56 protein-coding genes and 5 pseudogenes (1 of these 61 cut by a window edge) are annotated in these 54173 nt (G+C 64.4%); 39 read left to right on the top strand and 22 right to left on the bottom strand.

Annotated features, from left to right (window positions below):
* Positions 1-26 precede the first annotated feature (26 nt).
* Complete coding sequence (locus HAP54_RS04925) at positions 27-992, bottom strand: 2-hydroxyacid dehydrogenase (protein WP_166298953.1); 966 nt, start codon at positions 990-992, stop codon at positions 27-29.
* Between the two features lie 89 nt (positions 993-1081).
* On the opposite strand from HAP54_RS04925, the gene HAP54_RS04920 reads away from it, so the two are divergent.
* From HAP54_RS04920 to HAP54_RS04910, 3 genes are all read left to right on the top strand, one after another.
* Complete coding sequence (locus tag HAP54_RS04920) at positions 1082-1369, top strand: hypothetical protein (RefSeq protein WP_166298952.1); 288 nt, start codon at positions 1082-1084, stop codon at positions 1367-1369.
* 187 nt (positions 1370-1556) lie between these two features.
* Entirely contained in the window at positions 1557-1925 is a 369-nt protein-coding gene (locus tag HAP54_RS04915; RefSeq protein WP_166298951.1) for a YciI family protein, read from the top strand.
* On the top strand, positions 1922-3199 hold the full coding sequence (locus HAP54_RS04910; protein ID WP_166298950.1) for an RNA polymerase sigma factor: 1278 nt from the start codon (positions 1922-1924) through the stop codon (positions 3197-3199). Before HAP54_RS04915 ends, HAP54_RS04910 begins: the two co-directional genes overlap by 4 nt.
* Before the next feature lie 161 nt (positions 3200-3360).
* Here the strand turns inward: HAP54_RS04910 and HAP54_RS04905 are convergent, their stop codons facing one another.
* The gene (locus HAP54_RS04905) at positions 3361-4524 is read right to left on the bottom strand and encodes an IS4 family transposase (RefSeq protein WP_166298949.1); all 1164 of its coding nucleotides are present in this window, start codon (positions 4522-4524) and stop codon (positions 3361-3363) included.
* A gap of 253 nt (positions 4525-4777) precedes the next feature.
* Here HAP54_RS04905 and HAP54_RS04900 point away from each other — a divergent pair, with 253 nt between their 5' ends.
* From HAP54_RS04900 to HAP54_RS04890, 3 genes are all read left to right on the top strand, one after another.
* Positions 4778-5188: a DoxX family protein gene (locus HAP54_RS04900; RefSeq protein ID WP_166298948.1), complete on the top strand. Its 411-nt coding sequence runs from the start codon at positions 4778-4780 to the stop codon at positions 5186-5188.
* Positions 5189-5272: 84 nt separating this feature from the next.
* Positions 5273-5809, top strand: coding sequence for an SRPBCC family protein (locus HAP54_RS04895; RefSeq protein ID WP_166298947.1), 537 nt, complete (start codon positions 5273-5275; stop codon positions 5807-5809).
* An 80-nt stretch (positions 5810-5889) separates the two neighbouring features.
* Complete coding sequence (locus HAP54_RS04890; RefSeq protein WP_166298946.1) at positions 5890-6300, top strand: VOC family protein; 411 nt, start codon at positions 5890-5892, stop codon at positions 6298-6300.
* A gap of 208 nt (positions 6301-6508) precedes the next feature.
* Here HAP54_RS04890 and HAP54_RS04885 read toward each other — a convergent pair whose 3' ends face one another.
* From HAP54_RS04885 to cobT, 3 genes are all read right to left on the bottom strand, one after another.
* A complete protein-coding gene (locus HAP54_RS04885; RefSeq protein WP_166298945.1) occupies positions 6509-6931 on the bottom strand; it encodes a hypothetical protein in 423 nt (140 codons plus the stop codon).
* A gap of 114 nt (positions 6932-7045) precedes the next feature.
* On the bottom strand, positions 7046-7336 hold the full coding sequence (locus tag HAP54_RS04880) for a hypothetical protein (RefSeq protein WP_021080156.1): 291 nt from the start codon (positions 7334-7336) through the stop codon (positions 7046-7048).
* Positions 7337-7510: 174 nt separating this feature from the next.
* Positions 7511-8524 (bottom strand): nicotinate-nucleotide--dimethylbenzimidazole phosphoribosyltransferase, encoded by a 1014-nt coding sequence (gene cobT, locus HAP54_RS04875; RefSeq protein WP_166298944.1) that lies wholly within the window; start codon positions 8522-8524, stop codon positions 7511-7513.
* A 168-nt stretch (positions 8525-8692) separates the two neighbouring features.
* On the opposite strand from cobT, the gene cobS reads away from it, so the two are divergent.
* Positions 8693-9445, top strand: a complete 753-nt coding sequence (gene cobS / locus HAP54_RS04870) for an adenosylcobinamide-GDP ribazoletransferase (protein WP_166298943.1) — start codon at positions 8693-8695, stop codon at positions 9443-9445.
* Positions 9446-9512: 67 nt separating this feature from the next.
* On the top strand, positions 9513-10082 hold the full coding sequence (locus tag HAP54_RS04865; protein WP_166298942.1) for a histidine phosphatase family protein: 570 nt from the start codon (positions 9513-9515) through the stop codon (positions 10080-10082).
* A gap of 192 nt (positions 10083-10274) precedes the next feature.
* On the opposite strand, the pseudogene HAP54_RS04860 reads toward HAP54_RS04865, so the two are convergent.
* Positions 10275-10391, bottom strand: a pseudogene (locus tag HAP54_RS04860) (3-oxoacyl-ACP reductase); the annotation flags it as partial.
* Between the two features lie 13 nt (positions 10392-10404).
* Here HAP54_RS04860 and HAP54_RS04855 point away from each other — a divergent pair.
* The 9 genes and pseudogenes from HAP54_RS04855 to HAP54_RS04815 form a co-directional block, all read left to right on the top strand.
* Positions 10405-10521: pseudogene (locus HAP54_RS04855) on the top strand (SDR family NAD(P)-dependent oxidoreductase); the annotation flags it as partial.
* 117 nt (positions 10522-10638) lie between these two features.
* The gene (locus HAP54_RS04850) at positions 10639-11010 is read left to right on the top strand and encodes a nuclear transport factor 2 family protein (protein WP_166298941.1); all 372 of its coding nucleotides are present in this window, start codon (positions 10639-10641) and stop codon (positions 11008-11010) included.
* Between the two features lie 124 nt (positions 11011-11134).
* Entirely contained in the window at positions 11135-11551 is a 417-nt protein-coding gene (locus HAP54_RS04845) for a YciI family protein (RefSeq protein ID WP_166298940.1), read from the top strand.
* 87 nt (positions 11552-11638) lie between these two features.
* Complete coding sequence (locus HAP54_RS04840) at positions 11639-12064, top strand: YciI family protein (RefSeq protein WP_166298939.1); 426 nt, start codon at positions 11639-11641, stop codon at positions 12062-12064.
* Positions 12065-12141: 77 nt separating this feature from the next.
* The gene (locus HAP54_RS04835) at positions 12142-12507 is read left to right on the top strand and encodes a YciI family protein (protein ID WP_166298938.1); all 366 of its coding nucleotides are present in this window, start codon (positions 12142-12144) and stop codon (positions 12505-12507) included.
* Positions 12508-12879: 372 nt separating this feature from the next.
* Positions 12880-14214, top strand: a complete 1335-nt coding sequence (locus HAP54_RS04830) for an IS1182 family transposase (protein ID WP_166296518.1) — start codon at positions 12880-12882, stop codon at positions 14212-14214.
* A 92-nt stretch (positions 14215-14306) separates the two neighbouring features.
* Entirely contained in the window at positions 14307-15023 is a 717-nt protein-coding gene (locus HAP54_RS04825; protein ID WP_166298937.1) for a TetR/AcrR family transcriptional regulator, read from the top strand.
* 119 nt (positions 15024-15142) lie between these two features.
* The gene (locus HAP54_RS04820; RefSeq protein WP_166298936.1) at positions 15143-15634 is read left to right on the top strand and encodes a DUF2852 domain-containing protein; all 492 of its coding nucleotides are present in this window, start codon (positions 15143-15145) and stop codon (positions 15632-15634) included.
* 154 nt (positions 15635-15788) lie between these two features.
* Positions 15789-16556: a serine O-acetyltransferase gene (locus HAP54_RS04815; RefSeq protein WP_166298935.1), complete on the top strand. Its 768-nt coding sequence runs from the start codon at positions 15789-15791 to the stop codon at positions 16554-16556.
* A 195-nt stretch (positions 16557-16751) separates the two neighbouring features.
* Here HAP54_RS04815 and HAP54_RS04810 read toward each other — a convergent pair whose 3' ends face one another.
* Together HAP54_RS04810 and HAP54_RS04805 are read right to left on the bottom strand one after the other, a co-directional pair.
* Entirely contained in the window at positions 16752-17825 is a 1074-nt protein-coding gene (locus HAP54_RS04810) for a tartrate dehydrogenase (protein WP_166298934.1), read from the bottom strand.
* Between the two features lie 21 nt (positions 17826-17846).
* Positions 17847-19160, bottom strand: coding sequence for an MFS transporter (locus HAP54_RS04805; protein ID WP_166298933.1), 1314 nt, complete (start codon positions 19158-19160; stop codon positions 17847-17849).
* A gap of 258 nt (positions 19161-19418) precedes the next feature.
* Here HAP54_RS04805 and HAP54_RS04800 point away from each other — a divergent pair.
* Positions 19419-20335: pseudogene (locus HAP54_RS04800) on the top strand (LysR family transcriptional regulator).
* A 156-nt stretch (positions 20336-20491) separates the two neighbouring features.
* Here HAP54_RS04800 and HAP54_RS04795 read toward each other — a convergent pair.
* Complete coding sequence (locus tag HAP54_RS04795) at positions 20492-21871, bottom strand: MFS transporter (protein WP_166298932.1); 1380 nt, start codon at positions 21869-21871, stop codon at positions 20492-20494.
* Between HAP54_RS04795 and HAP54_RS04790 the strand changes: the two genes are divergently transcribed.
* The 3 genes from HAP54_RS04790 to HAP54_RS04780 all read left to right on the top strand — a co-directional run bounded on the left by HAP54_RS04790 (position 21870) and on the right by HAP54_RS04780 (position 25090).
* Positions 21870-22226, top strand: coding sequence for a hypothetical protein (locus HAP54_RS04790; protein ID WP_166293467.1), 357 nt, complete (start codon positions 21870-21872; stop codon positions 22224-22226). The two genes, HAP54_RS04795 and HAP54_RS04790, sit on opposite strands and share 2 nt — an antisense overlap.
* Before the next feature lie 435 nt (positions 22227-22661).
* On the top strand, positions 22662-23996 hold the full coding sequence (locus HAP54_RS04785) for an IS1182 family transposase (protein ID WP_166202952.1): 1335 nt from the start codon (positions 22662-22664) through the stop codon (positions 23994-23996).
* A gap of 147 nt (positions 23997-24143) precedes the next feature.
* A protein-coding gene (locus HAP54_RS04780) for an IS630 family transposase (RefSeq protein ID WP_166293914.1) occupies positions 24144-25090 on the top strand; the annotation gives its coding sequence in 2 pieces (ribosomal slippage) (positions 24144-24483 and positions 24483-25090; 948 coding nt in all).
* 12 nt (positions 25091-25102) lie between these two features.
* Here HAP54_RS04780 and HAP54_RS04775 read toward each other — a convergent pair.
* Positions 25103-25405: a hypothetical protein gene (locus tag HAP54_RS04775; protein WP_166298931.1), complete on the bottom strand. Its 303-nt coding sequence runs from the start codon at positions 25403-25405 to the stop codon at positions 25103-25105.
* Positions 25406-25455: 50 nt separating this feature from the next.
* Between HAP54_RS04775 and HAP54_RS04770 the strand changes: the two genes are divergently transcribed.
* The 9 genes from HAP54_RS04770 to HAP54_RS04730 all read left to right on the top strand — a co-directional run bounded on the left by HAP54_RS04770 (position 25456) and on the right by HAP54_RS04730 (position 32291).
* Positions 25456-25641: a hypothetical protein gene (locus HAP54_RS04770; protein ID WP_166298930.1), complete on the top strand. Its 186-nt coding sequence runs from the start codon at positions 25456-25458 to the stop codon at positions 25639-25641.
* A gap of 2 nt (positions 25642-25643) precedes the next feature.
* Positions 25644-26399: a metal ABC transporter ATP-binding protein gene (locus HAP54_RS04765; protein ID WP_166298929.1), complete on the top strand. Its 756-nt coding sequence runs from the start codon at positions 25644-25646 to the stop codon at positions 26397-26399.
* A 5-nt stretch (positions 26400-26404) separates the two neighbouring features.
* A complete protein-coding gene (locus HAP54_RS04760) occupies positions 26405-27274 on the top strand; it encodes a metal ABC transporter permease (protein ID WP_166298928.1) in 870 nt (289 codons plus the stop codon).
* A 5-nt stretch (positions 27275-27279) separates the two neighbouring features.
* On the top strand, positions 27280-28152 hold the full coding sequence (locus HAP54_RS04755; RefSeq protein ID WP_166298927.1) for a metal ABC transporter substrate-binding protein: 873 nt from the start codon (positions 27280-27282) through the stop codon (positions 28150-28152).
* 55 nt (positions 28153-28207) lie between these two features.
* Positions 28208-29251: a CobW family GTP-binding protein gene (locus HAP54_RS04750; RefSeq protein ID WP_175619364.1), complete on the top strand. Its 1044-nt coding sequence runs from the start codon at positions 28208-28210 to the stop codon at positions 29249-29251.
* Positions 29251-30270, top strand: coding sequence for a WD40 repeat domain-containing protein (locus tag HAP54_RS04745; protein WP_166298925.1), 1020 nt, complete (start codon positions 29251-29253; stop codon positions 30268-30270). Before HAP54_RS04750 ends, HAP54_RS04745 begins: the two co-directional genes overlap by 1 nt.
* A gap of 39 nt (positions 30271-30309) precedes the next feature.
* A complete protein-coding gene (locus HAP54_RS04740) occupies positions 30310-31023 on the top strand; it encodes an MgtC/SapB family protein (protein ID WP_166298924.1) in 714 nt (237 codons plus the stop codon).
* Positions 31024-31102: 79 nt separating this feature from the next.
* Entirely contained in the window at positions 31103-31435 is a 333-nt protein-coding gene (locus HAP54_RS04735; protein WP_166307430.1) for a hypothetical protein, read from the top strand.
* 115 nt (positions 31436-31550) lie between these two features.
* Positions 31551-32291, top strand: coding sequence for an acetoacetate decarboxylase (locus HAP54_RS04730; RefSeq protein WP_029077544.1), 741 nt, complete (start codon positions 31551-31553; stop codon positions 32289-32291).
* 65 nt (positions 32292-32356) lie between these two features.
* Here HAP54_RS04730 and HAP54_RS04725 read toward each other — a convergent pair whose 3' ends face one another.
* The 6 genes from HAP54_RS04725 to HAP54_RS04700 form a co-directional block, all read right to left on the bottom strand.
* The gene (locus HAP54_RS04725; protein ID WP_175619363.1) at positions 32357-33799 is read right to left on the bottom strand and encodes a homospermidine synthase; all 1443 of its coding nucleotides are present in this window, start codon (positions 33797-33799) and stop codon (positions 32357-32359) included.
* 40 nt (positions 33800-33839) lie between these two features.
* Entirely contained in the window at positions 33840-34229 is a 390-nt protein-coding gene (locus tag HAP54_RS04720) for a RidA family protein (RefSeq protein WP_166298922.1), read from the bottom strand.
* 128 nt (positions 34230-34357) lie between these two features.
* Positions 34358-34525 carry a hypothetical protein gene (locus tag HAP54_RS04715; RefSeq protein WP_166298921.1) on the bottom strand — a complete coding sequence of 56 codons (168 nt, stop codon included), beginning with the start codon at positions 34523-34525 and terminating at the stop codon, positions 34358-34360.
* 11 nt (positions 34526-34536) lie between these two features.
* On the bottom strand, positions 34537-35139 hold the full coding sequence (locus HAP54_RS04710) for a GNAT family N-acetyltransferase (RefSeq protein WP_166298920.1): 603 nt from the start codon (positions 35137-35139) through the stop codon (positions 34537-34539).
* Positions 35140-35268: 129 nt separating this feature from the next.
* Positions 35269-36411, bottom strand: coding sequence for a type III PLP-dependent enzyme (locus HAP54_RS04705; RefSeq protein WP_029077540.1), 1143 nt, complete (start codon positions 36409-36411; stop codon positions 35269-35271).
* 669 nt (positions 36412-37080) lie between these two features.
* Positions 37081-37341 (bottom strand): hypothetical protein, encoded by a 261-nt coding sequence (locus tag HAP54_RS04700; protein ID WP_166298919.1) that lies wholly within the window; start codon positions 37339-37341, stop codon positions 37081-37083.
* Positions 37342-37471: 130 nt separating this feature from the next.
* Here HAP54_RS04700 and HAP54_RS04695 point away from each other — a divergent pair, with 130 nt between their 5' ends.
* Both HAP54_RS04695 and HAP54_RS04690 read left to right on the top strand, forming a co-directional pair.
* Positions 37472-39559, top strand: a complete 2088-nt coding sequence (locus HAP54_RS04695; protein WP_166298918.1) for a M3 family metallopeptidase — start codon at positions 37472-37474, stop codon at positions 39557-39559.
* Positions 39560-39582: 23 nt separating this feature from the next.
* Positions 39583-40152 (top strand): annotated as a pseudogene (locus HAP54_RS04690) (DUF1007 family protein); the annotation flags it as partial.
* A 373-nt stretch (positions 40153-40525) separates the two neighbouring features.
* Here HAP54_RS04690 and HAP54_RS04685 read toward each other — a convergent pair.
* Entirely contained in the window at positions 40526-41428 is a 903-nt protein-coding gene (locus tag HAP54_RS04685; RefSeq protein ID WP_166298917.1) for a LysR substrate-binding domain-containing protein, read from the bottom strand.
* A gap of 88 nt (positions 41429-41516) precedes the next feature.
* Here HAP54_RS04685 and HAP54_RS04680 point away from each other — a divergent pair, with 88 nt between their 5' ends.
* The 3 genes from HAP54_RS04680 to HAP54_RS04670 all read left to right on the top strand — a co-directional run bounded on the left by HAP54_RS04680 (position 41517) and on the right by HAP54_RS04670 (position 43949).
* Complete coding sequence (locus HAP54_RS04680; RefSeq protein WP_166298916.1) at positions 41517-42278, top strand: sulfite exporter TauE/SafE family protein; 762 nt, start codon at positions 41517-41519, stop codon at positions 42276-42278.
* Between the two features lie 16 nt (positions 42279-42294).
* Positions 42295-42528, top strand: coding sequence for a hypothetical protein (locus HAP54_RS04675; protein WP_029083480.1), 234 nt, complete (start codon positions 42295-42297; stop codon positions 42526-42528).
* Between the two features lie 257 nt (positions 42529-42785).
* Positions 42786-43949, top strand: a complete 1164-nt coding sequence (locus HAP54_RS04670; RefSeq protein ID WP_166298915.1) for an IS4 family transposase — start codon at positions 42786-42788, stop codon at positions 43947-43949.
* 56 nt (positions 43950-44005) lie between these two features.
* Here HAP54_RS04670 and HAP54_RS04665 read toward each other — a convergent pair whose 3' ends face one another.
* Together HAP54_RS04665 and HAP54_RS04660 are read right to left on the bottom strand one after the other, a co-directional pair.
* Positions 44006-44638 (bottom strand): SCO family protein, encoded by a 633-nt coding sequence (locus HAP54_RS04665; RefSeq protein WP_166298914.1) that lies wholly within the window; start codon positions 44636-44638, stop codon positions 44006-44008.
* Positions 44635-45747: an MBL fold metallo-hydrolase gene (locus HAP54_RS04660; RefSeq protein WP_166298913.1), complete on the bottom strand. Its 1113-nt coding sequence runs from the start codon at positions 45745-45747 to the stop codon at positions 44635-44637. Before HAP54_RS04660 ends, HAP54_RS04665 begins: the two co-directional genes overlap by 4 nt.
* 227 nt (positions 45748-45974) lie before the next feature.
* Here HAP54_RS04660 and HAP54_RS04655 point away from each other — a divergent pair, with 227 nt between their 5' ends.
* Complete coding sequence (locus HAP54_RS04655) at positions 45975-46682, top strand: glutathione binding-like protein (protein ID WP_166298912.1); 708 nt, start codon at positions 45975-45977, stop codon at positions 46680-46682.
* Positions 46683-46838: 156 nt separating this feature from the next.
* Here the strand turns inward: HAP54_RS04655 and HAP54_RS04650 are convergent, their stop codons facing one another.
* Positions 46839-47630: a crotonase/enoyl-CoA hydratase family protein gene (locus HAP54_RS04650; protein WP_166298911.1), complete on the bottom strand. Its 792-nt coding sequence runs from the start codon at positions 47628-47630 to the stop codon at positions 46839-46841.
* 87 nt (positions 47631-47717) lie between these two features.
* On the opposite strand from HAP54_RS04650, the gene HAP54_RS04645 reads away from it, so the two are divergent.
* Positions 47718-48314 carry a TetR/AcrR family transcriptional regulator gene (locus tag HAP54_RS04645; RefSeq protein WP_166298910.1) on the top strand — a complete coding sequence of 199 codons (597 nt, stop codon included), beginning with the start codon at positions 47718-47720 and terminating at the stop codon, positions 48312-48314.
* A 264-nt stretch (positions 48315-48578) separates the two neighbouring features.
* Here the strand turns inward: HAP54_RS04645 and HAP54_RS04640 are convergent, their stop codons facing one another.
* Together HAP54_RS04640 and HAP54_RS04635 are read right to left on the bottom strand one after the other, a co-directional pair.
* Positions 48579-49505 carry a hypothetical protein gene (locus tag HAP54_RS04640; protein ID WP_166298909.1) on the bottom strand — a complete coding sequence of 309 codons (927 nt, stop codon included), beginning with the start codon at positions 49503-49505 and terminating at the stop codon, positions 48579-48581.
* Between the two features lie 144 nt (positions 49506-49649).
* Complete coding sequence (locus HAP54_RS04635) at positions 49650-50960, bottom strand: adenylate/guanylate cyclase domain-containing protein (RefSeq protein WP_166298908.1); 1311 nt, start codon at positions 50958-50960, stop codon at positions 49650-49652.
* A gap of 802 nt (positions 50961-51762) precedes the next feature.
* Here HAP54_RS04635 and HAP54_RS04630 point away from each other — a divergent pair.
* A complete protein-coding gene (locus HAP54_RS04630; protein WP_166298907.1) occupies positions 51763-53559 on the top strand; it encodes a flavin-containing monooxygenase in 1797 nt (598 codons plus the stop codon).
* Between the two features lie 332 nt (positions 53560-53891).
* Positions 53892-54173: pseudogene (gene istA / locus HAP54_RS04625) on the top strand (IS21 family transposase) (its annotated part continues 1209 nt past the right edge of the window); the annotation flags it as partial.

Below are 54173 nucleotides of genomic sequence, written 5' to 3'. Positions count from 1 at the left end.
CTCCGCTTGCCCGGAACGACACTGAGTTAGTATCCTCGCCCGCGATCGACCAGGTTCTCCAGCGTGCCGCCGGCCTCGAAGCGCGCGATCTGCTGCGCGACGTATTTCGAGATCTCGTCGGCGTCGGTGTCGGCGGCGTTGTGCGGCGTCAGCACCACCTTGGGATGGCTCCAGAACGGGCTCCCCTCGGGCAGCGGCTCGGTCTCGTAGACGTCGAGCGAGGCTGCGCCCAGCGTGCCGTCGTCGAGCGCGCGCAAAATGTCCGCCTCGTTCTGCAAACCGCCGCGGCCGGCATTGATGATCACGGGTGCGGCGAGCGGGCTGTTGCGATTGAGCTTCGCGAACACGTCGCGGTTCAGCACATGCCGCGTATCCGGCGTCAGCGGCAGCAGGCAGACCAGGATGTTGGTCTCGCGCAGGAACGCAGCCAGCCCCTCAGTGCCGTGGTGGCAGGCGATGCCGTCGATCCGCTTCTCGCTGCGGCTCCAGCCGACGACCCGGAAACCGAGCGCGCGCAGCGCATGCGCCGCGGCGGCGCCGAGCGTGCCGAGCCCCATGATGCCGACGGTGATCGCGCCCGCCGCCCATTGATATTTCGGCGCCCAGCGCTTGGCCCGCTGCGACTCCCGCAAGTAAAGCTCCTGGCGGTGATGCATCAGCACATGCAGCACGACATATTCGGTCATGCGGTCGGTGAGGTCGCCGACCGAAACCCGCACCAGTGGCACGTCGGGCAGCGAGCGATCGGCCATCAGCGCGTCGACGCCGGCGCCGAGATTGAAGATGACGCGCAGGTTCTTGAATGCGGCGAGCTCGCCCGGCTTTGGCTTCCACACCGCGGCATAGTGCACCTCGGCCGGATCGAGCGCGCCGTCCGGCAGCAGCACCACGCGGCGGTCCGGGCAGACGGCGTCGAACCGCGCCTTCCAGCGCGCCGACGACCAGTTTTCCGAGCCACCATTGATCAGCAGCGCGAGTTCGCCATTACCCATCCAGATACCTCCAACGTCAGTGTGATGTACATCACAGAGCGGGTCCGGCCCGCCCCCCAGTCTCCTGCCACCAACAGGGGAGAACTTCCATGCGCAAACTGATCCTGATCCCGGCTTTCATCCTGGCCTCGCTCACCACTGCCCATGCCGGTCAGAGCCGCGGCCTCGTGCTCGCCGCCGCGGATGCGCCCGCCCAGGCGCAACCGGCCGCTGCTGCATCTCAGGCCGACTCCCAGCCGGCCACCTCGCAGGCCCAGCCGGCCGAGGCCTCAAGGCCGCAGGCCTCGCGTCCGGTGAACAGGAGCCACGCCAACCGCCGCGAGAGCGATGAGGCCAAGGCGCGCCGGACCGCCGCCCGCTACGGCGTCACCTGGTAACCGCAGCATCATCGTCGCGGTAGTGACCTGACGCGCCATCGCCGTGCCTCGGCTTTGGTCTGTCGCGGCTCGCCATGCAGCTTCGGCGAAATCCATCGCCGATATCCGGAACCTAAATTTCTTTCACTCCCCCTGTCGGCAGCGGGCATAATCGTTCGTTCTTGCAATGAACGGAGATGCCTTTTCGATGCTGTACGCCATCCTCTGCTATCACGACGAAGACATGGTCGGTTCCTGGAGCAAGGAGCACGACGCCTCGGTCATGCAGAAACTGTCCGTCGTGCAGGACAAGCTCGCCAAGCAGGGCCGGCTCGGCCCGGTGGCCCGGCTGCTGCCGACCACCGCCGCGACCACGTTGCGCAAGGAAAACCCGCCGGTCGTGCTGGACGGCCCGTTCGCCGAAACCAAGGAACAGCTGCTCGGCTTCTATTTGGTCGAGGGCAAGAACCTCGACGAGGTGCTCGACATCGCGCGCGACCTCGGCGAGGCCAATCCCGGCGGCACCTATGAGATCCGCCCGGTCGGCTACTTCAATCAGGGGGGTACGAAGGCGTGAGCATGAACGACACCGCCTGGATCGATGCCGCGCTGACGTCGGCGCGTCCCCAGGCGGTCGGCGCACTGCTGCGCTACTTCCGCAATCTCGATACCGCCGAGGAGGCCTTCCAGAACGCCTGCCTGCGGGCGCTGAAGAGCTGGCCGCAGAACGGCCCGCCGCGCGATCCCGCGGCGTGGCTGATCATGGTCGGCCGCAACGTCGCGATCGACGATATCAGGCGCAGCAAGAAGCAGGAGCCGCTGCCCGACGACGACCAGGCGATCTCCGACCTCGACGATGCCGAGGACGAGATCGCCGAGCGGCTCGACGGCTCGCATTACCGCGACGACATCCTGCGGCTGCTGTTCATCTGCTGCCACAAGGACCTGCCGGCGACGCAGCAGATCGCGCTGGCGCTGCGCATCGTCTCCGGCCTGTCGGTGAAGCAGATCGCGCGCGCCTTCCTGGTCTCGGAAGCCGCGATGGAGCAGCGCATCACGCGGGCCAAGACGCGCGTCGCCGATGCCAATGTGCCGTTCGAGACGCCGGGTGCGGTCGAGCGCAGCGAGCGGCTGGTCTCGGTCGCGGCGATGATCTATTTGATCTTCAACGAGGGCTATTCGGCGAGCGGCGACACCGCCGAAATCCGCTCGCCGTTGTGCGAGGAGGCGATCCGGCTGGCCCGCCTGCTGCTGCGGCTGTTCCAGAGCGAGCCCGAGATCATGGGGCTGACGGCGCTGTTGCTGCTGCAGCATGCCCGCGCCGCCGCGCGCTTCGATGCGGACGGCCAGGTCATCCTGCTCGACGACCAGGACCGCAGCCTGTGGAACCAGAAGCTGATCGCCGAGGGCCTCGCCTTGATCGACAAGGCGATGCGCCACCGCCGCAGCGGGCCCTATCAGGTGCAGGCGGCGATCGCAGCGCTGCACGCCCGCGCCGAAAAGCCCGAGGATACCGACTGGACCCAGATCGATCTGCTCTACGGCGCGCTCGAGGTGATGCAGCCGTCGCCGGTGATCACGCTCAATCGCGCGGTTGCGGTCTCCAAGGTGAAGGGGCCTGAGGCCGCGCTCGAGATGATCGAGCCGTTGGCGCCGCGGCTTGCCAACTACTTCCATTATTTCGGCGTGCGCGGCGCCTTCCTGATGCAACTCGGCCGCAACGAGGAGGCCCGCATCGCCTTCGACCGCGCCATCGCGCTCGCCAACACCACCGCCGAAGCCGCCCACATCCGCATGCACATCGACCGCCTGATGCGCGACAGCAAGCCGCGCAATGTGAAGGCGAAGTAGTCTCATCCACATCGCCGCACGCACGCTGCACCTCTCCCGCTTGCGGGGGAGGTCGTATCGCATCGTAGATGCGATACGGGTGGGGCTCTCACCTCAATAGGACTCGTGGTGAGACCCCCACCCCAGCCCTCCCCCGCAAGCGCAGGGCTGTCCGGGGAAATTCAACCATAGCAGAGTTCCATCTGGTTGAGGGGCGTTCTGCATTTGCGGCGGCTAGGGTTGATTGGCGGAGGCTTGTCGATGCTGGCGAAGGCTCGCCGGGTGAACAGGAACTGGCTGACGAGTTCGGCGAGCCTGAGCGGCAGCATTTTGATGCAGTTGGTCCGCGCGGCAATGCGCAACAGTAGGTAGGCAATCATCGCAGCAAGCACTTGCAGGCGGATTGCATTGTCGTTGGTGCCGAGGAACTTGCGGATGTCGAGGTGCTGCTTGATCCAGCGGAACAGCAGTTCGATCTGCCACCGGCTCTTGTAGAGGGCGGCGATCTCGACGGCCGTTCGGGTCGTATCGTTGGTGAGAAGCGTGATCACGCCGCCGTTCTCCCGCCTGACCTTGATGCGCCGCAGCGGTATCGGCAAACGCGAGTCGCCCTTACTGGTGAGCTTCACCTCGTCGTCGACGATGATCCTGAAGCCGCCCCCCTTGCTGTTGCGGATGGTGCGATGCCTGACCGCGCGTAGCCGGATGCTCGTCTTCGGCCGGGTCACGAAGAAAGCCTTGCTATCATTGATCTTCTGCCACCAGTCGAAACGGCAATATCCCTTGTCGAACACGTAGGTTGTGCCGGCCTGGATCGGAGTCTGGCGACCGATCTCGATATCGTTGACGTTGGCAGCCGTCACCTCGACGCACTTCGGGATATCGCCCTTGGGATCGTAGACCACGTGCAGCTTCATGCCGCGGATGCGGCCGTTCCACACCGCCCAGGTGCAAACTTTGCCAAGCGGGATCGGACTGGCGTCGATCAGGCGCACCATCTCCTTGCCTTCGCCCCGCAACTGCCGGCTTGCCATCGCCGACAATCGTGCAAAGGTTTGCGCAAAAATGCTGGACGGGCGGCGGGTATTGGCATCCGACCGCGTCGAGCGGGACAACCTGCCGGTGCCCAGATGATAGTGATGCTGAGGATTGGCGTTGAAGCCGGTCACCACGGCGCGCAGGCTGTTGTTCCCGCTCAACTGCGCATAGATCAGCGCTACCAGGTGATCCCAGCTCTTGAACGACTTGTCGTAGGCATCCCCGTCCAGACGATCCACAGCCGTCTGAAACTGCCGCCGATTGATCGGTTCAAGCAGCCTACTAAAAATGCTATCGCGAAATCGCATGCTCGGCCTTCTGTGTCTCGACAACCAGAAAAGACCGATTTGCCTCGGTTTTGCCGAGCATGCACCGCGACACAGTGAATCATTCCCCGGACAGCCCTGCCGCAAGCGGGAGAGGGAGCCGCGGTCCCGCCGCGGTCGCGGTATGACCGCATCTCATCGCGCTCTCCCAGAAAAATCTTCACCGCCCCTGTCGGCCGCACATCACCCCGTTCGTCATGAAGGCAGAGCATCACCACACATTGGGGAGCAAGCCATGCCGACGATCGTCGACGCCGAAATCTCAAAGCCCGCCCGCATCACCGGCCGCGTCATGAGCGGCGTGGTCGTCCTGTTCCTGCTGTTCGACGGCGCGATCAAGCTGGTGCCGCTGTCGGTCGTTACCGAGACCATGGACAGGATGGGTTACGGCGCGAGCGATACGCTGGCGCGCAGCCTCGGCATCATCACCATCGTCTGCACGCTGCTGTACTCGGTGCCGCCGACCTCGATCCTCGGCGCCATCCTGCTCACCGGCTATCTCGGCGGCGCCATCGCATCGCATGTGCGGATCGATAGTCCGCTGTTCACCCACACGCTGTTCGGGCTCTATCTCGGCCTGATGGTGTGGGGCGGGCTCTATCTGCGTGACGGCAATCTGCGCGCGCTGCTTCCGTTTCGCCGCTAGCTAGCCCACAGCCAATTGACTTACCGACCATCAGTCGGTAAGTGCCGACGCGTAGTCGGTAAATTCATCCACCTGGAGACCGTCATGTTCGAGACCATTGCCATCATCGCCGTCATCCTTGCGCTCGCGATTGCCGTTATCCTGATCCTCGCAGCGACCAAGCCGGGCACGCTCCGGGTGACGCGTGCGATCAGCATCGACGCGCCGGCGGAGCGGGTGTTTCCGCTGATCAACGATTTCCATCAGTGGACGGTGTGGTCGCCCTACGAGAACCGGGATCCGGACATGAAGCGCATCTATAGCGGCGCCGAGCGCGGGCACGGTGCGGTGTATGCCTGGGATGGCAACAAGAATGTCGGCGCCGGCCGCATGGAGATCCTGCAGTCCTCCGCGCCGTCGAAGATCGTCATCAAGCTCGATTTCATCAAGCCGTTCGAGGGCCACAACACCGCGGAATTCACAATGCTGCCGCAGGGAGATGCGACCAGCGTCACATGGACCATGTATGGTCCGGCCGTCTTCATGTCGAAGGTGATGCAGGTATTCATGAACCTGGATCGCATGATCGGCAGGGATTTCGAGATCGGTCTCGCCAATCTGAAGAAGCTGACGGAAAAATAGAGAGCGTTTTCGAACGAAGTGGTTACCGGTTTGCGTGAAGAAAACGCGTCAAAACGAGAATCTATCACAGGGAGCATGTCATGCAGGTCAACCCCTATCTTTCCTACGACGGCAACTGCGACGCCGCGCTGAAATTCTACCAGACGGTTCTCGGCGCGCAGATCGAGGAGACCTTCCCTTACGGCGAGGGCAATGCGGAGATGCAGACGCCGCCCGGCTGGAAGGACAAGATCATGCACGCCCGCCTCACGATCGACGGCGAGATCATCATGGCCTCCGACGCCCCGCCCGGCCACTTCCAGAAGCCGCAGGGCTTCCACGTCGCGCTGCAGGTCGAGGATCCCACTGATGCTGAACGCCGCTTCAAGGCGCTGTCCGAAGGCGGCACCGTCACCCTGCCGTTCGGCAAGACCTTCTTCTCCAACGGTTTTGGCATGTGCGTCGATCAGTTCGGCATCCCCTGGATGGTGAACTGCCCGCAGCAGATGTAGGCCGGGAAGTCTTCATCCCGGCGTGCTTTCTATCACCGTCATCCTGAGGTGGCCGCTCCTTCAGCGGCCCTCGAAGGATCGACGGCCCGGCTGGTGGCCGTTCATCCTTCGAGGCTCGCAAGGGCTCGCACCTCAGGATGACGGGTTTGGGATCGCGGAGTGGGCATGACGCAGACGTGCCTTTGCCCATTCTGCAAGCTACAGATTCTCACCTGCACCGCGGATAGATGGCCGCCAGCTCGCGGCCGCGCAGCAGCAGCAGGTGTGAGGTCAGGCCGCCGCGGCGCACGATCCAGCTGCGCACCGGCGCCGGATAGGCTTCCAGCACAGCGACGGAGGCTTCCGGCTCCGCATAGGTCCGGCCGCGCTGGTCGATCGAGCGCGCGGCATGAAAGCCGAGCACCGCGCGGCGCGTCACGCAGATGCGGTCGCCCGGCACCATCGAGAGCACCAGCGTGCACGCCGACAGGCACGGCCCGTCGATCACCACGCGCTCGCCCGACTCGCGCACCTTGTCGAACAGGTCGATGAACGGGCCGACCTGCCCGCCGGGGCTGGCAAGGATGCGAACGTCGGCCTGTGCGCAGGAAACCGTTGCACAGAGAGCTGCCGCTGCGACAAGTGCCTTCATGAACGCAATCCCTGCCGCCGATGCGATCAAGGGTTCGCCGCATCGGATATCGCAAGGCTCGCGCCGGAATGGGGCATCGTCAAGACCGATGCCCGTTCCGCGACGGCAGTCGATTCAGGCTGCCCGGTTCTTGAGCGCGCCCACGATCGCAGTGAGCACCGCGCCGGCAACGCCGCCGCCGGCGACCTGTCCGATGATGCTGCCGATGTCAGGCGCAGCGCCTGAATTGGCGAGCAGTGGGATCAGCATGCCTAGCAGCTGTCCGCCGGCGCCGCCGCCGATGGCGCCGGCGATGGTGTTGCCGAGCGTGCCGAGGTCGATGTTCTTGGCCGCTCCCGCCGCGACATTGCCGCCGACGGCTCCGCTGATGATTTGAATGATCAGATTGATGAGAACACCCGACATGACGTGATTCTCCCCGGTATCTGGTTTCAGCATGGCCGAGGCGCCGGCCGGCGCCCGCCGACGCACAAGTTAGGCCTTTCGCGCGCAGTGGTCATGCTGCGCACGCGAAGATTGTGACCCGCATCGGCGGTATGCACCGGCTTTTTGAAGGAACTGTGCCGCTATCCCCCGGCTTCAGTCCGCGCCGGAAACGCCGGCCTCGGCAAAGGTCGCCATGCCGCCGTGACAGGCGAGCGCGGCGCGCAGCAGCAGGATCGCGACCCCCGCGCCGGATGCTTCGCCGAGCCGCATCTCGAGATCGAGGAGGGGAGCGAGCGCGAGCTCGCGCAGCAATTCGCGGTGGCCGAGTTCGGCCGACACATGCCCGGCGCGGCAATGTACGAGGCTGTTGGGTGCAAGCCGCGCTAGCGGCAGCACCGCCGATGTCGCGACGAAACCGTCGAGCAGCACCGGGATCGATCTTGCACGCGCCGCCAGCACGGCGCCTGCGATCGCTGCGAGCTCGCGCCCGCCGAGCGCGACTGCGACGGCCAAGGGATCGTCGAGCAGGTTGCGATGCAGTTTCAGCGCGGTGTCGATCACCGTGCGCTTGCGCAGCAGGCCGGCATCGTCGACGCCGGTGCCGCGGCCGGCCCAGCGCGCGCCGCGCCCGCCCATCAATGCCGCGCACAGCGTCGCGGCCACGGTGGTATTGGCGATGCCCATTTCGCCGACCACGAGCAGGTCGCATTGCTCGGGCACCGCGCGCCAGCCGGTGTCGAGCGCGACCAGGAAATCGGCGCCATCCATCGCCGTGGACGTCGTGAAATCGCGCGTCGGGCGCGCCAGCTCGAGCGGCTCGACGCGCAGCGTGGCGCCGGCAAGTTTTGCGATCTGGTTGATCGCCGCGCCTCCCGCGGCGAAATTCGCTACCATCTGCGCAGTGACTTCAGAGGGAAAGGCCGAAACGCCGCGCTCGGCGATGCCGTGATTGCCGGCGAACACGGCAATGGTGACCTGGTCGAGCCGGGGGATCTCGCGCCGCTGCCAGCGCGCCAGCCAGATCGCGACCTCTTCCAGCCGGCCGAGGCTTCCCGGCGGCTTGGTCAGATTCTGCTGGCGCAGGGTAGCCGCCGCAGCGCTCGCCTCGTCGCCTGCGGGCAGGTCGCGACAAAAGCTGCGGATGTCGTCTAGAGTACTGAACTGCATGCGATTCCCTCGTCGAGCGGGCGCAAGCTAAAGCATGATCCGGAACGCTGTGAAGCGGTTTTCCAGGAAGACTATGCTCAAACTGGACGCTGAAACGGGATGACGATCCGGCCTGATCTCATCGCGGTTTAGAGCAATTTGAAGGCCAGGACTTTGAATACCAACACCATGCGTGAGTGGCTCGACGATCTCAGGACCGCGACCGCCTTTCTGACCCGCCTGCCGATGTCGCATCCGGACGGCGCGCGGCCGGAGAGCTTTGCGCGGGCGCAGCGGCTGTTCCCGCTGGTCGGCGCCGGCATCGGGGCGGCGATCGGCCTGTTCTGCCTGCTGCTGCGGGCGATCGGCGTGCCGGATCTTGCCGCCGCGGCACTGGCGCTCGGCGGCGGTGCGCTCTTGACCGGCGCGCTGCATGAGGACGGGCTTGCCGACGTGGCCGACGGGTTCGGCGGCGGCCGCGATCCGGCGGCCAAGCTCGAGATCATGCGCGACAGCCGGCTCGGCACCTATGGCGCGCTGGCGCTGGTGGTAAGCTTTGCCGCCAAGCTTGCGGCGCTCGCTGCCATTCCGAACGGTCTTGTGGTGCAGACCCTGATCGCAGCGCATGCGCTCGGCCGCGGCGTGCTGCCATGGATCGCGATCAGCCTACCTTACGCGCGCAAGGACGGGCTCGCGGCCAATGCCGGCCGGCCCGATGGCACGGTTGCGGCGGTCGCGGCCGGCATCGCGCTTCTGATCGCACTCCTTGCCTTGCCCTTCAGCAGCGCGCTGCTGGCGGCGATTGCGGCCGGCGCGAGCGCGCTGATCATGGCGCTTTTGGCCAAGCGGCAGATTGGCGGCCAGACCGGCGATGTGCTCGGCGGCGCCGAGCAGGTTGCGGAGACCGCGATCCTGGTGCTGCTCGCGGCACGGTTGGCTTAGAGCGTTTTCGAGCGAAGTGGAGACCGGTTCGCGTGAAGAAAACGCGTCAAAATAGAATGAGCGAAAGATGGACGGCGAAACGCATCTCTGGCTGATTCGCCACGCGCCGGTCGACGGACCGCGCGGCGTGATCCACGCGCCCGATGCGCCGGCGGATCTCGGCGATGCCGCGGCCTTCGCCGCGTTGCAGGCGCGGCTGCCGGCAGCAGCCTTCGCCGTTTGCAGCCCGGCGCGGCGCACCCGCGAGACCGCCGCGCGGCTCGGCCTCACGGCGGCCGAGGACGACGCCTTCCGCGAGCAGGACTTTGGCGACTGGACCGGCCGGCGTCACAGCGAGATCGAGAGAGAGCTCGGCGCGGCAGGCTATCGCGCGTTCTGGCAATCGCCGGGGACTAACCGGCCGCCCGGCGGCGAAAGTTTTGCGGATCAGATTGCGCGGGCACAAGCAGGGCTCGCGCGTCTGCCGGCCGGCGACGTCGTGCTGGTCGTGCATTCCGGCACCATCCGTGCGGTGCTTGCAATCGCGCTCGATCTCGCGCCGGAGCTCGCGCTGCGGTTCGTGGTCGATCCCCTATCGCTGACGCGGATCGATCGGCTGGCCGGCGCCTGGCGCGTGGTTGCGGTGAACGGGCGGTAGACTTTTCCGCTGATTTTCAACCCGTCATCCTCGCGCAAAGGCTTCGCCTTGTCGCTGGAGGTGCGAGCCTTGCGGCGCAATTGCGCCGCTGGGCGAGCCTCGAAGGATGAATCGGCCACCAGTCGGGCCGTCCATCCTTCGAGACGCGCGTAAGGACGCGTTCCTCAGGATGACGGTGAGAAAGCGGAGGAGCTACCCATTCCTCCGCTGGCCGCGCAGCGTCGGCAGGCCGATGCCGGCGGCATCGAAGCCGCCGTCGACGGCGAGGATCTGTCCGGTGATGTAGCTGGCGCGCTCCGAGCACAGGAAGAGCGAGCATGGCGGCGGCGCGATCGTCAACATCACCTCGATCTCGGCGGTGCAGCTGCGCTCGGCCTACGGCACCAGCAAGGCGGGGCTTGCGCACCTCACCAAGCAGCTCGCGGTCGAGCTCGCCACCGGGCCTGAAAATAAATTGCGGCGCGATGTCGCTTTCGCGCCGCCCCGTTCGTCATCTCCCTGAGGCCCGGGTTCTGGAGCGCGCTCCGGAGGCCCGGGCGAATTATGTGGAGATGACATGGCTGCAGCTGGCAACAGGGCGGAGATCATCCGCGGGCTCTTCGCCGCCTATCTCGCCAATGACCGCGCGGCGGTCGAAGCGGCATTTGCGGAGGATTTCCGCTTCTCGACACCCTACGGCGAGAACATCGACAAGCCGCGCTATTTCGCCGAGTGCTGGCGCGACTCCAGCTGGATCGGCCGCCACGAGATCGAGCGCATCATGGTCGACGGAGGAGAGGCCTTCGTCACCTATCGCTGCGTCGGCCGCGACGGCAAGAGCTTTCGCAACACCGAGTTTGTCGTGTTCGACGGCGACAAGGTGTCGCGCATCGACGTCTATTTCGGTCCGTCGCATCAGGACGGTGAACTCGTCAGGCAGGAGCGCTGAAGGCCGTGGCGCGCGATGCAATGACCTCCGAAATAGTTTCGTTCGACCTGTCGGCGTGGCAAGAGCGGCGTCGTCCTTCTGGCGAGCACCGGCAACGGCCGGTCCACCACAACGGAGCAGGACGATGAAGTTCATGGTGATCGTGAAGGCGAACAAGGATACCGAGGCCGGCGTGATGCCGAGCACCGAGTTGCTCGCCGCGATGGGCAAGTTCAACGAGGAGATGGTCAAGGCCGGCGTGATGCAGGCCGGCGAGGGCCTGCATCCGACCAACAAGGGCGCCCGCGTCAAATATGCCGGCGGGCAGAGCACCGTGAGCCACGGACCGTTCAGCCCGACCAGCGATCTCGTCTGCGGCTTCTGGTTGATCGAGACCAAATCGCTCGATGAAGCGATCGGCTGGATGAAGCGCGCGCCGTTCGACGGCGGCTCCGAGATCGAGATCCGCCAGGTGTTTGCTGCGGAGGATTTCGGCGAGGCGCTGACGCCCGAGCTGCGCGAACAGGAAGAGCGGCTGCGCGCGCAGGCCGCTAAGAAGTGACGTCTTCGTCATTGCGGGGCTTGCGCCCGACGGCGCATGCCCGAGATGACGAAGGCGAGTAATTCAACAAGCAAGGAAGATCGACCAATGCGTTTCATGATGCTGATGATCCCGCAGGGCTACGAGTCCGCGCCGGCCAAGCTCGAGCTCGACCCGGAACGGGTCGCCGCGATGATGCGATACAATCAGGCGCTGAAGGATGCCGGCGTGCTGATCACGCTGGAAGGCCTGCATCCGCCGGCGACCGGCGCGCGGGTCAGGTTCGACAGCGGCTTGCCCGTCGTGACCGACGGTCCGTTCACCGAGGCCAAGGAAGTGATCGGCGGCTTCTGGATGATCGACGTCGCTTCGCGTGCTGAAGCGATCGCGTGGGCCAAGAAGTGCCCAGCTTCCGCCAACGAGATGATCGAGATCCGCCAGGTGCAGGAGATGGGCGATTTCTCCGAGGAGGTGCAACAGGCCGCCGCCACCTTCGAGCACCCGCAGGGCGGCTGGGGCAAGGCGCTGCGCTAACCAACACAGCGGTGCCGCTTCAGAGCGTCATCGCGCCACGCACGACGATCAACCAACCACCACAACGGAGACGCAAGATGAGCACCAACACCTTCCTCGCCGTCTATCTCGGCGGCGGCAAAGACGGTTCGCGGATGGCAGCCTGGAACGCGATGCCGGAGGCCGAACGGCGCGCCAAGGAGCAGCAGGGCATGGCCGCCTGGGGCGCCTGGGTCGAGAAGCACCACGACGTGATCGTCGAGATGGGCGGACCGCTCGGCAAGACCAAGAAGGTCGCCGCTGACGGCACCGCCGACATCGCCAATCTGATGACCGGCTTCACCGTGGTGCGCGCGGCGTCGCATGAGGCGGCCGCAAAGCTGTTCGAGAACCACCCGCATTTTGCGATCTTCCCGGGCGAGGCCGTCGAGATCATGCCGGTGCTGCCGATCCCGGGCCGCTGAGGCGGGACCACCTCCCCTTGAAAAGGGGAGGTCGCTTTGCTCGCGAGAGCGGGTGGGGATCTGCTCTCCCCGCATACAGCGTCGGCTGCGGCTGACCCCCATCCCGACCTTCCCCCTTTCAGGGGGAAGGGGAAGATGGAGCCATTGGCTTGAGCCGGGCTGCTCTGGTCGAGCGAGAGCAGCGAGCCCCCGCGCCACCTATCCGTTAATCTTGATTAACCCCGCGTCCCGCCGCCCAGCGTTTTCCAGCGGAAAAACGCGTTGAAGCAAGAATCTAGGCCACCTGTCCTGGGTCGACCAGGACCGGTGGCCTATGAGCTTGTCTGGATAGTCGCTGTTCAAATCTGGTCGGGTCTGATTCAACATTGGGCGATGAGCAAGTATTTTCGGCCTTGGAACATCGATCAGACGCTGCTTCTGCCGCCGAATGTGCAGGACTTCGTGCCGAAAGGCCATGTCTCGCGGTTTATGGTTGATCTGGTGCGGGAGAGCCTCGATCTCAGGGAGATCATGGGCAGCTATGTGAGCGGGCTTGGGCAGCCGCCGTTTGATCCGCGGATGATGGTGGCGCTGCTGCTGCATAGCTATGCGAGTGGGCTGTATTCGTCGCGTCGGATTGCCAAGGCCTGCCGGGAGCGGAACGATTTTGTGATGATCGTGGCGCTGGATGCGCCGGATTTTCGGACGATCAGCGACTTTCGCAAGCGACATTTGAAGGCGCTCGGCGCGCTATTCGTGCAGGTTCTGAAGTTGTGCGAGACGGCCGGGCTGGTCAAGCTCGGTCATGTCGCGCTGGATGGTACGAAGATCAAGGCGAACGCGTCGAAACACAAGGCGATGAGTTATGAGCGCATGAAGAAGCGCGAGGCGGAATTGAAGGCCGAGGTCGCTCGCATGCTGGCGGCCGCCGAGGCGGCGGATGCCTCGGAGGATGATACTTTCGGCAACAGCGACGAACTGCCGGACTGGACCGTCGACAAGCAGAAACGGCTGGCGAAGATCCAGCAAGCGATGGCGGCGCTGGAAGCGGACGCCAAACTGGCGGCGGAGGAAGAGCGCCGCATCGAGGCCGAAAAGGAACAGCAGCGCCAGGCCGAAGGCCGCAAGAAGCCGGGCAAACCGGCGGCGCTGCCATCGGAGGAACCCAATCCCAAGGCGCAACGCAACTTCACCGATCCGGAAAGCCGCATCATGAAGTCGAAGGATGGCTTCGTTCAGGCCTATAATGCCCAGGCGGCCGTCGATGCACATGCCCAGATCATTGTCGCGCAAGAACTGACCCAGCACGGCAGCGATCAGGGCCAGTTGGTGCCCCTGATCGAGGCCATCGAGAGCAATCTTGGCCGCAAGCCGCGGCAGGCCTCAGCGGATTCCGGCTACTGCAGCGAAGCCAATCTCGAAGCGCTCGACACACGCAGCATCGATGGCTATGTCGCGCCCGGACGCGCCAAGCACCCGACAGTAGCGAACGGAAAAGTCGGCGGCCCGCTGACACAGGCCATGCGAAAGAAGATCGACGATGGCGGCTTCGAAACACCCTACCGATTGCGAAAGCAAGTGGTGGAGCCGGTGTTCGGGCAGATCAAACAGGCAAGAGGCTTCCGCCAGTTCCTGTTGCGGGGCATCGAGAAAGTGCGCGCCGAGTGGACAATGATCTGCACCGTCCATAACCTCCTCAAGCTGTTCAACCTCGCAAACGCAGCCTGAGCCTGCTACTCTACAACAAATGCCCGTCACGAAAACATATCTGGACGGGCTCCTAGTGACCTTTACCGCCGGCTCATGTAAAAGCCGTTCACATGAGCTGGCGCAAGGACCAAGGCCGCGCCGAGCGCGGCTATCATCACGGCAATCTCAAAGAGGCGTTGCTGCAGGCAGCCCTCGACCTGATCACGAAGAAAGGGCCGGCCGGCTTCACCTTCGCCGACGCTGCGCGGATGGCCGGCGTCAGCCCCGCCGCGCCGTACCGGCATTTCCGCGACCGCGACGAACTGATCGCCAGCATCGCGCAGCGCGGCTTTGAGCAATTCGAATCGCTCCTGACGCAAGCCTGGGACGACGGTCGTCCCGACACCGTCTCGGCGTTCGAGCGCGTCGGCAAGGCCTATCTCGCCTTTGCCCGCGAGGAGCCCGCGTTCTACTCCGCGATGTTCGAATCCGGCCTGCCGGTCGATTCCAATCCGACCCTGATGGCCGCGAGCGAACGCGCGTTTGCGATCATCCGCGCCGCCGCCGAACGGCTCGCGGCGCTGGCGCCACCCGGCACGCCGCGTCCGCCGGCGATGATGATGGCGCTGCACATCTGGTCGATGTCGCATGGTGTGGCTTCGCTGTTCGGCCGCGGCGATGCCGCGCGGCGCAAGCTGCCGATGTCGCCGGAGGATCTGCTCGAAGCCGAAGTGCTGATCTATCTGCGCGGCCTCGGCTTCCTCACCGATCGCAGGCCGGGTGCCGAGGCGCCCGCCGACGACAAGTCGGCCGGTGACAAGCCTGGTCCCTGGGGCAAGCCGAAATAAAGTTTCAAAAATAATCCCAGGGGTGCGTCATCCGCGCTGCTTGACTTTCCCAAGGGGTCGGCTATCTATGTAAATGTTATTTACATTCACAACAGCGTGATGCCGTCATGGAGAAGGAAATGGCCTACACCGCTGATGTCAATCGCTGGCGCGGCCCCGTCGAAGAACCCTACCGCCCCTACTTCTACGCGACGCCGTGGCATCCCCTGAAGATCGCCGGGATCATCCTTGGTTTCATGATCTGGTGGCCGATCGGTCTCGCCCTTCTCTTTTTCACACTCGGGAGCAGAAAGATGGCCTGTTGGAGTCACAACGACATGGATCGCTGGCAGAACAAGATGGAGCGCATGCAGGACAGGATGGAGCGAATGAAGAGCCGCATGGAGCGCCGCGGCTTCCCGTTCGGCGGCTTCGGCCCGCCCTCGAGCGGCAACCGCGCCTTCGACGAGTACCGCACGGACACGCTGCGCCGTCTCGAGGAGGAGCAGGTCGAGTTCAAGAACTTCCTCGATCGCCTGCGCCACGCCAAGGACAAGGAAGAGTTCGACGCCTTCATGGCGCAGCACAAGACCCGTCCGACCCCGCCGAACGACCAGCCGCCGCAGAGCTGATCACGGAAGGCAAGCGCTGAGCCTTCAGGCGATGTGCCCCCATAACACCTGATGGCCCTGAGCCGCCCGTTTGCGATGAGCAAGCGGGCGGTTTGCATTTTGGGGCGGTCGCGCCCACTCTATCGTCGGCGGCCCGGACGATGAGGCGAAGATCATGGCGACGCACGTGACGGCGAGTTCTGACGATCTCTGGCGTTCGATCCGGCGCGAAGCGGAAGCTGCCGTCGTCGCCGATCCCTTCCTTGAGGCGTCGGCCGCCTTCATCCTCGATCAGGGCGAGCTCGGCGGCGCGCTCGCGTTCCTGATCGGCCGGCGCATCGGCCGCGCCGAGGCCGATCGTGCGCAGTTTGCGCGTGCGGCCCGCGAGGCGTATGCGGACGAGCCCGCGCTGGTCGATGCCGCGGCTGTTGATCTCACAGCGATCGTGCGCCGCGATCCGGCGATCTCAGGCTTCCTGCCACCGCTCCTCAACTTTAAGGGCTACGCCGCGCTGCAGGCCTGGCGCGTCGCGAACTGGCTGTGGCGCCAGGACCGCCCCGACCTCGCGCTGCTGATGCAGAGTGCGGCTGCGGACCAGTTGCAGATCAGCATTCACCCGTCGGCCCGGGTCGGAACCGCGGTGTTCCTCGATCACGGCACCGGCATCATCATCGGTGCGCTGGCCTCCGTCGGCGACGAGGTGACGATCCTGCAGAACGTCACCATCGCGCGCCATCAGGACGACCCGCGCCACGCTCCGACCATCGGCCGCGGTGTGCTGCTCAGTGCCGGCGCAACGGTGATCGGGCATCTCACGATCGGCGATTTCGCCAAGATCGGCGCCGGCGCACTGGTGACCTCGGATGTGCCCGCCGGCTGCACCGCCGTCGGCGTGCCGGCGCGGCTGACGAACTGCGCGGAGGCGGAGACGTCGGCGAGGTGAGCGCGCTGCTCTCGTGAGGTGAGCACCCTGGTAGGGCTCCCTCTCCCGCTTGCGGGGGAGGGTGGGGTGGGGGCTCCCTCCGCGAGTCGTGCTGTGGAGAGAGCCCCCACCCGGATCGCATCTACGATGCGATCCGGCCTCCCCCGCAAGCGGGAGAGGCGAACGGAGTTCGCGGATAGCTGGTGCGCCTGCCCCTCACACATTCGATCCATGGATCGCGTCGATCACCGCATCCGTCACTTCCTTCGTCGTCGCCGTGCCGCCGACGTCGGGCGTCAGCACGCCGGCGGCGCAGACCTTCTCCACTGCGGCCATCAATCGCACGGCGGCATCCTTTTCGCCGAGATGCTCCAGCATCTGCGCGCCGGTCCAGAAGGTCGCCACCGGGTTGGCGATGCCCTTGCCGGTGATATCGAAGGCCGAGCCGTGGATAGGCTCGAACATCGAGGGGAAGCGGCGCTGCGGATCGATGTTGCCGGTCGGCGCGACGCCGAGGCTGCCGGCCAGTGCGCCTGCGAGATCCGAGAGGATATCGGCGTGCAGATTGGTTGCCACAACCGTGTCGAGGCTCTTCGGATGCAGCGTCATCCGCACCGTCATGGCGTCGACCAGCATCTTGTCCCAGGTGACGTCGGGGAACTCCCGCGCCACCTCGGCCGCGATCTCGTCCCACATCACCATGCCGTGGCGCTGCGCGTTCGACTTGGTCACCACGGTGAGGAATTTGCGCGGCCGCGACTGCGCGAGCTGGAATGCATAGCGCATGATCCGCGTCACGCCGACGCGGGTGAATACCGCGACTTCGGTGCCGACCTCCTCCGGCAGGCCCTTGTGCGCGCGGCCGCCCATCCCTGCATATTCGCCTTCGGAATTCTCGCGCACGATCACCCAGTCGAGATCGCCGACGCCGACATTGCGCAGCGGCGAGGCGACGCCGGGCAGGATTTTTGTCGGCCGCACGTTGGCGTATTGATCAAAACCCTGGCAGATCGGTAAGCGAAGGCCCCACAGCGTGATGTGGCCGGGCACGTCGGGCGCGCCGACCGCGCCGAAATAGATCGCGTCGAACTTCTTGAGCTCCGCGAGGCCATCGGCCGGCATCATCACGCCGTGCTTCTTGTAATAGTCCGAGCCCCAATCGAAGGTCTTGACGTTGAAGCTGATGTCGCCGCTGCGCTTCGCCAGCGCCTCGAGCACGCGGACACCCGCGGAGATCACTTCGGGGCCGATGCCGTCGGCGGGGATGGCGGCGATGGAATGGGTGCGCATGGGTTGTCTCCGGATCTGTTGTTAGCGAGTTTGCACGGGATTGGGTTGCGGTTCGGCGGGCACAGGTGCTGCTTGCGCGCGCGACAGCAGCAGGGTGAGCACGGCTGACAGCACCAGCAGGGCGGCGACGAAGTACAGGCCGCCCTCGAAGCTGCCAGTGCGTTCCTTGATCCAGCCGATCATCGCCGGCCCGACGAAGCCGCCGAGATTGCCGATCGAGTTGATGGTGGCGATCCCGGCCGCGGCGGCCGAGCCCGACAGGAACATGGTCGGCATGCTCCACAGCGGCGGCTTCGACGAGGAGATGCCGATATTGACCAAGGTCAGCGCCGCGATCACGGCGGCAAGGCCGGTCCACAGGCCGGCCAGCGCAAGTCCCGCTGATGCCATCAGGCAGGCCAGCACCACATGCCAGGTGCGTTCGCCGGTGCGGTCCGAGTGCCGCGCCCACAGCACCATCGCGATCACGGCGATGGTTGCAGGCACCGCGTTGAGGAAGCCGACCTGGAGTGACGACAGGCCGAACGCCTTGATGATCTGCGGCGCCCACACACCAAGCGTGTAGAGCCCGGCCGAGGTGCCGAAATAGACCAGCGACAGCGCCAGCACGCGCGGGTCGGCAAGGCCGCGCCAGATGCTGTGGCTCGCGGTCGCGGCCTTGCCGTCGTTCTCCGCCTTCATGGTCTTGACCAGCCAGGCGCGCTCGTCGTCGGCAAGCCATCTGGCCTGCTCCGGCCGGTCGGTGAGGAAGCCCAGCACGACGAAGCCGAGCAGCACGGCGGGCACCGCTTCCAGCACGAACAGCCATTGCCAGCCCTTGAAGCCGAACAGGCCGTCCATCTCCAGCAGCGCGCCTGACACCGGCGAGCCGAGCACGGTCGACAGCGGGGCTGCGGCCATGAACAGCGCGGTGACGGCGGCGCGCTGCCGCGCCGGGAACCAGTAGGACAGATAGAGGATGATGCCGGGAAAGAAGCCGGCTTCGGCGGCGCCGAGCAGGAAGCGCAGCACGTAGAAGCTGGTCGCGCCCTGCACCAGCGCCATCGCCGCCGAGACCAGGCCCCAGGTGATCATCACCCGCGCGATCCAGATCCGCGCGCCGATCTTGTGCAGGATGATGTTGGAGGGCACCTCGAACAGGAAATAGCCCCAGAAGAAGATACCGGCGCCGAAGCCGTAGACGGTCGGCGACAGGCCGATGTCCTTGTTCATGGTCAGCGACGCGAAGCCGATATTGACCCGGTCGATGAAGGCCACGAAGTACAGCAGCATGATGAACGGCACGATGCGCAGTGAGATCTTGCGCAACACGCGAGTGCCAAGCTCGCTTTCCATGGGCTTCCCCGGGGTTCGTCTTGTTTGTTGGGACGGCGCATTTCGCCGCGCCACCGGGAAGCCTAGAGGCTCGCGCCCTTCCGCTTCAATCCGCGCCGGTTTATACAAAAAAATGATATAATCGGGTCTCCGTCTTCTCACCGGGTCGTCATGGCCGGGCTCGTCCCGGCCATCCACGTCTTTCTTCGTGCCGCCAAGACGTGGATGCCCGGCACAAGGCCGGGCATGACGGAATCGATGTCTAAAGGAGCCAGCATCTTGGAACTGCACCAGCTTCGCTGCTTCGTCGCGGCTGCCGAGGAACTGCATTTCGGCCGCGCCGCGCAGCGCTTGCAAATGATGCCGTCGGCGCTCGGCCGCCACATCAAGCTGCTGGAAGAAGATCTCGGAGTGCGGCTGTTTGCGCGCACCACGCGTGCGGTGTCGTTGACCGAGGACGGCTCTGTGCTGCTGCGCGAGGGCCGCGCGCTGCTCGGTCGCGCCGAGGCGATCGAGGACGGCTTTCGCCACCGTCTGCGCAAGCCGCAGGCGCGGCGGTTCCGGATCGCGCGATCGACAGCGCCGCGGCCGGCCTGCTGCCGCCGCTGCTGCGCGACCTCCGCGCGATCCATCCCGAAGTCGCTGTGCAACTGCTCGAGGAAAAGACCATCCGGCTATTGCCGAAACTGCTGTCGGGCGCGCTCGATCTCGCTTTCGTGCGCCCGCCGGAGCGGCCCGATCGGCGCATCGAGTTCACTCCGCTGCTGCAGGAAACCGCCGTGGTGGCGCTGTCGCATAAGCATGCGCTGGCGCGGCGCAAGCAGATCGTGCTGCCCGATATCGCCGATCAGCCTTTGATCGTGCCGGAGCGCCGCTCGCGGCCGCACAGCCACGATCTCACGACAAAACTGTTCGACGAGGCCGGACTGACGCCGCGCATCCAGGAGATCGCCGACGAGAAGCAGACCATCGTCAACATGGTCGCGGCGCGGCTCGGCGTTGCCATCGTGCCGCGCTGGACCGCGCGGATGGCGATCCCCGGCGTGCGTTTCGTTCCCCTCAGACTCAAGCGCGGCAGTGCCGCCGGCCGCCTGCCGCTCGCCGCCGCCTGGCTGAAAGGCTCCCGCGACCCGGTCCGCGACCAGGTGATGGCGGTGCTGGAGGTGAGGTTGAAGAGTTACGCGAGGGAGGCGTGAACAGCTTTCGTCATTCCGGGGCGTGCGAAGCACGAGCCCGGAATCCATCGGGCCGCATATTCCATGGAGGAATGGATTCCGGGCTCGCGCCAAGTGGCGCGCCCCGGAATGACAAGGGGATAGGGCGCGCGTTTAGCGCTGACCCGCCTGGCCTTCTTAGATTTCGGTCTGCGCAGCAGGAAACAGCGTCGCGGCACCGACCACGCCGACGATGGCCCCGATTGTCGAGAGCACGAATGGAGCCGCGAATGCCGACGCCATATCCGTTGTCTTGAGCATCGCCCCCAGCGCGGCAATGCTGACGGCAAAGCCGGCCTGACGGACGATCATTGTCATGGCGGAGGCCATGCCGGCCTGCGCCGGCGGAGCGAGGGCCAAGGCGACGTTTCCCAATTGCGGGTTCGCCAGTGCTGCTCCGATGCCGATCGTCAGCATGCCGGCCGACGTCGCGATGCCGCGGATCGCGGCGTCGGCAGACAGCGCGGCAACCACAAGCAGCGCGTCTCCCGAAGCGACAACACCAAGGGCCGCCATGAAGAAGCGCCGCCAGCCCCATCGGGTGACAAACCTCCCACCCAGCAGCGGGACCAGCAGCATTGGCAACGTTGCCGCAAGCAACGCCACGCCCGCCACTTCCATGCTGACATGCAGACCGGCACTCAAGAACAGTGGCAGATAGACCAGTGTTGCCCAGTAACCGAACTGGAGGGCAGTCAACGACGCGCCGACCCCGATCATCGGTGCTGTCGCGAACACGCGCGGGTCGAGCACCGGATTGAGGCTGCGCCACTGCTGCCGGACGAACCCGAAGGCGGTCGCCAGGCTTGCGATCAGGCCGGTCGCTCTCACGATCGGCGGGGCCTCATGTCTCAACAGCGCGTCGATTGCGAGACCCAACGACAGCGTCAGGAGCACGATGCCAGCAGGATCGAGCGGGCGCCCGCCCGGTTCATTCGTCTCGGCAATGACCCTTGGCACGACGGCCGCCAGCGTCAGGCAAAACGGGATGTTGGCAAGGAAGATCCAGCGCCAGCCACACCAGGCAGCCAGCAGGCCTCCCAAGGTTGGGCCAAGCGCCATGGCAACGCCCGAGATCACTCCAATAGTGCCGAAGACCCTTGCCCGTTGGCTCTGGTCGGGAAATGCCCCGGCGACCAACGCGATCGCGCCCGTGATCAGGAAGGCCGCGCCGATACCTTGCAGGGCCCGTGCAGCGAGCAGCAGCGGACCGCTCGTCGCCGCCCCGCAGGCGATCGAACCCAGCAGAAACACGATGTTGCCGGCCAGCATTGCACGCCGGCGACCGAAGCGATCCGCGAGTGCGCCCGATGCCAATAGCGCGCCGGTGAGGGCCAGGCTGTAGGCGTCGATGACCCAGGCGGCTCCGGCAACCGCAAACCCGAGATCCCCAGCAATGCCCGGCAGCGCAACCACGACAGCGGTCACATCGAACGGGATCAGGAATACGCCAAGGCCAAGAACTGACGTGATCAGGCTCGGTCGCTGTGGGGCGACCAGAGACGAGCGATCGTGCATGCCGCGCTTCCTCCAAAACCCTGCCCGCGGTTTGCACCCGCGCAAGGTCTGCGTACGCCCGGCCCTGCTGACAGCATGGTGTCAGCAGGGCCGGCTGCCCGAACCTGTTTGCGATCAGGGCGCACAAAGAGGAGCCAAGCCCTTGTTGGTCTCGCTGGCGAATGGATTAAGGTCGTCGTCGATGGATATTTGGACCAGATGCCTTCTTGGCGTGACCGCCTTCGCCGTGCTCGGCTATTTCGCTCTGATCTACGGCGGCTGTGCGCTGGATCAACGATGTCACCTGCGCTCCTGTTACGCGCACAGGGTCTGCGGTGTGGTCTACGACACCGATGCTGCAACGAAGGCGCAGTGAAGCCGGATCGGCGTCAGGCCGCCTGCCGCTCGCTGCGGTCTGAAAGCCGGGGCCCATGGATGGGATCGGCACCCGGCTTTCCCTGCGCCCTCTGCGAGAGAGAGGGCGAAACGAAGAGTAGAACTCGGGCAAAACATGTCGCGAGAATGCGAAGGTACGTCCCACCCACAACTGTCATCGCCCGGCTTGACCGGGCGATCCAGTACGCCGCGGCCTCTCGATTCAATCACCGACGCCTCTGGAATACTGGATCACCCGCATGCGCGGGTGATGACACCGCGTGTTTGACATCTTGAATCGAGCAATATCCCCATTTCCGTCTCCGTCTGCGCCGCCGCGACGAACGGAGGGCCCGCGCCGCGATGACCCTTCGCCTAGGAGCTTGTCTGGATAGTCGCTGTTCAAATCTGGTCGGGTCTGATTCAACATTGGGCGATGAGCAAGTATTTTCGGCCTTGGAACATCGATCAGACGCTGCTTCTGCCGCCGAATGTGCAGGACTTCGTGCCGAAAGGCCATGTCTCGCGGTTTATGGTTGATCTGGTGCGGGAGAGCCTCGATCTCAGGGAGATCATGGGCAGCTATGTGAGCGGGCTTGGGCAGCCGCCGTTTGATCCGCGGATGATGGTGGCGCTGCTGCTGCATAGCTATGCGAGTGGGCTGTATTCGTCGCGTCGGATTGCCAAGGCCTGCCGGGAGCGGAACGATTTTGTGATGATCGTGGCGCTGGATGCGCCGGATTTTCGGACGATCAGCGACTTTCGCAAGCGACATTTGAAGGCGCTCGGCGCGCTATTCGTGCAGGTTCTGAAGTTGTGCGAGACGGCCGGGCTGGTCAAGCTCGGTCATGTCGCGCTGGATGGTACGAAGATCAAGGCGAACGCGTCGAAACACAAGGCGATGAGTTATGAGCGCATGAAGAAGCGCGAGGCGGAATTGAAGGCCGAGGTCGCTCGCATGCTGGCGGCCGCCGAGGCGGCGGATGCCTCGGAGGATGAGACTTTCGGCAACAGCGACGAACTGCCGGACTGGACCGTCGACAAGCAGAAACGGCTGGCGAAGATCCAGCAAGCGATGGCGGCGCTGGAAGCGGACGCCAAACTGGCGGCGGAGGAAGAGCGCCGCATCGAGGCCGAAAAGGAACAGCAGCGCCAGGCCGAAGGCCGCAAGAAGCCGGGCAAACCGGCGGCGCTGCCATCGGAGGAACCCAATCCCAAGGCGCAACGCAACTTCACCGATCCGGAAAGCCGCATCATGAAGTCGAAGGATGGCTTCGTTCAGGCCTATAATGCCCAGGCGGCCGTCGATGCACATGCCCAGATCATTGTCGCGCAAGAACTGACCCAGCACGGCAGCGATCAGGGCCAGTTGGTGCCCCTGATCGAGGCCATCGAGAGCAATCTTGGCCGCAAGCCGCGGCAGGCCTCAGCGGATTCCGGCTACTGCAGCGAAGCCAATCTCGAAGCGCTCGACACACGCAGCATCGATGGCTATGTCGCGCCCGGACGCGCCAAGCACCCGACAGTAGCGAACGGAAAAGTCGGCGGCCCGCTGACACAGGCCATGCGAAAGAAGATCGACGATGGCGGCTTCGAAACACCCTACCGATTGCGAAAGCAAGTGGTGGAGCCGGTGTTCGGGCAGATCAAACAGGCAAGAGGCTTCCGCCAGTTCCTGTTGCGGGGCATCGAGAAAGTGCGCGCCGAGTGGACAATGATCTGCACCGTCCATAACCTCCTCAAGCTGTTCAACCTCGCAAACGCAGCCTGAGCCTGCTACTCTACAACAAATGCCCGTCACGAAAACATATCTGGACGGGCTCCTAGAGCATTTTCCGACCGGAATGAATCGGGTGGGGATTCCCAAAACGGCGCGAGTCAGATTCAAGCTGCATGCTGGCGAGGGAGGCCAGCATGTATGGCCAGGGCGCTTTCGGTTGATCTTCGTCAAAGGGTGATAGCCGCGATTGACGGTGGCATGTCCTGTCGACAGGCTGCTGAGCGCTTTGGTGTCAGCGCGGCCAGTGCGATCCGCTGGCGCGGTCGCCTCAAGGAAGTTGGCGACATCGTTCCTAAACGCCAGGGCGGTGACCGCAAATCGCAGCGCATCGAAGCGCATTCGCAATTGATTCTGGAGGCAGTGACAGCGAAGCCGGATATCACGCTCGCCGAGTTGCGAGAACTGTTGAAACGTCGTGGAATATCGACTGGCATCGCGTCGCTCTGGCGTTTTTTCCAGCGCAGAAAGATCACACTTAAAAAAAGACAGCGCACGCCGCCGAGCAACGGCGCGGCGATATAAATGCCGCGCGTGAGGAGTGGCTCGAAGGGCAAATCGATCTTGACCCTGAGCGTCTCGTCTTCATCGACGAAACCAGCGCCAACACCAAAATGGCGCGGCTTTACGGCCGCTCGCCACGCGGCGAGCGATGTCGTGCAGCTATCCCACACGGACATTGGAAGACGACGACATTCACCGCTGGATTGCGCTCCGACGGTCTGATCGCGCCGCTTGTTCTGGACGGTCCAATGGATGGCGACGCTTTCCTGGCCTACGTCGAGCAATTGCTCGCCCCATCGCTGCGGCCGGGCGATACCGTTATCATGGACAACTTGCCCGCTCACAAGGTCCATGGCGTTCGAGAGGCCATCCGGGCGGTCGGAGCAAGCCTGCTCTATCTTCCGCCCTACAGTCCAGACTTCAACCCGATCGAAATGGCCTTCTCTAAACTGAAAGCCCTGTTGCGGGCCGCCGCAGCGCGCACCATGCCCGATCTCTGGCAAGCAATCGCCAACGCTCTCAAGCGCTTCTCACCCGAGGAATGCCAAAATTATCTCGTCGCGGCTGGTTACGACGCAACGTGATCGGAAAATGCTCTAGCTCACATACACCAGCCGATAGACATACGACTTCGCCCCCTTGCGGCTCACCCAGTCGCCTTCCGGCGGGTGGTCGACCTGGTCGGCCGGCAGCACGTTCCAGGGACGGCCGGTGCAGGACTGGCTTTCCGGGTCCCAGGTGACCCAGCCCCAATCCGGCCGGTGCTCGATCCAGAGATCCTGATCCTGGCGCTGGTAGCCGACGGTTCCATCGGGGCGGGTCTTGCGGACGAAGACGTAGACGAGGTCGTCACTTTGCCGGCGCAGCTCAAATCTCTCCCGGTTTTGCGCATCCGCCATGAGTTCCTCGTTTGTAGACTCGCGTTATGTTATAATATAACAGTCTCTCCATGGCGCATGCACATACCCACGATCACGACCACCCCCATCCGCACGCCCACAGTCACGGCCCGGCGGGGCATCCGGCCCAGACGGCGCACTGGTCGATCCTGCGCATGACCGTGCCGGCGCGGCTGGCCGCGGCGCTCGCGGTCTCGGCCTGCCTGTGGGGCGTCGTCTGGCTGGCGATGAGGTGAGCATGGGCGCGCTTGTCACATTCCGCGACGTTACCCTTGGCTATGACCGCCACCCGGCGGTGCATCACCTCAACGGCGCCGTCGAGGCGGGCGCGCTGCTTGCCGTGATCGGCCCGAACGGCGCCGGCAAGTCGACGCTGCTGCGCGGCATCGCCGGCGTGCTCAAGCCGCTGTCGGGCGTGATCGATCTCGACGGGCTCGACCATCGCGACATCGCCTATCTGCCGCAGTCCGCCGACATCGACCGCACCTTCCCGATCTCGGTGTTCGACTTCGTCGGCACCGGGCTGTGGCGCTCGACCGGCTTCTTCGGCGGCATCGGCAAGGGCGCGCGCGACAAGATCCTGGCGGCGCTCGCCGCCGTCGGCCTCAACGGTTTTGAGAACCGCCCGATCGGCACGCTGTCGGGGGGCCAGATGCAGCGCATGCTGTTCGCGCGCGTGCTGCTGCAGGATGCCCGGTTGATCGTGCTCGACGAGCCGTTCAACGCCATCGATGCCAAGACGTCAGCCGATTTGCTGGCGCTGGTGAAGCGCTGGAACGGCGAGGGGCGCACGGTGCTGGCGGCGCTGCACGACCTCGACATGGTGCGCAACAATTTCCCGGAGACGCTGCTCCTGGCGCGCGGCCCGGTGGAATGGGGCCCGACCGCAGAGGCGCTGACGGCGGACAATCTGATGGTCGCGATGCGGATGTGCGAGGCGTTCGACGACTCTGCCGGCGCCTGCGCCGCCGATCCGCGCTCGCGGGCTGCCTGACGCCGATGCTGTCTGACGCACTGATCACACCCTTCACCGAATTCGAGTTCATGCGCCGCGCGCTCGCGGCGGTGATCGCGCTGTCGCTCGGCGGCGCGCCGATCGGCGTGTTCCTGATGCTGCGGCGGATGAGCCTGGTCGGCGACGCCATGGCGCATGCGATCCTGCCGGGGGCGGCAATCGGCTTCCTGTTGTCCGGGCTCAACCTGTTCGCGATGACGACCGGCGGCCTGATCGCGGGCTTCACCGTGGCGCTGCTCGCGGGCCTCGTCGCCCGCACCACCGAACTGAAGGAGGACGCTTCGCTCGCGACCTTCTATCTGGTCTCGCTCGCGCTCGGCGTCACCATCGTCTCCATCAAGGGCACCAATATCGACCTCTTGCACGTGCTGTTCGGCAACATCCTCGCGATGGACGACCAGACGCTGCTGGTGATCGCGTTCAATGCCACGCTCACGCTGCTGGTGCTCGCGGTGATCTATCGCCCGCTGGTGATCGAATGCGTCGATCCAGTGTTCCTGCGCACTGTGAGCCGGGCCGGCGCGCCGGCGCATCTCGCCTTCCTCGCGCTGGTCGTGGTCAACCTCGTCAACGGCTTCCATGCGCTCGGCACGCTGCTCGGCGTCGGGCTGATGATCCTGCCGGCGGGCATCGCGCGGTTCTGGTCGCGCGACATCACCACGATGATCTGCATCGCGGTCGCGAGCGCGATTGTGTCCGGCTATGCCGGGCTGGTGCTGTCGTACCAGACCCGCATTCCCTCCGGCCCGGCGATCATCCTGGTCGCCGCCGGGCTCTATCTGGTGTCGCTGCTGTTCGGCAATGTCAGTGGTTTGGTGCGGCAGCTGTTCCCCGGCCGCCATCTCGAGGCGTGAGTGCGATGCGGAGTTTGCTTGGGTTGATCTGTCTGGCGCTGATGGTAGCGAGCGGTCCGGCGCACGCCGCGGAAAGCATCAACGTGGTGGCGAGCTTCTCGATCCTTGCCGATATGGTGCGGAATGTCGGCGGCGATCGGGTCGATGTCACGGCGCTGGTCGGGCCCGACGGCGACGCCCATGTCTATGCGCCGACGCCGTCGGACGCCAAGACAGTCGCTTCTGCGCGGCTGCTTGTCGTCAATGGGTTCGGCTTCGAGGGCTGGATGCCGCGGCTGTTGCAGGCCTCCGGCAGCAAGGCGCCGATCGTGGTGGCGACGACGGGGATCACGCCGCGCCAGCGTGGCGGCCATGAGGATCCGCATGCCTGGCAATCGGTCGTCAATGCAAAAATCTATGTCGGCAACATCCGCGAGGCGCTGGTCGCCGCGTCCCCCAGCGATGCCGCGACCTTCAAGGCCAACGCCGAGGCCTATCTGGCGAAGCTCGACGCGCTGGACCGCGAGGTGCGGGAAGCGGTGGCGAAAATACCGCAAGGCCGGCGCAAGGTGATCTCGACCCACGGCGCTTTCGGCTATTTCGCCGATACCTATGGCGTCGCCTTCATCGCCCCGCTCGGGGTCTCCACCGATTCCGAGCCCAGCGCACGCGATATCGCGGCCATCATTTCCCAGATCAGAGCTGAAAAAATTCCAGCAGTTTTTCTCGAAAACATCAGCGATCCGCGCCTGATCGAGCGGATCGCGGCCGAGACCGGGACCAGGGTCGGCGGCACCCTGTATTCGGACAGTTTGACCGGCGAAAAGGGCCAAGTCCCCACTTACATTGATATGGTCAGGCACAATATAAAGGCCCTGACCAGCGCGCTCGCCGACTAGGGGCAGGGGCCTCCCTGCCGGGGATTGAGCGCGGACCCAAGTTCCCGGAGTTGTTATGGCTGAAGCTTCGCAAAAAATTCCTGTGACCGTGCTGACGGGCTATCTCGGCGCCGGCAAGACCACCTTGCTCAACCGCATCCTGTCGGAAAACCACGGCAAGAAATACGCCGTCATCGTCAACGAATTCGGCGAGATCGGCATCGACAACGACCTCATCATCGGCGCCGATGAGGAAGTGTTCGAGATGAACAACGGCTGCGTCTGCTGCACGGTGCGCGGCGACCTCGTACGCATCATGGACGGCTTGATGAAGCGCAAGGGCAAGTTCGACGCCATCATCGTCGAGACCACCGGCCTTGCCGATCCGGCGCCGGTCGCCCAGACCTTCTTCGTCGACGAGGACGTGCAGAAGAACGCCCGGCTCGATGCTGTCGTGACCGTCGCCGATGCCAAATGGCTGAGCGACCGTCTGAAGGACGCGCCGGAAGCCAAGAACCAGATCGCGTTCGCCGACGTCATCGTGCTGAACAAGACTGACCTCGTCTCCAAGCCCGAGCTTGCCGAGGTCGAGGCCCGCATCCGCGGCATCAATCCGTATGCCAAGCTGCATCGCACTGAGCGCTGCCAGGTCGGAATCGCCGACGTGCTGGAGCGCGGCGCGTTCGACCTCGACCGCATCCTGGAGATCGAGCCCGATTTCCTCGAGGCCGGCGACGACCACGATCATCATCATCACGACCATGATCACCACCATCATCATGATCACGGCCATGGCCATGGGCTGAAGCACTATCACGACGAGGACATGCAATCGCTGTCGCTGCGCTCGGAGAAGCCGCTCGACGCGACCAAGTTCATGCCCTGGCTGCAGCAGCTCGTCGCCACCGAGGGCCAGAAGATCCTGCGCTCGAAGGGCATCCTCGCCTTCACCGGCGATGACGACCGCTACGTGTTCCAGGGCGTTCACATGATGCTGGAGGGCGACCACCAGCGGAAATGGAAGGACGGCGAGAAGCGCGAGAGCCGCGTCGTGTTCATCGGTCGCGAACTGCCGGAGCAGGCGATCCGCGACGGCTTCGAGCAGTGCATCACCACGTGATGAAAGAGTTCGATCCGGGCGAGGCCCCTTCTTCCATCGTTTCGATCACCGACCGCGTCAAGCCGCTTGCGCTCGGCGCGTCGGTCGGCTCGGTGCATTTCCTCGGCGACCGCGCGTTCTTCGTCGGCGCCGAGGAGAGCGTCGCGATCGCGACCGCCGACGGCGAGTTCACGCGGACGGAGACGCATTTCGGTGCCATCCTGTGCGCGGCCTCCGACGGCAAGCGGATTGTCACCGGCGGTGACGACGGCAAGCTGATCGCGATCGACGCCAAGGGCGAGACCTCGACCATCGCGACCGACGCCAAGCGGCGCTGGATCGACAATGTCGCGCTGCATGGCGACGGCACCGTGGCGTGGTCGGCGGGCAAGACCGCGTTCGTCCAGGGCGCCAAGGGCGAGGCCAAAACCTTCGAGGTGCCGTCGACCGTCGGCGGGCTGGCGTTTGCGCCGAAGGGCCTGCGGCTTGCGATCGCGCATTACAACGGCGTGACACTGTGGTTTCCCAACATGGCGGCCAATCCGGAATTCCTGGAATGGGCCGGCTCGCATCTCGCCGTCATGTTCAGCCCGGACAACAAATTCCTCGTCACCGCGATGCACGAGCCGGCGATGCATGGCTGGCGGCTCGCCGACAACAGGCACATGCGGATGAGCGGCTATCCCGGCCGGGTGCGCTCGATGTCATGGAGCGCCGGCGGCAAGGGGCTCGCGACCTCGGGCGCCGACACCGTGATCGTCTGGCCGTTCACCAGCAAGGACGGGCCGATGGGCAAGGAGCCGGCGATGCTGGCGCCGATGCCGGCGCGGGTCGCGGTGGTCGCCTGCCATCCGAAGAACGACGTCATGGCGGTCGGCTATGCCGACGGCACCGTGCTGATGGTCCGGCTCGAAGACGGCGCCGAGATCCTGGTGCGGCGGAACGCCGGCACTGCGGTGTCTGCGCTCGGATGGAATGCCAAGGGCACGCTGCTCGCCTTCGGCACGGAAGATGGTGACGCGGGCATCCTGGAAATGTAAGAGATCGCGGCATCCGAAGCGCTAGGCCGGGGTAGCGTCATGCGGTTTCTCACGACATTCCAGCTCGCCGACTTCATCGACACGCTGGTCAGCCTGACGACCGCCTTCGTGCTCGGCACGCTGATCGGCGCCGAGCGGCAGTACCGGCAGCGTACTGCGGGGCTGCGCACCAACGTGCTGGTCGCGGTCGGCGCGGCCGCCTTCGTCGATCTCGCGATGCATCTGGCCGGTGCCGACGGCGCGGTGCGGGTGATCGCCTATGTGGTGTCGGGGATCGGCTTCCTCGGCGCCGGCGTCATCATGAAGCAGGGCATGGACGTGCGCGGCCTCAACACCGCGGCGACGCTGTGGGCCTCGGCCGCGGTCGGCTCCTGCGCCGGCGCGGATCTGGTGGCGCAGGCGGCGGCGCTGACCGTGTTCGTGATCGCCGGCAACACGCTGCTGCGGCCGCTGGTCAACGCCATCAACCGCATCCCGCTGAACGAGAAGGCCTCGGAGGCGACCTACTACTTCAAACTCGCGGTCACTCCCGAGGCGCTGCCCGACATGCGCGATCGCGTGGTCGAAAAGCTCGAGGCGAACTATCCGGTCGCCGACGTCAATGTGGTCGAGGCCGGCGACGACTTCCTGGAAATCGTGGCGACGCTGGTCTCCACCGCGGTCGACCCCAATGAGCTGAACGCCGTGGTGGTCGACCTGCAGCATCAGCCCGGCGTGCGGCACGCGACCTGGGAGATCAGCACCACGGATTGACGCTGGGTTCCGCAGCCGGACACTTCGGAACCATGCTGTGGCGGAATCGTTGACCTCGCTGACAATGCAGGTGAACGAGATGGCTGCGGATCGGACCAGGCTGCGGAACGACATGCTGATCGCCTCCACGCTGGTGGTGGCGGGCGTCGCGATCGCGGTGCTGTCGCTGCACGCTATCAACGCGGCCCCGCCGCAGGAGATGGCGCAGGCGACCCAGCCGCTGCAGACCACGCCGTCGCCCGAGCCGCAGCAGACCGCGCCGCCGGCCGAATCGAAGCCGGGCGGCGAGCGGCCGACCACGCCGGCGCCGCAGCCGGCCCGTCCCGACGCCGACGCGCAGAAGGCCGGCGCCAGGCCGGCATTGCCGCCGGCACCCGCCGAGAAGACTGCGCCGCCGATCGAGAAGAAATAGGCGCTGCCGGTCAGCGCATTGTGACGCGCATTTGACGAACGCTGCCGCTTATACGGTCTCGCCGCCGGCGCCCGCCATAATCTGCCGTCTCGCCAACGACAGATCGGGGCCTTTCATGAAGATCGAGGACGTCCGCCGCACCGCCTATTCGATGCCGCTCACCAACCCGTCGTTCCCGCCGGGGCCGTACCGGTTCTTCGACCGCGAATATTTCATCATCACCTACAAGACCGACCCGGAAGCGCTCGCGGCCGTGGTGCCGGAGCCGCTCGAGGTCGCCGAGCCGGTGGTGAAATATGAATTCATCCGCATGCCCGACTCGACCGGCTTCGGCGACTACACCGAGACCGGGCAGGTGATCCCGGTCCGCTTCAAGGGCGAACTCGGGGCCTATACCCACGCGATGTATCTCGACGACGAGGCCCCGATCGCGGGCGGCCGCGAGCTGTGGGGATTTCCGAAGAAGCTGGCGCGGCCCAAGATCGAGATCGAAAGCGATGTCCTCGTCGGCTCGCTGCATTACGGCTCGGTGCTCTGCGCCTCCGCCACCATGGGCTACAAGCACCGCAAGGTCGACCACGACACCGTGCTGAATGCGATGAAGGCGCCGAACTTCATCCTGAAGATCATCCCGCATGTCGACGGCACCCCGCGGATCTGCGAGCTGGTGCGCTTTCATCTCGACGATGTCGTGCTGAAGGAAGCCTGGACCGGTCCCGCCGCGCTCGGCCTGTTTCCGCACGCGCTGTGCGACGTCGCCCGCCTGCCGGTGCGCGAGGTGGTCTCGGCGCTGCATTACAAGGCGGACCTGACGCTCGGCCTCGGCTCGGTGGCATTCGACTACATGGCGAAGTGAGCGGCGGCTGACAGCAAAATGCCCGGCGCGAGGCCGGGCATTCGTTCTCAAGGCGTGGTGGTCGATCACCGCACCAGGATATTCCGGAACTGCCAGGGATCGCTCGTGTCGATATCTTCCGGAAACAGTCCCGGACGATCCGTCAGCGGGGTCCAGTCGGTGTAGAATCCCTTCACCGGGCCGAGATACGGCAGCTGGATTTCCAGCAGACGATCGAAATCCATCTCGTCAGCTTCGACGATGCCTTGGTTCGGGTTTTCCAGCGCCCACACCATGCCGCCGAGCACGGCCGAGGTCACCTGCAGGCCGGTGGCGTTCTGATAGGGCGCGAGTTTGCGGGTCTCTTCGATCGAGAGCTGCGAGCCGTACCAGTAGGCATTGTTGTCATGGCCGAACAGCAGCACGCCGAGTTCGTCGATGCCGTCGACGATTTCGTTCTCATCGAGGATGTGGTGCTTTTCCTGCATCTTCGCTGCGCGGCCGAACATTTCATGCAGCGACAGCACGGCATCGTCAGCCGGGTGATAGGCATAGTGGCAGGTCGGCCGGTAGATCGCCTTGCCCGATGCGTCACGCACCGTGAAGTAATCGGCGATCGAGATCGACTCGTTGTGCGTGACGAGGAAGCCATACTGCGCGCCGCGGGTCGGGCACCAGGTCCGCACGCGTGTGTTGGCGCCGGGCTGCATCAGATAAATCGCTGCGCCGCAGCCGGCTTCGTGGGTACGCGCATTCTCGGGCATCCATTTTTCATGGGTGCCCCAACCGAGTTCGGACGGCTGCACGCCTTCCGACAGGAAACCTTCCACCGACCAGGTGTTGACGAAGACATCAGGCTCTTTCGGCAACTTGGCGCGCTGGGTGTCGCGTTCGGCGATGTGGATGCCCTTGATACCAGCCTGCCGCATCAGGTCCGCCCATTCGGCTTTGGTCTTCGGCTTGGGGGCATTGAGCTTCAGATCAGCGGCGACATTGAGCAGCGCCTGCTTGACGAAAAAGGAGACCATGCCGGGGTTGGCGCCACAGCAGGAGACGGCTGTCGTCGAGCCCGCGGGGCGCGCCTTCTTGGCGGCCAGCGTCACTTCGCGAAGCGCGTAGTTGGAGCGCGCTTCCGGGCCCTTCGACGAATCGAAATAGAAGCCGAGCCAGGGCTCGTTGACGGTGTCGATATAAAGAGCGCCAAGTTCGTTGCAGAGCTCCATGATGTCGGTGGAGCCGGTGTCGACCGAGAGATTGACGCAAAAACCCTGGCCGCCGCCTTCGGTGAGCAGCGGGGTCAGCAGTTCGCGATAATTGTCCCTGGTCACGGCCTTCTGGATGAACCGTACATTGTGCTGCTCGCAATGTGCCTTGCGGCCCTCGTCCTTCGGATCGATCACGGTGACGCGCGACTTGTCGTAGTCGAGGTGCCGCTCGATCAGCGGCAACGTGCCTTTGCCGATGGAGCCGAAGCCGACCATCACGATGGGGCCGGTGATCTTCGCGTAGATCTGCGAGGAGGGACTCATCATTTTCTCCAGGAGAGTGCCTAGCGGCGGGTAGAGTGGATCAGGGGTTGCGACGCTTCGCGGTGACTTCGATCTCGACCTTCATCTCGGGCTTGTAGAGCCCCGCGACGATCAGCAGTGTCGCCGCCGGGCGAATGTCGCCGAGAACCTCGCCGCAGACCGCGAAATGGGCGTCCGCGTCATTGACGTCGGTGAGGTAGTAGGTCGCGCGGACGATGTCGGCCATCGCGAAGCCGCCCTCCCTGAGGGCAGCTTCGATGGTCTTGAAGCAGTTCCGTGACTGGCTCGTGACATCTTCGGGCATGGTCATGGTGCTGTAGTCGTAGCCGGTGGTTCCGGCGACGAAGGCGAAGTCGCCGTCGATCACGGCACGGCTGTAGCCGGCGGTCTTCTCGAACGGAGAGCCGGTGGAAATCAGGCGGCGGGACATGTCGGACCTCAGCTGAAAATGGCTTTGCGGGGGGGGTACGGGCATTTTTGCCGCCCGCGCAACCCCCGGATTCTGACCTGGTATTCTGACTTGAGATTCTGACTTGGGTTTTGGCCCTGCGGCCGGCGCTAGTGCGACTGCTGCGTGGTGTCCGGCGGGGACGGCGGCGTGCCGGTCCAGCGCCGGATCAGGATGTCCCTGACGATCATGACCGAGATCAGGATCAGCATGACAGTGGTGACCAGGCCGCGCCAACGCGGGCGCGCGCCATCGGTTGCGGGAATGTGCTCCGACATGGCGGCCCGCCTTACGCCGCGTGCGGCACGGCGAGCGGTGCCTTCCGGGTCCGGGATGCCTTCACTTTAGGCACAGCGCCGGTCGGCGTGATCATGCCCCAGGCGCCATCCAGCGCTCCCTCGACAAGCTCGAGACCGAGCAGCCGGTCGCGCTCGAAAGCACCAGGCAGCGACAGCTCGCCGGTCTTGCCGGCAGAGAAGCCGAAACGGGCGTAGTAGGGCGCGTCGCCGAGCAGGATCACCGCGCCATGGCCACGCGTCTTGGCCACGGCCAGCGCACGCTGCATGAGCGCGGCGCCGACGCCGAGGCCGCGGCAGTCATCGTCGACTGCCAGCGGCCCCAGCATCAGCGCGCTGCGGCCCCCCGCGCTGACGTGCCACAACCGCACGGTTCCAACCAACCGGCCGTCCTGGCGCACGGCCGCAAGGCTCAGGCCTTCGGCGGGCGCGCGTCCGTCGCGCAGGCGCTGGCAAATGCGGGCATGGCGATTTTCGCCAAAGCAGGCATCCAGCAGCGCCTCACGCGCGACGACGTCCGAGGCTCGCTCCGCACGGATCGCGAACGGAGCGGCTTGTCGGATGAGGGCAACGGGGGTGTTCCGTTTTGCAGTCATGGCACGTCGGTCCCCGCTTGCAACGGCGTGTCGTACGCCGCGGCAAGCGTCGTTCAGAAAATCAAAAATGATCGGGAAGGAGCCGGCGGGGCCGGCTCCCGGTTTATCAGGCCTCGAACAGGAGGCGGGTCAGATGTGGTAGGTCTTCAGCGGCGGAATGCCGTTGAACGCCACCGACGAGTAGGTCGACGTATAGGCGCCGGTGCCTTCGATCAGCAGCTTGTCGCCGATCTCGAGCGTCACCGGGAGCGGATACGGCAGCTTCTCGTACAGCACGTCGGCGCTGTCGCAGGTCGGGCCCGCGAGCACGCACGGCGTCATGTCCGCCCCGTCATGCGGGGTGCGGATGGCGTAGCGGATCGACTCGTCCATCGTCTCGGCGAGACCGCCGAACTTGCCGATGTCGAGATAGACCCAGCGCACCTCGTCCTCGTCGCTCTTCTTCGAGATCAGAACGACTTCGGTCTCGATGATGCCCGCGTTGCCGACCATGCCACGGCCCGGCTCGATGATCGTCTCCGGGATCTGGTTGCCGAAATGCTTGCGCAGCGCGCGGAAGATCGACCGGCCATACTGCAGGACCGGCGGAACGTCCTTGAGATACTTGGTCGGGAAACCACCGCCCATGTTGACCATGGTGAGGTTGATCCCGCGCTCGGCGCAGTCACGGAACACGGTCGAGGCCATCGCGAGCGCGCGGTCCCACGCCTTCACCTTGCGCTGCTGCGAGCCGACATGGAACGAGATGCCGCACGGCTCCAGCCCCAGGCGCTTGGCGAGGTCGAGCACGTCGACCGCCATCTCCGGGTCGCAGCCGAACTTGCGCGACAGCGGCCACTCGGCGCCGGCGCAATCATAGAGGATGCGGCAGAACACCTTGGCGCCGGGAGCGGCGCGGGAGATCTTCTCGACCTCGGCGGCGCAGTCGACCGCGAACAAGCGAATGCCGAGCGCGAAGGCACGCGCGATGTCGCGCTCCTTCTTGATCGTGTTGCCATAGGAGATGCGGTCCGGCGTCGCGCCGGCGGCCAGCGCCATTTCGATCTCCGCGACGGTCGCGGTGTCGAAGCAGGAGCCGAGCGAGGCGAGCAGCGACAGCACTTCGGGCGCCGGGTTGGCCTTCACCGCGTAGAACACGCGGCTGTCCGGCAGCACCTTCGCGAAGGTCTGGTAATTGTCGCGCACGACGTCGAGGTCGACGACGAGGCACGGCTCGGTGTCGAGACCTTCGCTGCGGCGGTGACGCAGGAATTCCTGGATACGTTCGGTCATGGCACTCTCCAACGGCCCCAGCGACGGGATCCGCATCAACGTGACGTCGGATAGGAGTGCTCTGGCCACATTGCGCGATGGAGGCGCAACGAAGCCAAAAGACTCAAACCAGACTGTGCTGCCGTGGATTGGTTGGGAGAGTTTCCCGCCCGCTCACCTGGCAATGAAGGACAAGCCTTTTCAGTAGCCCGCGCCGGCTTTGGACTGCCGGTAGAGACCAAAAAAGCCCGATCCGTCGTTGCTTTAAGTCGCGTCCCCCGTTGAGAGCGGGGTGCGCCGGTTCGCCTCCGGCTGCCAGTCACGGTTGCAAAGAGTGGTGAGACCTTCAACGGCATCCCTGGAGAGGGAGGCTGGCCGCCTCGTGTCCTGATGGACGTAAGCGACCCTCGGTTCTTCCACCCCTTGGCGGCTGTCCGGCCTCTTGTCCGGATACCTACCGACTGACACACGACCACAGGCACGTGCGAAATTGGGCAAGGCAGGAAATAAATCTTTTGAATTCGGGGTGCAAGATTTTTTTTGCGGTAGCGACAAATTTCCCTAACGCGTGCTTGCGATCTCGCGCGCAGCACACGGTCGGGGCGGTGAAGATGAACGGCTGTTAAGAATGACTAACGAAGCGTGTGGCGTTTTAGCCCTGTGCCGCAGCGCTTTCTTGAATCGCAGCGGTCAGGCGCGACGCGTGAACGGCTCGACGCGCTGCGCCGCGCGGATGAAGGCGATCATGATCAGGACGCCGATGCCGAACAGCACGGCCTGCAGGATGCGCGCGCCGACATCACTGAGCCCAAGCAGGATCGCGAGCGCCCAGCCGCCGGCGAACGCCGCGCCGAACACTTCCGCGCCGATCAGGATCGCCGCCGAGATCACGGTGATGACGCTCGGCCAGGCGATGGTGCGGTTGCCTGAGGTGGAGGGCTGCATGGTCATGGAATAGGTCCTGTTCAGGGGGCGCAATCTCTCCGAAAAGTGCCCATCTTTCAAGCGCAAAAGGCCCAAAAATGCCGTATCGCGTGATATAGATTGGGCCGCATTTTCAAGGCGAAAGACGGGACATTCGATGTCAGAAACCAGCGCAGAAGCCGAGGTCCAGAATTTGGCCAACCCCCTCCTGAAGGCATGGCAGACGCCGCTCGAGACGCCGCCCTTCGCCGAGATCAAGCCGGAGCATTTCCTCCCCGCCTTCGAGCAGGCCTTCGCCGACCATTCGGCTGAAGTGGCTGCGATCACCCATGATCCGGCGTTGCCCGACTTCGACAACACCATCACGGCGCTGGAGCGCTCCGGCAAGCTGCTGTCGAAGGTCTCGGCGGTGTTCTACGATCTGGTCTCGGCCCATTCGAGCCCGGCGATCCTCGAGATCGACAAGGAGGTGTCGCCCCGGATGGCGCGGCACTGGAATCCAATCATGATGAACGCTGTGCTGTTTGGCCGCATCGCCATGCTGCACGAGAAGCGCGCCTCGCTCGGCCTGACCGGCGAGCAGATGCGGCTGCTGGAGCGCACCTATACCCGCTTCCACCGCTCCGGCGCCGGGCTCGACGACGCGGCCAAGGCCCGCATGGCCGAGATCAACGAGCGGCTCGCCCATCTCGGGACCTCGTTCAGCCATCATCTGCTCGGCGACGAGCAGGAGTGGTCCATGGAGCTCGGCGAGGACGACCGCGCCGGCCTCTCCGACACATTCGTGGCGGCCGCCAAGGCCGCGGCGGAACAGCGCGGCATGCCCGGCAAGGCGATCGTGACGCTGTCGCGCTCCTCGGTCGAGCCCTTCCTGCAGAGCTCCGGCAGGCGCGACCTGCGCGAGAAGGTCTACAAGGCCTTCACAGCCCGCGGCGACAATGGCAACGCCAACGACAACAATGCGACCATCGTCGAGATCCTCGCGCTGCGCGAGGAGACCGCGAAGATCCTGGGCTTCCCGACCTACGCAGCCTATCGCCTCGAGGATTCCATGGCCAAGACGCCGGAGGCGGTGCGTGGCCTGCTGGAGCGGGTCTGGAAGCCGGCGCGGGCGCGGGCGCTCGCCGACCGCGACGCGTTGCAGGCGCTGATCACTGAAGAGGGCGGCAATTTCACCCTGGCGTCCTGGGACTGGCGCTACTACGCCGAGAAGCTGCGCCAGCGCCGCGCCAATTTCGACGATTCCGCGATCAAGCCCTATCTGGTGCTCGACCACATGATCGAGGCCGCCTTCGACTGCGCCACCCGCCTGTTCGGCGTCACCTTCGAGGAGCGCAAGGACGTGCCGGTCTGGCACCCGGACGTCCGGGTCTGGGAGGTCAAGGGCCGCGACGGCAAGCACAAGGCGCTGTTCTACGGCGACTACTTCGCGCGGCCCTCGAAGCGCTCCGGCGCCTGGATGACCTCGCTGCGCGACCAGCAGAAGCTCGACGGCGCCGTCGCGCCGCTCGTCATCAATGTCTGCAACTTCGCCAAGGGCGCCGACGGCGCGCCGTCGCTGCTGTCGCCCGATGACGCGCGGACCCTGTTCCACGAGTTCGGCCATGGCCTGCACGGCATGCTCTCCGACGTGACCTATCCGTCGCTGTCGGGGACATCGGTGTTCACCGACTTCGTCGAACTGCCCTCGCAGCTCTACGAGCACTGGCAGGAGCGGCCCGAGGTGCTGCAGCGTTTCGCCCGCCACTACCAGACCGGGGAGGCGCTGCCGGACGACCTGCTCAAGCGCTTCCTCGCCGCGCGCAAGTTCAACCAGGGTTTTGCCACCGTGGAGTTCGTCTCCTCGGCGCTGGTCGACCTCGAATTCCACACCCAGCCGGCGGCGGCGAGCCGCGATATCAGGGCCTTCGAGCAGAAGGAGCTGGAGAAAATCGGCATGCCCGCCGAGATCTCGCTGCGGCACCGGCCGACCCAGTTCGGCCACATCTTCTCCGGCGACCATTATGCCTCCGGCTATTACAGCTACATGTGGTCGGAGGTGATGGACGCCGACGCTTTCGGCGCCTTCGAGGAGGCCGGCGACATCTTCGATCCCGCGACCGCCAAGCGGCTGCATGACGACATCTATTCGTCGGGCGGCTCGCGCGATCCGGAGGAGGCCTATGTCGCCTTCCGCGGCCGCGAGCCCGAGCCGGACGCGCTGCTGCGCCGTCGCGGCCTGCTTGAAACGCCCGAGGCGGCCTGAAGGTGCGGCCCGCCTTCAGCCGCCTGATCGCCTGGCTGGTGCTTGCGGTATCTGTCGTGCTCGGCGCGGCGGCCGCAGAGGCCCATCCGCATGTCTGGATCACCGCCCGGAGCGAGCTGATCTACGCGCCCGACGGCACCATCACCGGGGTCCGCCACGCCTGGACTTTCGACGATATGTTCTCGACCTACGCGCTGCAGGGCATCGAGACCAAGGTGAAAGGCGCCTACAGCCGTGAGGAGCTGGTGCCGCTGGCGCAGACCAACGTCGAATCGCTGAAGGAATACGCCTACTTCACCTTCGCCAAGGGCGACGGCAAGAAGCAGAAGTTCACCGAGCCGGTCGACTACTATCTCGAATACAAGGATTCGGCGCTGACGCTGCACTTCACTCTGCCGGTGAAGACGCCGTTCAAGGCCAGGCAGCTCTCGCTCGAAGTGTTCGACCCGACCTACTTCATCGACTTCCAGTTCGCCGAGAAGGAGCCGGTCAAGCTGGTCGGCGCCGCGGCGGACTGCAAGCTGCAGTTCGAGCGGCCGAATGACGGCACCGCCGCCGCGGCGAAGCTCGGCGAGCAGAACTTCCTCGACGGCAACGTTGCGGGCGGTGATGCGTCCGTCCGCGGTCTCGGCGATGAAGCCGTCGCTGTCGCCACTGCGCAGCCGTGTCACCGCGACGCCGCAGCGGATCGGCGGCGCGACGAAGGCGGCGTAAGCCTCGATGAAGTCGACGATCGCGCTCGTCGGCGAGAAGCCGTCGGGATCGCTATGCGGAAACGCAAACTCCGGCAGCCGCACCGACCAGTTCGGAAACTGGAACATCAATCCGTCCCAGCGTTCGCTGCGCCAGCGCTCGGCGATGCGCCGACGCTCCAGCACCAGATGCGCGATGCCGCGCTGCTTCAGCCGGTGGCTCATGGTGAGCCCGGCCTGGCCGCCGCCGAGAACCAGCGTATCGATCGTCTCGTCAGGCACTGCGCGTCCCCTTGCGGCGGGCGGCGGGCTCCGCCGCGGCGCGGATGATCCAGCGCCGGAACGCGGCGAAATCGCGCTGCTCGGCATGGAAGCCGCGATAGACCAGATACCAGCGCATCCCCTTCGGCACGCTGAGCGCGAACGGCGCCACCAGCCGGCCGGCGGCGAGATCGTCATCGATATAGGGCCGGATCCCCATCGCGATGCCGAGCCCGTCGACCGCGGCCTGCAGCGCCTGGCCGTAGAACTGGAATTCCGGCCCGCGCGCATTCACCCGCGGCACGCCGGCGGCCTTCAGCCAGGACGGCCAGTCGTCGGGCGAATGCGCGACGCGGATCAGGCTCGGCCCCTTGAGGTCGGCGGGGCGCTTCAAGCTGTTGGCGAGCCGCGCGGTGCACACCGGCATCAGGTCGGCGGCGAACAGCGGCTCGGCGACGAGGCCCGGCCACTGGCCGTCGCCGAGCTGGATGCCGCAGCTCCAGTCGTCGCCGAACGGCGCCGCCATGCCGCCGGTGGTGATCCGCACCTCGATGTCGGGCTCTTCTTTGCGGAATTCGGCGAGGTGCGGGATCATCCACTTCATCGCGAATGTCGGGCCGACCCCGACGGTCAGCACGCGCGCGCTCGCCGATGCCGTGACCTGCGCGGTGAGGCTCGCCAGCGCGTCGAAGATCGGCGTCAGCCCGCCTTGATAGGCGCGGCCGGCCGGTGTGGTGACCAGGCGGTTCGCCTTGCGCTCGAACAGCGCGGCGCCGAGTCGTTCTTCCAGGAGATGCACCATCCGGCTGATCGCAGCCGCCGAGACGTTGAGCTCGTGGCCTGCGGCCGCGAAGCTGCCGGTCCGCGCCGCGGCTTCGAACGCCTTGATGCCGTTGAGAAAGAGCAGCCGCCGCATGAACCCTCAGGAAAACTGATGCAAGGGCAAGATAACTCAGTTTGCGGGAGTTGGCCAAGCGCGGCAGAAAGATTGGCGGAGATACAGCATGAGCCCCCTCCTGATCGCAGCACTCGGTGCCCTCATGGTTGCGACGGCGTTTCTGTCGGGACTGTTCGGCATGGCCGGCGGGCTGATCCTGATCGGCGTGCTGCTGGCGATCCTGCCGCTGCCGTCGGCGATGGTGCTGCATGCGATCACCCAGATGGCTTCCAACGGCTGGCGCGCCTTGCTGTGGCGGCGGCACATCCGCTGGCGGCCGGTCGCGGTCTACCTGATCGGCTGCGCGCTGGCGCTTGGGCTGTGGTCGATCACCCGCTACGTGCCGGACAAGCCGGTCGCGCTGCTCCTGCTCGGCGTCACGCCGTTCCTGGCGCGGCTGGTGCCGAAGGGCATCAAGCCGAATCCGGACAGCCTCTGGCAGGGCACCTTCTACGGCTCGGTCTGCATGGGGTTGATGCTGATGACCGGCGTCTCGGGTCCTTTGATGGACACCTTCTTCCTCGGCGGCAATTTCGGCCGGCGCGAGACGGTGGCGACCAAAGCGACCTGCCAGGTCGCGAGCCATTTCACCAAGCTGATCTACTTCGGCGGCATCATCGACCAGGCGGCGTCGCTCGATCCCGTGCTGGCGCTGGTTGCGGTCGCGGCATCGATGCTCGGCACCTCGCTGGCGCGGCGGATCCTGGAGGCGATGAGCGATCAGCAGTTTCGCACCTGGGCCAACCGCCTGATCACGACGGTGGCGAGCTACTACATCCTTTACGGCGGGTGGCTGATGTTCGCGGGCAATAGCGCCGTCGCGCAGTAGCAACGGGAGACGTCCGATGACCGAGACCACCGATGCCCTGGTGCTCGACCTCGTCGAGTGGGTCGCGCGCGAGCCGCGGCGCTATGCCGAGGTGCTCGAGGTCTGGCGCACCTCGTGTCCGCGGCTGACGATCTGGGAAGACGCCGTCGACCGCGGCTATGTCGCGCGCCGTCCCTCGGTCGAGGGCATGCGGGTGATGGTGACCGAAAGCGGCGAGACGTTTCTGCGCGCGCATGGACGGATGCATTGAGCGGATGCATTAAGAGGTGCGCGGCCTATCCGCGAACTCGCTTCACCTCTCCCGCTTGCGGGGGAGGTCGCATCGCATCGAAGATGCGATGCGGGTGGGGGCTCTCTCCACGAAGCGACTCGCGGTGATACCCCCACCCCGACCCTCCCCCGCAAGCGCAGGGCTGTCCGGGGAATGATTCACTGTGTCGCGGTGCATGCTCGGCAAAACCGAGGCAAATCGGTCTTTTCTGGTTGTCGAGACACAGAAGGCCGAGCATGCGATTTCGCGATAGCATTTTTAGTAGGCTGCTTGAACCGATCAATCGGCGGCAGTTTCAGACGGCTGTGGATCGTCTGGACGGGGATGCCTACGACAAGTCGTTCAAGAGCTGGGATCACCTGGTAGCGCTGATCTATGCGCAGTTGAGCGGGAACAACAGCCTGCGCGCCGTGGTGACCGGCTTCAACGCCAATCCTCAGCATCACTATCATCTGGGCACCGGCAGGTTGTCCCGCTCGACGCGGTCGGATGCCAATACCCGCCGCCCGTCCAGCATTTTTGCGCAAACCTTTGCACGATTGTCGGCGATGGCAAGCCGGCAGTTGCGGGGCGAAGGCAAGGAGATGGTGCGCCTGATCGACGCCAGTCCGATCCCGCTTGGCAAAGTTTGCACCTGGGCGGTGTGGAACGGCCGCATCCGCGGCATGAAGCTGCACGTGGTCTACGATCCCAAGGGCGATATCCCGAAGTGCGTCGAGGTGACGGCTGCCAACGTCAACGATATCGAGATCGGTCGCCAGACTCCGATCCAGGCCGGCACAACCTACGTGTTCGACAAGGGATATTGCCGTTTCGACTGGTGGCAGAAGATCAATGATAGCAAGGCTTTCTTCGTGACCCGGCCGAAGACGAGCATCCGGCTACGCGCGGTCAGGCATCGCACCATCCGCAACAGCAAGGGGGACGGCTTCAGGATCATCGTCGACGACGAGGTGAAGCTCACCAGTAAGGGCGACTCGCGTTTGCCGATACCGCTGCGGCGCATCAAGGTCAGGCGGGAGAACGGCGGCGTGATCACGCTTCTCACCAACGATACGACCCGAACGGCCGTCGAGATCGCCGCCCTCTACAAGAGCCGGTGGCAGATCGAACTGCTGTTCCGCTGGATCAAGCAGCACCTCGACATCCGCAAGTTCCTCGGCACCAACGACAATGCAATCCGCCTGCAAGTGCTTGCTGCGATGATTGCCTACCTACTGTTGCGCATTGCCGCGCGGACCAACTGCATCAAAATGCTGCCGCTCAGGCTCGCCGAACTCGTCAGCCAGTTCCTGTTCACCCGGCGAGCCTTCGCCAGCATCGACAAGCCTCCGCCAATCAACCCTAGCCGCCGCAAATGCAGAACGCCCCTCAACCAGATGGAACTCTGCTATGGTTGAATTTCCCCGGACAGCCCTGCCGCAAGCGGGAGAGGGAGGGTAATCCCGTTGCGGCACTAGCGCGCCGGCTCGGCGAGCCTCGGCCGGATGATCTCGACCATGCGGTCGGCCGACGTGCCCGGCGGGAAGAAGCCGAGATAATTGCCGGCGCGGTCCATCAGATAGATGTAGGCGGTGTGGTCGACGGTGTAGTCGCCGTCCTTCAACGGCACCCTGGCGTAGTAGACCTTGTAGGCGTCGGCCATCTGGCGGATCGCCTCACTGCTGCCGGTGAGGCCGATCAGCCGCGGATGAAACAGCGGCACATATTCTGCCAGATGCGCGGCGGTGTCCCGCTCGGGATCGACCGTGATGAAGATCGGCTGCACCTGATCGCCGTCAGGGCCGAGCTTGTCGAGCACGAGCGCGATCGCCTGCAGATCGGTCGGACAGACGTCGGGGCAATAAGTGAAGCCGAAATAGATCAGCATCAGCTTGCCGCGGAATTCCTTGTCGGTGCGCGCATGCCCGGCCTGATCGGTCAGCGCGAACGGGCCGCCGACCGGCTCCCGATTCCACATCAGGATGTCCATGATCTCGGCAGCCGAGCGCGTCGATTGCCCCAGTGCATCGCCGGCGAGTGCTGATGCCAGCGTCAGCCACAGGCCGGCGCCGGCGCACGCGATGACGCGCAGGATGTTTCGGCTCATATGCCGAAGGAGAGGCGGCTGCCGGTGGTGGTGACCAGCACCCTGTCGCCCATTTGCGCGGTCGCCTCCTGCACGAAGTTGAGCCCGGAGCAATGCATCGGGATCAATACGTCGGGGTCGAGCTTCTTGATCTCGGCGACCACCTCGGTGAGGTAGTCCTTCGGCGCCGGTCCGAGATGGAAGCCGCCGATCGCGTGCACCTTCTGGATGCCCGAGACCTCCTGCGCCTGCTTCACCGAATTGACGATGCCGACATGGCCGCAGGACGAGATCACGACCAGGCCAAAATCCTTCACATTGAAGCAGGTGGCGTGCTCGTAGATGTGCTCGTCGGGCACGATCTTGCCTTCCATCTCGGCCGGCAGATAGTGGCTGGCGTTGCAGCCGAGCCCGTCCTTCATGCTGAACTCGACCCAGGTCTGCGGCAGGATGCGTTCGATGCTGCGGCGGGTGATCTTGCCGGTCGTGAAGGCGTGGCCGGCGATCACGGTCGGGGTCTCGCACAGCACCGTGGTGACGCGCTGCGCGGCGAGCTGGCGGCGGTCCAGCGTGCCGAAATCGGCGAACTGGCCCTTGGTCGGCGTCGCGTTGACGCGGTGGCAGAAATTGTCCTCGCCGCCGGCATAGAGCTTCACATCGGCCGGCAGTCTGTCGCGGAATTTGTCGAGGAAGCCGTTGAGGCCGCCGAAATGGTCGTAGTGACCGTGGCTCACGATCAGTGCGTCGAGCTTGGCGGGATCGACGCCGACCAGCTCCATGTTGTTGAGCAGAACCTCGGGCGTGTAGCCATAGTCCAGCATCAGCGTGCGCTGGCTGCCCGCGGCCTCCGATTCCAGCCACAGCGACAGGCCCCATTCATTGTGCAGCGATTTGCGGAAGTCGGCGCCGCGTGCCGCCGGCGCGATCGAGACGCCGTGCGCCTGTTTGGGACGCAGGAACAAGTCGAAGCTGGAATCGACGAGGACGCGGATCGACAGCTTGTCGACGGTCGGCACCTGGATCGGCGCCGCGCTCGCGATCTCGACGCAGGAGAATGCGCCCGCGGCTGCGGCGCCGGCGATCGCCGCCGAACCCTTCAGGAAGTCACGTCGTGCCAAATCCCGTGTCATTGCAATGCCCCGTGTTCTGAAAATTCATCAGCGCGAACCGAGGCGGAGCCTAGGAGCAATCGGGGCGCGGCTCAATCGGGCACTTGCGTTGTCTGCAGATCACATTCGCGCGCGGTGCAATGCGCGCGCCATTGACTTGGGTGCGGCTTTGCGGGCAAATCCATGCAATCGCATCTTTCTCATCAGATGCACGATATCAGCAATCTCTGGAAACGCAGGATCGCCCCATGATCGACCTCCATTACTGGTCCACGCCGAACGGTCACAAGATAACGATGTTCCTCGAAGAGACCGGATTGGAGTACAGGATTTTCCCGGTCAACATCGGCAAGGGCGATCAGTTCAAACCGGACTTCCTGCAAGTCGCGCCGAACAACCGCATCCCCGCGATCCTTGATCACGCACCGAAGGGCGGCGGCAAACCGATCTCCCTGTTCGAGTCCGGCGCGATCCTGCTCTATCTCGCCGAGAAGACCGGAAAATTTCTGCCTGCGGATCTCTACGGCCGCTATGACGCGATCCAGTGGACGTTCTGGCAGATGGGCGGGCTGGGGCCGATGGCCGGGCAGAACCATCACTTCCGCAACTATGCGGTCGAGAAGCTGCCTTACGCGATCGACCGCTATGTCAACGAGACCAACCGGCTCTACGGCGTGCTCAACAAGCGGCTTGCAGACCGCGAATTCATCGCCGGCGACTACTCGATCGCCGACATGGCGAGCTATCCCTGGGTGGTGCCCTACAAGAATCAGGGCCAGGAGATCGAGAACTTCCCGCATCTGAAGCGCTGGCTGGAGACGATCGGCAAGCGTCCCGCGACCGAGCGCGCCTATGCCAAGGCGAAGGAGGTCAACCCGAATTTCGGCCAGCCCGCGATCCGCACCGAGGAAGAGCGCAAGCTGCTGTTCGGGCAGACCGCGGCGGTGGTGCGGTAGGACACACTCTATCCCTCGTCATGGCCGGGCTTGTCCCGGCCATCCACGTCTTGGGGCATGCGCGGGAGGACATGGATGCCCGGGCCATAGGCGAGCGGAAGCGACGCCGTCCTTCGGACGGCTGTGCCCGGGCATGACGAGTTGATAAAGCGCGCCTCACGCCCCGACATACTTCGCCGGCCGCCGCTCCTTCCACGCCGCCAGTCCCTCGGCAAGATCACGACCCGGCACCAGCGTCGCGAATTGCTCGCTCTCGATCAGCAGGCCCTCGGCAATCGGCATGTTGAGCCCGCGCGTCACCGCGGTGATGGTGCTGGCAACGGCACCGGGTGAATGCCTGATGATGCGGCCGGCGAGCTCGCGCGCTGCGATCAGCAATTGATCGTGCGGCACGATCTGGTTCACGAGTCCGATCTCGCGTGCGTGCTCCGGCGAGAACGGATCGCCCGCCAGCAGCAACTCCAGTCCGCGCTTGCGTCCCGCCAGCCGCGGCAGCCGCTGCGTGCCGCCGAAGGTCGGGGGCATGCCGAGCTTGATCTCGGGTTTTGCAAATAGCGCGCGATCGCTGGCGATGGCGAGATGCACGGCTTCCGTGATCTCGCAGCCGCCGCCGAAGGCGAGCCCGTTGACCGCGGCGATCACAGGCTTCCTGAACGCCTCCAGCCGCGCGGTCATCGTCTGTCCGCGGCGGACGAAGTCGCGTACCGCGACGGCCGCCCCCTGTTTGACGCTACCGGAGAATTCGTGGATGTCGGCGCCCGCCGAGAAGGCGCGCTCGCCGGCGCCGGTCAGGATCACGGCGCGCACCGCGGCATCGCCCTCGATGCGGTCGAGCGCCGCCATCCGCTGATCGATCAGCGCGTAGTTCAGCGCGTTGAGCTGCGCGGGACGGTTCAGGGTGATCAGTGCGATCCAGTCTTGGGGCTCGAGCAGGATGGGTTCGGGCATAGGCAGTCTCCGGCATTGCTGTCGCGGCGCCGAATGTAGGGTCAACCGCGATTTGTGTATATTCACTGGTTAGTATACATACGGGCCATGCCCAGACCCTCCGAGCTCACCCGCGCGCGCATCGTCCAGGCGGCAAGCGCGCTGTTCTACAATGAAGGCATCCGCCGCGTCAGCGTCGACGAGGTCGCCGCCAAGGCCGGCCTCACCAAGCGCACGCTGTATTATCACTTCAAGAGCAAGGACGACCTGGTCGCCGCCTATCTCGCCGCGCGCGACCAGCCCAACCTCGCGCTGTTCCGGACATGGTTCGCCGAGGCCGAAGGCGGCCTGCCGGCGAAAGTAGAGGCGATCTTCAAGAAGCTCGCGCGCTCGGCGCGGCATCCGAAGTGGAAGGGCTGCGGCTTCCTGCGCACCTCGGCCGAGCTCGCCAACCTGCCCGGGCATCCCGCGATCAGGATCGGCGCCGCGCACAAGAAGAAGTTCGAGGACTGGCTGCGCGCGACCTTCGCGGAACAGGGGATTGCCGATCCGCCAAAACTGGCGCGGCAGATCCTGTTGCTGCTGGATGGATCGTTCGCGGTGGTGCTGCTGCATCGCGACGCCAGCTACATGGAGACCGCCGGCGAGGCCGCGCGCACGCTGATCGAGACGGCGTTGGCGAAGCCGGGGCGTAAACGAGGCTAGGCGTGTACCATAAAGGCCCGTCCGGTGCGCTCTGAAAAGGCGACATAGAATCCGGTCTGAGTGAACGTCGGCATTGGGCCAAACTCGGAAGTGGCACCGGTATTCAACCGCCTCGTCGATCGACGGGGCAAGAGGGGACAGGATCACGCGCTTCAGCCCAGCATCCGCCGCGGAGCCCGCTGCTTCGAGAAAAGCGGAATCCCCTATGGTCATCGACCCGCGCGAGATTGATGAACATCTCAGCGTTCGTAGCTTGCTGCTGTTTCATGATGGGATACTTGAGGCTTGCCGTTCCTTCGCTTCGTAGTATTCGGCCGAGAACTGAATTGACCATCGCGAGAAGAACGAACGCAATTTCTGAGTGGGCTTTTCGACCCCGAGATGTTCGGTGACATGCGCCTCGCGCAGCCACCTTACCGCCGATGCAAGGCCGGCGGTGCGCTCGAGCCTCTCAACCGCCGCGACGCCGGCGGTCTCTGCCTGCCGATAGCGAAAACCGGCCTTCTTGATCACATACAGGGACCTGATGGTTTCATAGCTCTTGAATGCGAGCTGAACGAACGAGTGTTTTTTTACCTGTGGCCAGGCTGCCGGGTACACCGGCAGCACCAAAAGCTTGCTCTTGGCGATGACCGTTGCCAGAGGATGCAAGAGCTGCATCCAAGCTGGCCAGGACGTGACCTTGGCAAGCAATACCGCGTGCATCGCCGTTGCAGCCCCGAAAGAGATGGGGAGCCAAAGTACCGCGCCCAGGATCACGAGCAACGCGGTGTTCGGCGTGAGATGCCGGCATTTTCGGAACACCCATGCCATGCCGCTTTCAAATGCAATGTACACAGCATGTTCGAACGCCCGATAGCTAATCTTCCGCCGGAGCCACGACCAGTTCCGGCGGATCGATGTATTCCACTGTCGACGTTTCGACTCGGAAAGGGGAAGGAAGCGCAACGCGCCGTTCATGACAGTAAAGATGACATTGCCAAGAACCCTGGCCGCGAAGAGCGGAAGCCAGACAATCTGCATTGCTAACGGGAAGGCGTAGTCGAGCAGTCGCATCAAGATCGAAAGAATGAAACGCAGGATTTTGTTTGCGGCGAGCGCGACAAAAACAAGTGGGATGATTATCACATCGTCGAGGGCACCGCGGAAGCGGCTTTCTTCGGTCCATGCCGGGTCATGGTAATGGATCATGGTGCAACGGTTCCGGCTGGAGACGGGGGAGCGTGCCGGCTCAAAGTAGCACATTGTAAGGGTCAGGGCGTGGCCCCAGGTACCGGTCGTTGAGCGACAGCCCGATGTCCGCAACGGGGTTTGCAGAACATCCGCTTTGCGCCACTAACGTTCGGCCGCGAACAATCTGACGCTTTCTGTGAGACCCTTCAGGGCATGACTACCTTCGTCATGAAACCTGATGTTTGATCCTGCGACAAGATCACGGACTGTATTCGACACCAGAACCTGCCCGGGCTTTGCCATCGTCGCGACCCGCGATGCAATGTGGACCGCGATGCCGCTCAGATCATCATCGGCCATTTCGACCTCGCCGGTATGAAGGCCGGCCCTTACCTGCAGCCCAAGAGCTTCAAGGCCTTCATTGATCGCCAGAGCGCACCGGATTGACCGAGCGGGCCCGTCAAAAGTTGCCAGGAAGCCGTCTCCCATTGTCCTCACCTCATGCCCTCTATATCGCGAAATCTCCCGCCGCACGAGCGCGTTGTGCCGATCAAGCACATCGTGCCATGCACGATCACCGATCGTCTCGGCACGCTTGGTTGAGTTAACAATGTCAGTGAACAGAACGGTGGCGAGCACGCGATCAGATTCGATTGCGGACCGTGAGCCTGTCAGGAACTCTTCAACCGCATCCAATACCCGTTCTGTTTCGCCAGTCCACAACGCGTGATCACTGCCGGGCAGTTCGAGATATTTCGCGTTTGGGATTTGCCGGGCCATGAACCGCCCGGCTTCAACGTTGACGCGAACGTCCCCTTGTCGATGAATAATGAACGTCGGCACCCGTATCGACGGAAGGATTGGACGAATATCGATTTCGCTGTTCATTCGCATAAGCGCGACAACTGCGGAAGGACTTGCACCCAGACGTTCAAAACGGGCCCATGACAGCTTGAACGTCTCATCTGATGCCATACTGGGGGCGAACAAACGGAGGCTCTCGCCGGTCCCCCAATTTTTTTCCATGCGATCCAGGGCGGCATCTATCATGTCCGGGGGCACAACCCACGAACTGAACTGGCCATAGGCGCCGTACAGGACCAACGCTCGGGTACGCTCTGGGTAGGTGGCCGCGAACAAGACTGACATCGCACCACCTTCAGAGATGCCGAACAGGGCAGCTTGTTGCGAGCCCACGGCATCCATGACCGCGCGAACATCGTCCATGCGCTCTTCCAAGGTTGGCACACCAACCGCTCTGTCGGAAAGCCCGGTGCCGCGCTTGTCGAACATGATCAGGCGTGCGAAGGCCGCCAAGCGGGTCCAAACCCGCGCACGATAGGGCTCCTCCCAAGCGACATCGAGGTTTGAGATGAAACCAGGAACGAACACGAGGTCGAAGGGCCCTTCGCCGACGACCTGATAGGCGATACGAACATCACCGCTCTTTGCGTATTGGGTTTTCGGAACCATTGCACATCACTTCACGTAGAGTGGCGTGATCGGCTTCGTCGACTTCCCGGTGAGCAGGTTCGATCTGAATCTTACCAGTTTGCCGCGGTTCGCGGAAGCCAAAACCGCGTAGCCAGCCTTAGCATGCGCTAATCGGCTGCTTTCTCGACCAGGTATCACACAAGCCAATAGCGCCGCTGGTACGTCCCACGCGCAGCAATGTGAGGGACCACATCAATTCATGCCTTCCGCCGGTCGTGCAACTGAGATAGGCTGCTCATGAGCTGCCGAGCGGGACGTGCCGAAGTCCCTTTTCTCTTAGCCGCAGCGCTCATGCCGTCGGCAGGCGTGCATCGAAATTAAGCCAGCGTCTGTGTGTGCGGCCTCCCGTGCGGCTCCGCAGAGATTCCGCATGCCAGCAGTTTGGGGAGGCCGCAATGAAACTTCCACGCCGTCATTCCTGCATCTGGCAGCGGCCGCTGCCACGCTTCCGGCATTATCCCAATTCGCTAGCGCGCAGAGCTACCCGACCCGACCGGTGCACTTACTCGAAGGCTTTGGCGCCCGCGCAGCACCTGACATCGTCGCGCGATTGATCGGTCACTCGCTGTCGGAGCGACTTGGACAGTCATTTGTCATCGAGCCCGTAACGTCCGCTTCACCCCCGATACCGGACTTTCGATAGCCAGCGCGGCACTTGCGAAAGGGGCCCACTTTTAGACCTATGTAACACCTTGCCGCGACAGTCTGGATTCCCGCGATAGTTGGGATAAGGTTACGCTGCCTGCGCAGAAAAAATGTAAACGACATCCGGGAGGAAGTGATGCTCGACACCACGCTTAGCGCGCGCGTCCAGGTTTTCCTCGACAAGTTTGAAGCCGCGCTTGCGGCGGGCGATCTCGATGCCGCCGTCGAAATGTTCGCTCCGGAATGCTACTGGCGCGACCTTGTTGCCTTCACCTGGAACATCAAGACACTGGAAGGCCGCGATCAGATCCGCGATATGCTCGCGCATTGCCTCGCGTATGTGAAGCCGCACAACTGGAAAACCGTCGAGGGCGAAGCGCCAACCGAGGCTGGCGGCGTGACCGAGGCTTGGATCTCGTTCGAGACCGAGGTCGCGCGCGGATATGGACTCATCCGCCTGCAGAATGGCCAGATCTGGACGCTCTTGACGACCGTAGCCGAACTCAAGGGCCACGAGGAAAAGGCTGGCTTCAGCCGACCGCTCGGCGCCAGGCACGGCGTCAATCCCGGCGCCAAGACCTGGAAGGAGCTGCGTGACGAAGAAGTCGACAAGCTCGGCTTCAAGACCCAGCCCTACGGACTTATCATCGGCGGCGGGCAGGGCGGCATTGCGCTCGGGGCGCGGCTGCGCCAGCTCGGAGTGCCGACGATCATCGTCGAAAAGAACGCACGCGCGGGTGATTCCTGGCGCAACCGCTACAAGTCGCTCTGCCTCCACGACCCCGTCTGGTACGATCACTTGCCCTACATCGATTTCCCCAAGAACTGGCCAGTGTTCTCGCCAAAGGACAAGATCGGCGATTGGCTGGAGATGTACGCCAAGGCTATGGAGTTGAACTACTGGACGAACACCACAGCCAAACACGCCAGTTGGGACGAGACCAGGAAGGAATGGACCGTCGTCGTCGAACGTGATGGCGGGGAAATTGCGCTACGGCCCAAGCAACTTGTGTTCGCGACCGGCATGTCGGCCAAGCCGAACATGCCAAAAATCAAAGGTATGGAAACCTTCAAGGGCGAGCAACACCATTCCTCACGTCATCCCGGTTCCGACAGTTACAAAGGCAAGAAGGTGGTGGTGATCGGCTCGAACAATTCCGCCCACGACATCTGTGCTGCGCTGTACGAGGCCGGCGTCGACGTAACGATGGTGCAGCGCTCGACGACCCACATTGTGCGCTCGGATTCGCTGATGGAGAGCCTCGGCGATCTTTATTCCGAACGTGCCGTCCGCAGTGGAATGACGACGGCAAAGGCCGATCTGATCTTCGCCTCACTGCCCTACCGGATCTTGCATCAATTTCAGAAGCCGGTCTACGACAAGATCCGCCAGGATGACGCCGCTTTCTATGCCGGGCTGGAGAAGGCCGGCTTCAAGCTCGACTTCGGTGACGACGATTCCGGGCTGTTCATGAAATATCTGCGCCGGGGCTCGGGCTATTATATCGACGTCGGTGCTTCGCAGCTTATTATTGACGGCAAAATCAAACTGTTCACTGGCCAGGTCGAGGAGATCACGCCCAACGGCGTCAAGCTCGACAACGGCAAGGAATTGCCGGCGGACGTAATCGTCTATGCCACCGGCTACAGCTCGATGAATGGCTTTGTCGCCGATCTCGTGAGTCGGGAAATGGCCGACAAAGTCGGCAAGGTCTGGGGTCTCGGCTCGAATACGACAAAGGACCCCGGTCCATGGGAAGGTGAACAGCGCAACATGTGGAAGCCGACGCAGCAGGAGGGGCTATGGTTCCATGGCGGCAATCTGCATCAGTCGCGACATTACTCGCAATTCCTCTCCCTCCAGTTGAAGGCTCGCTACGAGAGAATTCCGACGCCGGTCTATGGCCTGCAAACTGTCCATCACAAGGCCTGAAGTTGCTAAGTGCACGCCAAGTGCACAGCGGGGCTCGCGATTGCGAGCCCCGTGTTATTTCCGGATCTCTGCACTCGCCAATACAATGTCCAATTTGTCCCGCTAAGCCGAGGGGTGCCCCGTGAGGCAGGGTATCCCGTACGGCGCGGGTCTCCTAGAATACTAGCCCGTCTTATTCGTCAGAGTGCGCCTGAGAGGCTGGCGAGCGTGGTGTAAAGTGTCATTCGGCCTGCAATATTGACCCCCTAAGCCGGGGGATCGGCGTCCAAAATTGACCCCCTACAGATTGATCTGTTGCGCTGCCTGCTTTGGAACGAAGCAGGTGGTGGGGGATGCTGATCGTGGAGACAATTGCCCGGATCCGGCGCGAGCACTTCATCAAGGGCAAGACGATCAAGGAGATCGCCCGTGACCTGAAGGTGTCGCGGAACACGGTCCGGAAGGTGCTGAGGTCGGGAGAGACCTCCTTCGAGTACGAGCGGCAGGTGCAGCCGCGGCCAAAGCTGGGACGATGGGCAGTAGAGCTTGACGGATTGCTGGCGGCGAACGCGGCCAAATCGGCTCGTGAACAGCTGACGTTGATCCGGATCTTCGAAGAGCTGCGCGGCCGCGGC

The sequence above is a fragment of the Bradyrhizobium sp. 2S1 genome (genome assembly GCF_011516625.5).
GTDB classification, from domain to species: Bacteria; Pseudomonadota; Alphaproteobacteria; order Rhizobiales; family Xanthobacteraceae; genus Bradyrhizobium; species Bradyrhizobium septentrionale.
Note: the sequence above shows the minus strand (reverse complement) of the source record. Positions and strands in the feature narration are given on the sequence as shown.

Bases quoted from the DNA above. Each gene is read 5' to 3' on its own strand.
- HAP54_RS04660 (WP_166298913.1), bottom strand. From the start codon at position 45,747: ATGACACGGGATTTGGCACGACGTGACTTCCTGAAGGGTTCGGCGGCG.
- HAP54_RS04700 (WP_166298919.1), bottom strand. From the start codon at position 37,341: ATGACCATGCAGCCCTCCACCTCAGGCAACCGCACCATCGCCTGGCCG.
- HAP54_RS04775 (WP_166298931.1), bottom strand. From the start codon at position 25,405: ATGGCGGATGCGCAAAACCGGGAGAGATTTGAGCTGCGCCGGCAAAGT.
- HAP54_RS04895 (WP_166298947.1), top strand. From the start codon at position 5,273: ATGTTCGAGACCATTGCCATCATCGCCGTCATCCTTGCGCTCGCGATT.
- HAP54_RS04680 (WP_166298916.1), top strand. From the start codon at position 41,517: ATGAGCCCCCTCCTGATCGCAGCACTCGGTGCCCTCATGGTTGCGACG.
- HAP54_RS04830 (WP_166296518.1), top strand. From the start codon at position 12,880: ATGAGCAAGTATTTTCGGCCTTGGAACATCGATCAGACGCTGCTTCTG.
- HAP54_RS04695 (WP_166298918.1), top strand. From the start codon at position 37,472: ATGTCAGAAACCAGCGCAGAAGCCGAGGTCCAGAATTTGGCCAACCCC.
- HAP54_RS04685 (WP_166298917.1), bottom strand. From the start codon at position 41,428: ATGCGGCGGCTGCTCTTTCTCAACGGCATCAAGGCGTTCGAAGCCGCG.
- HAP54_RS04820 (WP_166298936.1), top strand. From the start codon at position 15,143: ATGGCCTACACCGCTGATGTCAATCGCTGGCGCGGCCCCGTCGAAGAA.
- cobT (WP_166298944.1), bottom strand. From the start codon at position 8,524: ATGCAGTTCAGTACTCTAGACGACATCCGCAGCTTTTGTCGCGACCTG.
- HAP54_RS04915 (WP_166298951.1), top strand. From the start codon at position 1,557: ATGCTGTACGCCATCCTCTGCTATCACGACGAAGACATGGTCGGTTCC.
- HAP54_RS04735 (WP_166307430.1), top strand. From the start codon at position 31,103: ATGGCTGCGGATCGGACCAGGCTGCGGAACGACATGCTGATCGCCTCC.
- HAP54_RS04920 (WP_166298952.1), top strand. From the start codon at position 1,082: ATGCGCAAACTGATCCTGATCCCGGCTTTCATCCTGGCCTCGCTCACC.
- HAP54_RS04880 (WP_021080156.1), bottom strand. From the start codon at position 7,336: ATGTCGGGTGTTCTCATCAATCTGATCATTCAAATCATCAGCGGAGCC.
- HAP54_RS04805 (WP_166298933.1), bottom strand. From the start codon at position 19,160: ATGGAAAGCGAGCTTGGCACTCGCGTGTTGCGCAAGATCTCACTGCGC.
- HAP54_RS04650 (WP_166298911.1), bottom strand. From the start codon at position 47,630: ATGCCCGAACCCATCCTGCTCGAGCCCCAAGACTGGATCGCACTGATC.
- HAP54_RS04655 (WP_166298912.1), top strand. From the start codon at position 45,975: ATGATCGACCTCCATTACTGGTCCACGCCGAACGGTCACAAGATAACG.
- HAP54_RS04810 (WP_166298934.1), bottom strand. From the start codon at position 17,825: ATGCGCACCCATTCCATCGCCGCCATCCCCGCCGACGGCATCGGCCCC.
- HAP54_RS04815 (WP_166298935.1), top strand. From the start codon at position 15,789: ATGGCGACGCACGTGACGGCGAGTTCTGACGATCTCTGGCGTTCGATC.
- HAP54_RS04765 (WP_166298929.1), top strand. From the start codon at position 25,644: ATGGGCGCGCTTGTCACATTCCGCGACGTTACCCTTGGCTATGACCGC.
- HAP54_RS04715 (WP_166298921.1), bottom strand. From the start codon at position 34,525: ATGTCGGAGCACATTCCCGCAACCGATGGCGCGCGCCCGCGTTGGCGC.
- HAP54_RS04705 (WP_029077540.1), bottom strand. From the start codon at position 36,411: ATGACCGAACGTATCCAGGAATTCCTGCGTCACCGCCGCAGCGAAGGT.
- HAP54_RS04720 (WP_166298922.1), bottom strand. From the start codon at position 34,229: ATGTCCCGCCGCCTGATTTCCACCGGCTCTCCGTTCGAGAAGACCGCC.
- HAP54_RS04710 (WP_166298920.1), bottom strand. From the start codon at position 35,139: ATGACTGCAAAACGGAACACCCCCGTTGCCCTCATCCGACAAGCCGCT.
- HAP54_RS04835 (WP_166298938.1), top strand. From the start codon at position 12,142: ATGAGCACCAACACCTTCCTCGCCGTCTATCTCGGCGGCGGCAAAGAC.
- HAP54_RS04730 (WP_029077544.1), top strand. From the start codon at position 31,551: ATGAAGATCGAGGACGTCCGCCGCACCGCCTATTCGATGCCGCTCACC.
- HAP54_RS04865 (WP_166298942.1), top strand. From the start codon at position 9,513: ATGGACGGCGAAACGCATCTCTGGCTGATTCGCCACGCGCCGGTCGAC.
- HAP54_RS04825 (WP_166298937.1), top strand. From the start codon at position 14,307: ATGAGCTGGCGCAAGGACCAAGGCCGCGCCGAGCGCGGCTATCATCAC.
- HAP54_RS04670 (WP_166298915.1), top strand. From the start codon at position 42,786: ATGCGATTTCGCGATAGCATTTTTAGTAGGCTGCTTGAACCGATCAAT.
- HAP54_RS04645 (WP_166298910.1), top strand. From the start codon at position 47,718: ATGCCCAGACCCTCCGAGCTCACCCGCGCGCGCATCGTCCAGGCGGCA.
- HAP54_RS04745 (WP_166298925.1), top strand. From the start codon at position 29,251: ATGAAAGAGTTCGATCCGGGCGAGGCCCCTTCTTCCATCGTTTCGATC.
- HAP54_RS04785 (WP_166202952.1), top strand. From the start codon at position 22,662: ATGAGCAAGTATTTTCGGCCTTGGAACATCGATCAGACGCTGCTTCTG.
- HAP54_RS04790 (WP_166293467.1), top strand. From the start codon at position 21,870: ATGCCGCGCTTCCTCCAAAACCCTGCCCGCGGTTTGCACCCGCGCAAG.
- HAP54_RS04640 (WP_166298909.1), bottom strand. From the start codon at position 49,505: ATGATCCATTACCATGACCCGGCATGGACCGAAGAAAGCCGCTTCCGC.
- HAP54_RS04770 (WP_166298930.1), top strand. From the start codon at position 25,456: ATGGCGCATGCACATACCCACGATCACGACCACCCCCATCCGCACGCC.
- HAP54_RS04845 (WP_166298940.1), top strand. From the start codon at position 11,135: ATGAAGTTCATGGTGATCGTGAAGGCGAACAAGGATACCGAGGCCGGC.
- HAP54_RS04725 (WP_175619363.1), bottom strand. From the start codon at position 33,799: ATGAGTCCCTCCTCGCAGATCTACGCGAAGATCACCGGCCCCATCGTG.
- HAP54_RS04795 (WP_166298932.1), bottom strand. From the start codon at position 21,871: ATGCACGATCGCTCGTCTCTGGTCGCCCCACAGCGACCGAGCCTGATC.
- HAP54_RS04890 (WP_166298946.1), top strand. From the start codon at position 5,890: ATGCAGGTCAACCCCTATCTTTCCTACGACGGCAACTGCGACGCCGCG.
- HAP54_RS04840 (WP_166298939.1), top strand. From the start codon at position 11,639: ATGCGTTTCATGATGCTGATGATCCCGCAGGGCTACGAGTCCGCGCCG.
- HAP54_RS04755 (WP_166298927.1), top strand. From the start codon at position 27,280: ATGCGGAGTTTGCTTGGGTTGATCTGTCTGGCGCTGATGGTAGCGAGC.
- HAP54_RS04905 (WP_166298949.1), bottom strand. From the start codon at position 4,524: ATGCGATTTCGCGATAGCATTTTTAGTAGGCTGCTTGAACCGATCAAT.
- HAP54_RS04740 (WP_166298924.1), top strand. From the start codon at position 30,310: ATGCGGTTTCTCACGACATTCCAGCTCGCCGACTTCATCGACACGCTG.
- HAP54_RS04750 (WP_175619364.1), top strand. From the start codon at position 28,208: ATGGCTGAAGCTTCGCAAAAAATTCCTGTGACCGTGCTGACGGGCTAT.
- cobS (WP_166298943.1), top strand. From the start codon at position 8,693: ATGCGTGAGTGGCTCGACGATCTCAGGACCGCGACCGCCTTTCTGACC.
- HAP54_RS04675 (WP_029083480.1), top strand. From the start codon at position 42,295: ATGACCGAGACCACCGATGCCCTGGTGCTCGACCTCGTCGAGTGGGTC.
- HAP54_RS04665 (WP_166298914.1), bottom strand. From the start codon at position 44,638: ATGAGCCGAAACATCCTGCGCGTCATCGCGTGCGCCGGCGCCGGCCTG.
- HAP54_RS04760 (WP_166298928.1), top strand. From the start codon at position 26,405: ATGCTGTCTGACGCACTGATCACACCCTTCACCGAATTCGAGTTCATG.
- HAP54_RS04630 (WP_166298907.1), top strand. From the start codon at position 51,763: ATGCTCGACACCACGCTTAGCGCGCGCGTCCAGGTTTTCCTCGACAAG.
- HAP54_RS04900 (WP_166298948.1), top strand. From the start codon at position 4,778: ATGCCGACGATCGTCGACGCCGAAATCTCAAAGCCCGCCCGCATCACC.
- HAP54_RS04885 (WP_166298945.1), bottom strand. From the start codon at position 6,931: ATGAAGGCACTTGTCGCAGCGGCAGCTCTCTGTGCAACGGTTTCCTGC.
- HAP54_RS04635 (WP_166298908.1), bottom strand. From the start codon at position 50,960: ATGGTTCCGAAAACCCAATACGCAAAGAGCGGTGATGTTCGTATCGCC.
- HAP54_RS04925 (WP_166298953.1), bottom strand. From the start codon at position 992: ATGGGTAATGGCGAACTCGCGCTGCTGATCAATGGTGGCTCGGAAAAC.
- HAP54_RS04850 (WP_166298941.1), top strand. From the start codon at position 10,639: ATGGCTGCAGCTGGCAACAGGGCGGAGATCATCCGCGGGCTCTTCGCC.